The sequence below is a fragment of the Staphylococcus sp. GDB20D11A genome, assembly GCF_016893255.1.
GTDB lineage: Bacteria > Bacillota > Bacilli > Staphylococcales > Staphylococcaceae > Staphylococcus > Staphylococcus aureus.
Window position 1 is genome coordinate 262,235 of record NZ_JAFEPJ010000003.1, and the last position, 48,887, is coordinate 311,121.

The 48,887-nt window shown below is 33.6% G+C and carries 45 protein-coding genes and 2 pseudogenes; 10 read left to right on the top strand and 37 right to left on the bottom strand.

The window, feature by feature from the left end; translation table 11 throughout:
* The first annotated feature begins 32 nt into the window (after positions 1-32).
* Positions 33-1,442 (top strand): amino acid permease, encoded by a 1,410-nt coding sequence (locus JV528_RS03530; protein ID WP_204254804.1) that lies wholly within the window; start codon positions 33-35, stop codon positions 1,440-1,442.
* Between the two features lie 137 nt (positions 1,443-1,579).
* Positions 1,580-3,658, top strand: a complete 2,079-nt coding sequence (locus JV528_RS03535) for a cation:proton antiporter (protein WP_196931774.1) — start codon at positions 1,580-1,582, stop codon at positions 3,656-3,658.
* Between the two features lie 140 nt (positions 3,659-3,798).
* On the opposite strand, the gene JV528_RS03540 is transcribed toward JV528_RS03535, so the two are convergent.
* Positions 3,799-5,628 (bottom strand): APC family permease, encoded by a 1,830-nt coding sequence (locus JV528_RS03540; RefSeq protein WP_000483052.1) that lies wholly within the window; start codon positions 5,626-5,628, stop codon positions 3,799-3,801.
* A 231-nt stretch (positions 5,629-5,859) separates the two neighbouring features.
* Here JV528_RS03540 and JV528_RS03545 point away from each other — a divergent pair, with 231 nt between their 5' ends.
* Positions 5,860-7,359: a serine hydrolase domain-containing protein gene (locus JV528_RS03545; RefSeq protein WP_204254805.1), complete on the top strand. Its 1,500-nt coding sequence runs from the start codon at positions 5,860-5,862 to the stop codon at positions 7,357-7,359.
* Between the two features lie 106 nt (positions 7,360-7,465).
* Here JV528_RS03545 and JV528_RS03550 read toward each other — a convergent pair whose 3' ends face one another.
* The 10 genes and pseudogenes from JV528_RS03550 to JV528_RS03595 form a co-directional block, all read right to left on the bottom strand.
* Positions 7,466-8,317 carry an NAD-dependent epimerase/dehydratase family protein gene (locus JV528_RS03550; protein WP_000034506.1) on the bottom strand — a complete coding sequence of 284 codons (852 nt, stop codon included), beginning with the start codon at positions 8,315-8,317 and terminating at the stop codon, positions 7,466-7,468.
* A gap of 323 nt (positions 8,318-8,640) precedes the next feature.
* Complete coding sequence (locus JV528_RS03555; protein ID WP_204177294.1) at positions 8,641-9,576, bottom strand: 2-dehydropantoate 2-reductase; 936 nt, start codon at positions 9,574-9,576, stop codon at positions 8,641-8,643.
* A gap of 225 nt (positions 9,577-9,801) precedes the next feature.
* Positions 9,802-11,202, bottom strand: a complete 1,401-nt coding sequence (locus JV528_RS03560) for an MFS transporter (protein ID WP_000381272.1) — start codon at positions 11,200-11,202, stop codon at positions 9,802-9,804.
* A gap of 292 nt (positions 11,203-11,494) precedes the next feature.
* Positions 11,495-12,190, bottom strand: coding sequence for an ABC transporter permease (locus JV528_RS03565; RefSeq protein WP_204177295.1), 696 nt, complete (start codon positions 12,188-12,190; stop codon positions 11,495-11,497).
* Positions 12,190-13,131, bottom strand: coding sequence for an osmoprotectant ABC transporter substrate-binding protein (locus JV528_RS03570; RefSeq protein ID WP_000721557.1), 942 nt, complete (start codon positions 13,129-13,131; stop codon positions 12,190-12,192). Before JV528_RS03570 ends, JV528_RS03565 begins: the two co-directional genes overlap by 1 nt.
* A 16-nt stretch (positions 13,132-13,147) precedes the next feature.
* A complete protein-coding gene (locus tag JV528_RS03575; RefSeq protein WP_000569113.1) occupies positions 13,148-13,783 on the bottom strand; it encodes an ABC transporter permease in 636 nt (211 codons plus the stop codon).
* On the bottom strand, positions 13,780-15,006 hold the full coding sequence (locus JV528_RS03580; protein WP_000948978.1) for a betaine/proline/choline family ABC transporter ATP-binding protein: 1,227 nt from the start codon (positions 15,004-15,006) through the stop codon (positions 13,780-13,782). Before JV528_RS03580 ends, JV528_RS03575 begins: the two co-directional genes overlap by 4 nt.
* Before the next feature lie 326 nt (positions 15,007-15,332).
* Positions 15,333-15,452: a hypothetical protein gene (locus JV528_RS03585; RefSeq protein WP_001806496.1), complete on the bottom strand. Its 120-nt coding sequence runs from the start codon at positions 15,450-15,452 to the stop codon at positions 15,333-15,335.
* A gap of 79 nt (positions 15,453-15,531) precedes the next feature.
* Positions 15,532-15,641, bottom strand: a pseudogene (locus tag JV528_RS03590) (hypothetical protein).
* Positions 15,642-15,675: 34 nt separating this feature from the next.
* Positions 15,676-16,275 (bottom strand): YdeI/OmpD-associated family protein, encoded by a 600-nt coding sequence (locus JV528_RS03595; protein ID WP_001291480.1) that lies wholly within the window; start codon positions 16,273-16,275, stop codon positions 15,676-15,678.
* A gap of 179 nt (positions 16,276-16,454) precedes the next feature.
* Between JV528_RS03595 and JV528_RS03600 the strand changes: the two genes are divergently transcribed.
* On the top strand, positions 16,455-18,092 hold the full coding sequence (locus tag JV528_RS03600) for an APC family permease (RefSeq protein WP_204177297.1): 1,638 nt from the start codon (positions 16,455-16,457) through the stop codon (positions 18,090-18,092).
* 306 nt (positions 18,093-18,398) lie between these two features.
* A complete protein-coding gene (locus tag JV528_RS03605) occupies positions 18,399-19,751 on the top strand; it encodes a carboxylesterase family protein (protein ID WP_000700915.1) in 1,353 nt (450 codons plus the stop codon).
* A gap of 61 nt (positions 19,752-19,812) precedes the next feature.
* On the opposite strand, the gene JV528_RS03610 is transcribed toward JV528_RS03605, so the two are convergent.
* The 6 genes from JV528_RS03610 to JV528_RS03635 all read right to left on the bottom strand — a co-directional run bounded on the left by JV528_RS03610 (position 19,813) and on the right by JV528_RS03635 (position 25,126).
* Positions 19,813-21,000: an MFS transporter gene (locus JV528_RS03610; protein WP_204254806.1), complete on the bottom strand. Its 1,188-nt coding sequence runs from the start codon at positions 20,998-21,000 to the stop codon at positions 19,813-19,815.
* Between the two features lie 394 nt (positions 21,001-21,394).
* On the bottom strand, positions 21,395-22,171 hold the full coding sequence (locus JV528_RS03615; RefSeq protein WP_000072151.1) for an ABC transporter permease: 777 nt from the start codon (positions 22,169-22,171) through the stop codon (positions 21,395-21,397).
* On the bottom strand, positions 22,164-22,826 hold the full coding sequence (locus JV528_RS03620; protein ID WP_000923508.1) for an ABC transporter ATP-binding protein: 663 nt from the start codon (positions 22,824-22,826) through the stop codon (positions 22,164-22,166). The genes JV528_RS03615 and JV528_RS03620 overlap by 8 nt, the downstream gene beginning before the upstream one ends.
* Before the next feature lie 344 nt (positions 22,827-23,170).
* Positions 23,171-24,247, bottom strand: coding sequence for a M42 family metallopeptidase (locus JV528_RS03625; RefSeq protein WP_001076675.1), 1,077 nt, complete (start codon positions 24,245-24,247; stop codon positions 23,171-23,173).
* Between the two features lie 355 nt (positions 24,248-24,602).
* Positions 24,603-24,869: a Txe/YoeB family addiction module toxin gene (locus tag JV528_RS03630; RefSeq protein ID WP_000074048.1), complete on the bottom strand. Its 267-nt coding sequence runs from the start codon at positions 24,867-24,869 to the stop codon at positions 24,603-24,605.
* The gene (locus JV528_RS03635; protein WP_000587617.1) at positions 24,869-25,126 is read right to left on the bottom strand and encodes a type II toxin-antitoxin system Phd/YefM family antitoxin; all 258 of its coding nucleotides are present in this window, start codon (positions 25,124-25,126) and stop codon (positions 24,869-24,871) included. Before JV528_RS03635 ends, JV528_RS03630 begins: the two co-directional genes overlap by 1 nt.
* Positions 25,127-25,486: 360 nt before the next feature.
* On the opposite strand from JV528_RS03635, the gene JV528_RS03640 reads away from it, so the two are divergent.
* A complete protein-coding gene (locus tag JV528_RS03640; RefSeq protein WP_000732082.1) occupies positions 25,487-25,942 on the top strand; it encodes a YehR family lipoprotein in 456 nt (151 codons plus the stop codon).
* A gap of 167 nt (positions 25,943-26,109) precedes the next feature.
* Here the strand turns inward: JV528_RS03640 and JV528_RS03645 are convergent, their stop codons facing one another.
* Entirely contained in the window at positions 26,110-27,687 is a 1,578-nt protein-coding gene (locus JV528_RS03645; protein ID WP_000143506.1) for an FMN-binding glutamate synthase family protein, read from the bottom strand.
* Positions 27,688-27,880: 193 nt separating this feature from the next.
* On the opposite strand from JV528_RS03645, the gene lnsB reads away from it, so the two are divergent.
* Positions 27,881-28,630, top strand: coding sequence for a CPBP family lipoprotein N-acylation protein LnsB (gene lnsB / locus JV528_RS03650; RefSeq protein WP_000072452.1), 750 nt, complete (start codon positions 27,881-27,883; stop codon positions 28,628-28,630).
* 223 nt (positions 28,631-28,853) lie between these two features.
* On the opposite strand, the gene cntE is transcribed toward lnsB, so the two are convergent.
* From cntE to JV528_RS03705, 11 genes are all read right to left on the bottom strand, one after another.
* Positions 28,854-30,047: a staphylopine family metallophore export MFS transporter CntE gene (gene cntE / locus JV528_RS03655; protein WP_000675398.1), complete on the bottom strand. Its 1,194-nt coding sequence runs from the start codon at positions 30,045-30,047 to the stop codon at positions 28,854-28,856.
* 11 nt (positions 30,048-30,058) lie between these two features.
* On the bottom strand, positions 30,059-30,808 hold the full coding sequence (locus JV528_RS03660; protein ID WP_031920616.1) for an ABC transporter ATP-binding protein: 750 nt from the start codon (positions 30,806-30,808) through the stop codon (positions 30,059-30,061).
* Positions 30,801-31,616, bottom strand: a complete 816-nt coding sequence (cntD, locus tag JV528_RS03665; protein WP_000173873.1) for a staphylopine uptake ABC transporter ATP-binding protein CntD — start codon at positions 31,614-31,616, stop codon at positions 30,801-30,803. The genes JV528_RS03660 and cntD overlap by 8 nt, the downstream gene beginning before the upstream one ends.
* Positions 31,613-32,482 carry a staphylopine uptake ABC transporter permease subunit CntC gene (cntC, locus tag JV528_RS03670; RefSeq protein WP_000584765.1) on the bottom strand — a complete coding sequence of 290 codons (870 nt, stop codon included), beginning with the start codon at positions 32,480-32,482 and terminating at the stop codon, positions 31,613-31,615. Before cntC ends, cntD begins: the two co-directional genes overlap by 4 nt.
* Positions 32,479-33,414, bottom strand: coding sequence for a nickel/cobalt ABC transporter permease (gene opp1B / locus JV528_RS03675; RefSeq protein WP_000472235.1), 936 nt, complete (start codon positions 33,412-33,414; stop codon positions 32,479-32,481). Before opp1B ends, cntC begins: the two co-directional genes overlap by 4 nt.
* Positions 33,415-33,426: 12 nt before the next feature.
* A complete protein-coding gene (gene cntA, locus JV528_RS03680; protein ID WP_204177299.1) occupies positions 33,427-35,025 on the bottom strand; it encodes a staphylopine-dependent metal ABC transporter substrate-binding lipoprotein CntA in 1,599 nt (532 codons plus the stop codon).
* 142 nt (positions 35,026-35,167) lie between these two features.
* On the bottom strand, positions 35,168-36,469 hold the full coding sequence (gene cntM, locus JV528_RS03685; protein ID WP_204177300.1) for a staphylopine biosynthesis dehydrogenase: 1,302 nt from the start codon (positions 36,467-36,469) through the stop codon (positions 35,168-35,170).
* The gene (cntL, locus tag JV528_RS03690) at positions 36,462-37,280 is read right to left on the bottom strand and encodes a D-histidine (S)-2-aminobutanoyltransferase CntL (protein WP_001058854.1); all 819 of its coding nucleotides are present in this window, start codon (positions 37,278-37,280) and stop codon (positions 36,462-36,464) included. Before cntL ends, cntM begins: the two co-directional genes overlap by 8 nt.
* Before the next feature lie 10 nt (positions 37,281-37,290).
* Positions 37,291-38,112: a histidine racemase CntK gene (cntK, locus tag JV528_RS03695; RefSeq protein ID WP_001081690.1), complete on the bottom strand. Its 822-nt coding sequence runs from the start codon at positions 38,110-38,112 to the stop codon at positions 37,291-37,293.
* A gap of 815 nt (positions 38,113-38,927) precedes the next feature.
* On the bottom strand, positions 38,928-39,290 hold the full coding sequence (locus tag JV528_RS03700) for a hypothetical protein (protein WP_000910575.1): 363 nt from the start codon (positions 39,288-39,290) through the stop codon (positions 38,928-38,930).
* A gap of 263 nt (positions 39,291-39,553) precedes the next feature.
* Complete coding sequence (locus JV528_RS03705) at positions 39,554-40,372, bottom strand: SDR family oxidoreductase (protein WP_000824955.1); 819 nt, start codon at positions 40,370-40,372, stop codon at positions 39,554-39,556.
* 235 nt (positions 40,373-40,607) lie between these two features.
* On the opposite strand from JV528_RS03705, the gene JV528_RS03710 reads away from it, so the two are divergent.
* On the top strand, positions 40,608-42,146 hold the full coding sequence (locus JV528_RS03710) for an AbgT family transporter (protein WP_204177302.1): 1,539 nt from the start codon (positions 40,608-40,610) through the stop codon (positions 42,144-42,146).
* Positions 42,147-42,257: 111 nt separating this feature from the next.
* Here the strand turns inward: JV528_RS03710 and JV528_RS03715 are convergent, their stop codons facing one another.
* From JV528_RS03715 to JV528_RS03725, 3 genes are all read right to left on the bottom strand, one after another.
* Positions 42,258-42,680: a carboxymuconolactone decarboxylase family protein gene (locus JV528_RS03715; RefSeq protein ID WP_001146762.1), complete on the bottom strand. Its 423-nt coding sequence runs from the start codon at positions 42,678-42,680 to the stop codon at positions 42,258-42,260.
* A gap of 455 nt (positions 42,681-43,135) precedes the next feature.
* A complete protein-coding gene (locus JV528_RS03720) occupies positions 43,136-43,555 on the bottom strand; it encodes a DUF1433 domain-containing protein (protein WP_000162201.1) in 420 nt (139 codons plus the stop codon).
* Between the two features lie 250 nt (positions 43,556-43,805).
* On the bottom strand, positions 43,806-44,501 hold the full coding sequence (locus tag JV528_RS03725) for an SDR family oxidoreductase (protein ID WP_000217469.1): 696 nt from the start codon (positions 44,499-44,501) through the stop codon (positions 43,806-43,808).
* Between the two features lie 299 nt (positions 44,502-44,800).
* Between JV528_RS03725 and JV528_RS03730 the strand changes: the two genes are divergently transcribed.
* Positions 44,801-45,082: a single-stranded DNA-binding protein gene (locus JV528_RS03730; protein ID WP_000220930.1), complete on the top strand. Its 282-nt coding sequence runs from the start codon at positions 44,801-44,803 to the stop codon at positions 45,080-45,082.
* A pseudogene (locus tag JV528_RS14880) lies at positions 45,018-45,203 on the top strand (hypothetical protein). The gene JV528_RS03730 and the pseudogene JV528_RS14880 overlap by 65 nt, the downstream one beginning before the upstream one ends.
* A 138-nt stretch (positions 45,204-45,341) precedes the next feature.
* Here JV528_RS14880 and JV528_RS03735 read toward each other — a convergent pair.
* The 5 genes from JV528_RS03735 to JV528_RS03755 all read right to left on the bottom strand — a co-directional run bounded on the left by JV528_RS03735 (position 45,342) and on the right by JV528_RS03755 (position 48,646).
* Positions 45,342-45,533, bottom strand: coding sequence for a hypothetical protein (locus JV528_RS03735; RefSeq protein WP_001224379.1), 192 nt, complete (start codon positions 45,531-45,533; stop codon positions 45,342-45,344).
* Positions 45,534-45,886: 353 nt separating this feature from the next.
* Complete coding sequence (locus tag JV528_RS03740; RefSeq protein ID WP_000270267.1) at positions 45,887-46,180, bottom strand: hypothetical protein; 294 nt, start codon at positions 46,178-46,180, stop codon at positions 45,887-45,889.
* Positions 46,181-46,182: 2 nt separating this feature from the next.
* The gene (locus JV528_RS03745) at positions 46,183-46,509 is read right to left on the bottom strand and encodes a hypothetical protein (protein WP_000493749.1); all 327 of its coding nucleotides are present in this window, start codon (positions 46,507-46,509) and stop codon (positions 46,183-46,185) included.
* On the bottom strand, positions 46,509-47,864 hold the full coding sequence (locus JV528_RS03750) for a hypothetical protein (RefSeq protein WP_000239216.1): 1,356 nt from the start codon (positions 47,862-47,864) through the stop codon (positions 46,509-46,511). The genes JV528_RS03745 and JV528_RS03750 overlap by 1 nt, the downstream gene beginning before the upstream one ends.
* The gene (locus JV528_RS03755) at positions 47,864-48,646 is read right to left on the bottom strand and encodes a tandem-type lipoprotein (protein WP_025174710.1); all 783 of its coding nucleotides are present in this window, start codon (positions 48,644-48,646) and stop codon (positions 47,864-47,866) included. The genes JV528_RS03750 and JV528_RS03755 overlap by 1 nt, the downstream gene beginning before the upstream one ends.
* Between the last annotated feature and the right edge of the window lie 241 nt (positions 48,647-48,887).

Below are 48,887 nucleotides of genomic sequence, written 5' to 3' on the forward strand. Positions count from 1 at the left end.
TTTTTATTTGCTTTATCCTGAGGAGGAAAATTATGGCAAGAAAATTGCATAGAGAGTTGAATAACAGACACATCCAATTGATAGCAATTGGGGGCGCAATTGGAACTGGGTTATTCCTAGGATCAGGTCAAACAATATCTTTAACTGGTCCATCACTGTTATTCACATACATGATTATTGGGGTTGTACTATTCGCTTTTATGCGCGCATTAGGCGAATTGTTGTTGAGCAATACAAGATTTAATTCATTTGTTGATATTGCAAATGAATATTTAGGCCCTTTTGGTGGCTTTGTCATTGGCTGGACTTACTGGTTATGTTGGATTGTATCAAGTATGTCAGACCTAACTGCGATGGGACAATACTTTGCATTTTGGTATCCACAAGTCCCAAATTGGATTACCGTGCTATTTATTGTTTTAATCTTGATTAGCTTCAACTTATTAGGTGCCAGATTATTTGGTGAACTGGAGTTTTGGTTCTCGATTATTAAAGTTGTCACAATTATTGCGATGGTTATCGTTGGTCTTGTATTAATCTTTTTCTCATTTAAAACACATTATGGGCCTGCATCATTCACAAACTTAATCAGTCACGGCGGCATGTTCCCTGGAGGAACATTTGGTTTCTTAATGTCATTCCAAATTGCTGTATATTCATTCATTGGTATTGAACTTATAGGTGTAACTGCTGGTGAAACGAAAGATCCTGAAAAAACCTTACCGAAAGCAATTAATAATGTACCTATCCGTATTTTATTATTCTATATCGGTGGTCTATTAGTAATTATGTCAGTCATACCTTGGAATGATATCGATCCAAATAGTAGCCCTTTCGTTAAACTCTTTACATTAATCGGCGTGCCATTTGCAGCAGGTGTCGTTAACTTTGTCGTGCTAACTGCCGCGGCCTCTGCTACAAATAGTGGAATCTATTCGAATAGTCGTATCTTATTCGGACTGTCACAACAAGGGTTAGGTCCTAAAGTTTTAAATAAAACGAATAGTCATGGCGTGCCTTATTTATCAATGTTAGTTTCATCAATTGCATTACTTATAGCAGCCTTGTTAAATTATATTTTTCCTAATGCAATTCAACTATTCATATACGTTACAACGTTATCAACTGTGTTGTTTTTAGTTGTTTGGGCAATGATTATTGTCGCTTATCTAATGTATTTGAAAAAGCATCCTGAGGCACACAAAAACAGTAAATTTAAGTTGATTGGTGGTAAGCCTATTGCTTACATTATTCTAGCGTTCTTCTTCTTTGTATTCATTTTATTATTCTTTAGTGACGAAACAAGAGCAGCTATTTATATTTCGCCATTCTGGTTTATATTTTTATTTTTCTTTTATAAAAAATACAAAACGAATGCTGAAAAGCTCGCGTATGAACAACGACAAAATGACAGCGGTCATTTCAGATATGACAATCAATAATTTAAACATCTCGCTCTAGTATCAGTTCAACCGATACTAGAGTTTTTTTGAAAATAACTTCATTTTATCAATATATCTATGTCATTATGCCTTAAAAGTGATAAAATATTAACTATTAAAATTTTGAGGAGTATTGTATGGCACTATTAGAAGCATTTTTAATTTTTATTTTTGCTGTGATTATTAGTTCGGTTATCAATAATCGATTCCCACAAATTCCTACTGCCTTTATTCAAATTGCATTAGGTGTCGTTATTTTCATTATTCCAATACAAGTTGATTTCCAATTCAATTCTGAAGTATTTATGTTTGCCGTTATCGCGCCACTACTTTTTGTGGAAGGTACCCACGTCTCTCGAACAAAATTATTAGAATATCGTAAACCTATACTATTAATGTCAATGGCACTAGTGTTTGCAACTGTAGTCGGTGTTGGCTATTTTATACATTGGATTTGGCCTGCCTTACCAATGCCAGCCGCTTTTGCAATAGCAGCAATTTTATGTCCTACTGATGCAGTAGCAGTATCTGCTATTACACGTGGGAAATTATTACCTAAAGGTTCTATGACGATTTTAGAAGGTGAATCTTTACTCAATGATGCAGCAGGTATCATTTCATTTAAAATTGCTGTTACTGCATTAGTAACTGGTACCTTTTCATTATTCCAAGCTGTTGAACAATTTATCATTTCAACAATACTAGGTGTACTTATTGGTGCAATTATTGGATTCGTTGTCGTTAGAATACGTATAGACTTAACCGCTAATAAAGGTTTAAAAGATAACAATACCTTAACTTTTATTCAATTATTAACACCTTTTGTCGTATACTTTTTAGCAGAAGAAGTTCATGCTTCAGGTATCATTGCAGTTGTAATCGCAGGTCTAATCCATGGTTTAGAACGCGACCGTTTAATTAGAGCACAAACGGAACTACAAATGAATTACCATCAAATTTGGAACACATTTAGTTATGCCTTAAATGGTTTTGTATTTGTTGTATTAGGTTTTATGATTCCTACTGTAGTCATAGATATTTTCCAAACAGAGCCGGACAACTTTTCATTTTTAATATTGATCACTATATTAATCGCTATTGCAATTTATGCATGTCGATTTGTTTGGGTTTATTTCTGGTACAAAGATTTTTATTTCCCGAAAAATATACAATCTTATCTAGACGAGGAACATGATTCACATGAAACACCACCTTCTCGTGTGCGTTACGCATTTATTATGACCATGTGTGGTATTCACGGTACAATTTCACTTTCAATGGCACTTACATTACCATTTATCATTACAAAAGGACAAGCATTCGAATACCGTAATGATTTATTGTTTATTGCATCTTTCATGGTATTAATTAGTTTAATCTTAGCGCAAATTGTTTTACCTTTAATTACACCATCTGCCGAAGATACTACTTTTAAAGGTATGACTTATCAATCTGCCAAAATTTTCATTGTCCAAAAAGTTATCGAACATTTTAAAAACGAAAGTAAAAAAGACAAAAACGATACAAATTATCGACCAGTATTAACCCAATACTATGGAGAATTGTTATTTTTATTAAATTCAGAACCTGATAATCAAAATACAAAAGAACTCAAACGTTTAGAAGATATTGCAAAAGTAATCGAAACATCTACACTTGAGCGTTTAATTGATAAAGGTAAGGCAACATATCAGGATATAAATAATTACCGCAATATTGTCGAATTAACAGAGACACACCGTACTGCATCATTTGTTGAAAAATTTGCAAACTTCTTCAAGATGTTATGGCTTAGACTTAAAGCGATAAAGCACTACAAAGCCTTAAACAAAGAATCTAAAAAGCAAGAATTTGAAAATTCATTCAAAGATGTTCAAAAAATTATGCGTATTGTGAATCACAATATTATTTTACGCTTAAAAGAAGAACAAAATAGTACAAATGTACTTGAGGTTAGCTTAGTCATTAATCATTACTATGATATGAGTCGCTCATTAAAGTGGCGTGCACAACGTCGAAAAGAACGTCAAGAAAATAGCAATCAAATCATACCGCAAGCTATGTTCCACAACCACAAATTGGAAGCATTGTACTTACAACGTCATCTTTTAGATGAATTAATTCGCAAAAATAAAATCAACAATATCGTTGCAGCTCAAATTCGAGAAAATATCAATTACAACGAAATTGTCTTGTCTTTACAGTCCAAACATTAAGCAAGACATAACAACACCCCCCGTACATATGAGACAAAGTCATGATCATCTCATATGTACGGGGTTTTTATAGTCAACATCAAAAAATCGGATTGATGAAAAGTAAATAACCTTTCATCAATCCGATTTGATTATAGAATCTATTTTTTAAGTTTAAATGGAATTGTACATACGTTAACATTCTTTTGATAAATTAAATACAATTTCATACGCAAACTAGTTTGATTGTGTAATAAATTATGCCAACGTTTCTTAGTAATAAATTCTGGTATCACTACTGTAATCATATAGTTTTGATCGTTGGCTTTACGATTAATCTTATCGATAAAACGTGAAATTGGTCGTATAATACTGCGATATTCCGAGTGTAAAATAACTAATCTTACATCTGGGAAATGACGTTTCCATTTCTCTTGGAATGCTTTCTCATCTTCATCTCCAAATGATACATGTACCGCAATGACATCATTATTCGCAAGCATTTGTGCGTAATAAATAGACTTATCAACTGCTGTTGTAATACTAGTTATCGGCACAATTGCTAAATTACGATCTACCACGTCCACATTAAGAACATCAATGTCAGAACGTAATTGTTCTGCGATATCTCGATAATGTTTGTTAATTTTCAAGAAGAAAATCACCACGAACGGCAAGAAAATAAGTATCGGCCATACTTGGCTAAATTTAGTTATGAGTAAAATCATAAAAACAATAAATGTCACGATACCACCAAGTAAGTTCACAGACAACTTACTTAACCAATTCTTAGGACGTTCATGAATCCATTTAATAACCATACCGAATTGTGCTAGTGTAAATGGAATAAATACACCAACAGCATACAATGGAATTAAATCTTCAGTCATACCATCAAATACAATAATTAAAATAATGGCTAATACACCTAAAATAATAATCGAGTTAGAGTAGCCTAAGCGATCACCTCTAACAGTAAACATTCTAGGCATATATTTATCTTTAGACATTGAAGCCGCTAACATCGGAAAAGCTGTAAATCCAGTGTTGGCTGCTAATACCAAAATCATCACGGTCGTTGCCTGTACAAAATAGAAGGCAGCATTATCACCAAATATTTGCATAGCTAATTGTGATAAAACTGTCGTTTCCGTTTGTGGCATAATTCCATAAACATATGCTAAACCAACGATACCAACTAATAAAAACGCTAAAATTGAACCCATAGCAATTAACGTTTTTACAGCATTATTAGCACTTGGTTCTCTAAAATTGGTTACCGCATTTGAAATAGCTTCAACACCTGTTAATGATGAAGCCCCTGATGAAAATGCTTTTAATAGCAAGAATAATGTTACTCCAGGAACCGCAGTTCCTACTGATGCATGCATATGTGGTTGAATATCTCCTGTCGCCACACGGAAAGTACCTATAAATATTAATATGACTAACCCTATAATGAAAAGATATACTGGATAGGATAATACGGTGGCAGATTCAGTTAAACCACGTAAATTTAATATTAAAATAAAAAGTACCAGTAAACATGCAATCAGTACTTTATGCCCATATAAACTTGGGAATGCAGCAACAAATGCATCAGCACCAGATGATATACTAACAGCAACAGTCAGTATGTAATCGACTAATAATGAGCCTCCTGCAAGCAATCCCCATTTTTCTCCTAAATTGGTCTTGGACACCATATACGCGCCGCCACCTTTAGGATATGCATAAATAATTTGCCTATAAGACATAATTAAAGCAGCTAATAAGATCAGAACAGCACCTGCAATCGGTAAAGTATACCAAGTTGCAACTGCACCCACTACTGATAATGTAATCAGTATTTGTTCGGGACCGTAAGCCACTGAAGATAATGCATCCGACGAAAGAATCGCTAACCCTTTAAACTTCGATATCTTTTCGTCTTTTAGTTCTCTGTTTTTTTTAGGTTGCCCTATAATAAGTCTTTTAAATTGATTAAACATAATCTCCTATTCCTTTTTATACTTTTTGATGGATATCACTATACGCCTATCTTTCCAAAAAGTATAGAGAGTTAATTAATATTTTTTATGTAATTATACACCTATTAACATATAAGGTGTCAAAAATAATGGTAAATATACCTCTTTAATTAATTTATTCAATAGAACTGGTATAATAAAATAAATCTCATTAGGCACTTAAGTAAATTTAACATATAAAAAGGAACGTTTATGACTACTAAAAAACTGTATTTTCTATCCATTTCTATTATCATTTTAGTCGCCATTTCAATTGCTATATATATAACATTTAATAGCAATACGAAGACACGGTTAACCAATGATTCGCAACAACAAATAGATACAATTATCGAGCATGATTTACAAAAGGGACATATTCCTGGAGCATCAATTTTAATAGTAAAAAATGGCAAAGTTTTTTTAAATAAAGGTTATGGTTATCAAGATGTTGATAAAAAAGTCAAAGCTTCTCCCACAACAAAGTATGAAATTGCTTCTAATACGAAAGCTTTCACAGGTCTTGCAATTTTAAAATTAGCTCAAGAAGGTCGATTAAACTTAAATGATGCCGTATCCAAACATGTGCCTCATTTTAAAATGAACTATAATGGTCAAAATGAAACTATTACGATTAAGCAACTTTTGGCTCAAACAAGTGGTATACCTAGTGATATTACAAGCGAAGACTCCGTAACAAATAAAAATAATCGTTTAAATGATGTAACCCGTGCAATTATGGGTGATGAATTACATCATAAGCCCGGAGAAGAATTTGAATACTCAAATATGAACTATGATTTATTAGGTTTAATTATCCAAAACGTTACGAAGCAATCCTATACAAAATATATTACAAATTCATGGCTCAAGCCTTTGCATATGACACATACATCATTCAAACAAACTAATAATAAATCAAAACATGATGCTATTGGCTACGAATTACAAGGTTCGACACCTGTCGTCTCTAAACCTGAATTTAACCTTTGGGATACACCATCAGCATATATGATGACATCAACTGAAGATTTGGAACATTGGATAAAATTCCAACTTAATCCACCTGATAAATACAAATCATTAGTTCAACAATCACATAAAAATTTATCATCAACAATTGGTGAACCTAATGCCAATGCATATGCTTCCGGCTGGTTTACCAATAATGATGAACATTTAGTGTTTCATTCAGGGACGCTCGATAACTTTTCATCATTTATTTTACTAAATCCAAAACAAAATTATGGAATTGTTGTGCTTGCAAATTTAAATTCGGAATATGTACCCAAATTAGTTGAGCATCTTAACACACAAATTGTAAATCACAAGCGATATTCGACAGTTGCGTCTATGCTCAATCAATATAAAGATCAATTTAATATTGTTACCGTTTTGATGACAACACTTATTTTATTAGCATTTATATTCTCAGCTTATCGTGCTTGGCAAATGCGTCACGGGAAAATCATCCTGCGCAAATCAAAACTTACCACATTTTTAAGTTGGCTAACTTTATGTTTATGTATCGCTATAGCACTCATATTATATGCATTACCATATCTCATTCTCGGTAGCAATAACTGGTCTTTTGTACTAACTTGGCTGCCAATAAAAATTAAATTAACGTTAACTACAACATTTATTGCATTATTCAGTATGTTAATTACAATTCTGTTAGTACTACATACAACGACAATTAAGAAACCATAAAAAAGACTTGTTCAATCGCCCATCAATCCGCAACATACATATTTATGTATGAGGATTAGCGATTTGAACAAGTCTTCATTATTAACATGCTATATGCAGAAACCGATTATTTAATTGGATTCATGCCATCTTTCCAAGTTTTATAAATCAGAGTACCACCTTGTGCTTTAAACTTCTCATTGCTTACGCCACGTTCAAATGGTTGCGCAGGTTGAATATCAATATTTGGTTCAACACCAAGTTGTTCTTTATACCATTCTGCAAATTCAGAACCTTTAACAGGTGCATCATCTGCTACATTATAAATACCATTTTCAAAATGAATAGCTTGAATAGATGTTTCAACTGCATCATCAAGATGCACAAATGATGTTACACCATCTGAAAGTGTCACTTGACCATCCATAAATTGATTATAAATCATGCCATCTTTTCCGTACCAAGTACCTGGGCCATATAACCAACCAAAACGTAAAACAACGTATTCATCCATACGAGCCGTTTCTTCTTCTAGACCAACCACACCATCAACCGTTACTTTTCTATCACCAGTTGAGTTAAAATCAAGTGAAGTTTCCTCATTTGCTAATCCTTCGCCAGGTTCATACATAAAGGCAATACTTTGGGCAATTACTTTCTTAACGTCATGCTTTTTCGCCGCATCAATTAAGTTTTTAGAACCTTCAATACGTACTTTCGTATTTGCTGCCATATCAACATTTTTTAAATCCGTAATTTGGTTGATAATGATTTCTGGTTTAAAATCTGCCAACGCTTGATCAATAGTATCAGCTTTTAATATATCACCAATATATGCTTTTACATTAACAGCAGCTAGCTTTTGTTGACCATTCTCAGATGTAGTAAAACCAGCAACCTCATGCCCCTCTTCTTTTAGTCTTTGAACTAATTTAATGCCAATAAGGCCCGTTGCACCAGTTACAAAAATTTTACTCATTATAAACACCTTTTCTCTATTTGTCTTTTTGATATAATTACTTGCTTGATGAGTGTACAAAATTCACATGAGACTTCCAAATGATTTGCCTCAAAATTTTTCAAAGTGTCGTCGTAAAAACTGTCTAACAAATGCTAGTAGTATGTCGTAGACCTATGACAAATCTGAATTATGACGAAGATCAATCAAGAAAAACAGCACCAAGATCATTTCAATTTGAAAGTACCTTACTGCTGTTCTTTATTTATTACATTTCAATTTTAATAATGACCGTAATTATCACGTGATTGTCATTTCCTGGCAATCATACCTAAAAACACTAATTAATCCTGTGCATGTCGCTGACTTTCTTTAGTATGAATTAAATCAGTAATAAAGCGATTGACTGGCGCTTCAATATGACGTTGTTTACCTAATGTTGCAACTGCACCATTAATATAATCAATTTCAGTTTTTCTATTATTAACAACTAAATCTTGATACATGGATGGATAATGCGCACCAACTTTTTCATTTAAATCAACTAAATATTCAAATACTTCATCAACATTTAAATGAACATTATCAATCGTCGCTACATGCACTATTTCTTGCGTTAATTTATAAATCAAACACTTCGCATAACTACTTTCATTCAGTGATGCCATATTACACTCCAACACTGTGCTTAATGCATTTGCCGTACCATTAACACAAATCTTTTTCCAAATCGATTGATATAAATCTTTACTAATGACACCATTCAATTCCGCTTCGTTAAGTAAATCAGCAACTGTTATAACATTTTCTTTACCTTCATCAACTAGTTCACCTATTTCAACTGGTCCACTACCAAGTAAATGACTGTGTCCAGGGCTTTCAAGACCTGCCGTCCAAGTCGTAACACCTCTGACAATTTGTGATTGAGCAACATACTGCGCAATGACTTCTTCATGCTTCAAACCATTCATCGTACATACGACAATCGTTTCATTATCAATATGTGGCTTCATAGCTTCCATCACTTCTTTTAATTGCATAGACTTTGGAAATAGAAAGACAACATCGTAAATGCTTTCGTCCGGTTGATCATTAAAATGATACATCGGAATGTTTAACTCGAATGCCTCTCCATTAATCGTTATATTTAATCCATGTTGCTTAACCGCTTCAACATGAGATGTATATCCGTCAATAAGTGTGACATCATATCCCGCTTGAAATATTTTGGCACCAAAGCCACTACCTAGTGCACCCGATCCAGCAATTGCAATTTTCATCCTATAAACCCCTCTTCATCGTTGTTGTTCATTTTTAAAATACTACTTTCGCATATTAGCGTCAATTTGAAAATCATTCGCTTAATATACACACAGCTTTTATCGTCTATAAAAGAACACACCTAACATTAAACGTCAATACGCAACATTAAGTGTGTATGATATACATACTTTCACAAAATTTCCTTTAAAATCCCTACATAATAACTTGCTTTCATTTCAGTTTTACAAATTCGTTTGATTTTTAGGAACTAATAGTAAAATGACTAAAAATGCAACAATTGCTAGCAAGGCATTAAACATCATACCTGTGAAACCACCTAAGTTCAAATTTAAATTAGCTGCTAACACAGTATAAACCGTACCAGATACTGCTACTCCAAATGCATTTCCTAATGATGACGCCATTTTATATACGCCTGAAGCAACACCCGACTTATCATCTGGCGCACTAGCAACTGCTGTATCAGTTGATGGTGTAGCATATAATCCTAAACCAGTACCAAATAATAAATATCCAACTATACTAGATACGATATACCACATTTCTGGTAAAAATGTTAACGACAATAAGATTAACCCAATCACTGTAAAGCCACTTCCTAGTAATAGCGGGCGTTTCGGACCATGTTGAGATAAAATCTTTTCACCTACACGAATCATTGATAACACTGCTATTAAATACGTTAATGAAATATAACCCGTTTGCGAAGAATTAAATCCTAATTGTTGTTGATAATATGTGTTAATGACGATAAGTGCACCACCTGCTACACCATTTAATAAGAAGTTTGAAATAGTTGCACCACTGTACCCTCTATTTTTAAAAATTGAAAAATCAACAAGTGGATGCTTTATTTTATTTTCGTAATATACAAAACCAACTAATGAACAGATAAACACTACAATTAAACCTAGAATTAACGGTGAAACTAAACCAAAATTAGACGTCTGTGTGATGATTACATTTAAACTTAACATTGTCACTACTAAAATGACTAACCCGATAACGTCAAACTTTTTAGCTTCTGCTTTCATACCTTTGATTGGTTCTGCCTTAGTCTCAGGTGCATGTTTGATTAAGTACATTGCTAATAATGTTAATAGAATTGAAACAACAAATATTGAACGCCAACCTATATATGTAGCCATTAAGCCACCAAACAACGTACAAATACCACTACCACCCCAAGAACCAATAGACCAATAGCTTAAGGCACGTTGTCTTCTTGTACCAATATAATATTCGTTAATAATAGCAAGTGTGGATGGCATAATACATGCTGCAGACAAACCTTGAATTATTCTACCTATAATTAAAAATGCTGGCAAAGGTGTAATAATGATGAGTAATGAACCTACAACATTTAATATCAATCCTACATAAGTAATTTTGACGCGACCAAATTTATCAGCAACATCACCAGCACCTACGATAAACAAACCAGCAAATAAGGCAGATAAGCTAACAGCGATATTTATCGTTCCAACGTCACTACTATATGTTGATTGTAATGGGACAACAAGATTAACAAGTGACTGCGCGAATAGCCAAAAGGTAATAACCCCTAAAACGATACCCAAAAGCAATCGGTTGTCACCTCTAAATTGTTTTGATGTGTCCATGAATTAGATAAGCCTCCTATGTTTAAGAAAAACAAATTTTTAATATGATATATTAAGAAACAATATCATAAATTTGCAGAAAATTATAAATAAAACATCTCATTTTTTAGTATTTTTACAATAATTAACGCTTTTTACCCAAAAACTTTCGTGATAATAATTGCTATTTTAGTGTAAACGCATACAAATACAACCTATAAAACGGCTACTCAAAGATTATTTGAGCTCCTTGAGTAGCCTCATTTTTATAAACCATGAAACGGAATCGCTAAATTATAAACATCTTCTACGATTACATATTAATACTTTGCGGCCGATGATTAGATTGATTTTTTCGATGTCGTGTCGTTGGGTCTAATCGTTTTTCTAAAAATCTCAATAGGACATCAATGATGATTGCAATGATAGCAATCGGAATCGCACCTGCTAAAATAAACGTTGTGCCATCCGTCGCATTTGTACCACGAATCACAATGTCACCAAGCGTAGGTGCTCCTATAAATGATCCAACGGCAACAACACCTATCGCAACAACCAAAGCAATACGAATGCCACCGATAATAACCGAAACAGATAACGGTAATTCAATCATTCGTAGCACTTGATTGCGTGTCATTCCCATACCTTTGCCAGCATCCTTAATATTCGCATCAACACTAGCTATACCAGTATAAGTATTTTTTATAATTGGAAGTAACGCATATAAAAACACTGTTAAAACTACTGTTTCTGAGCCTAAGCCCATGACTAACATTAAAATAGCTAACATTGCAATGACTGGAACTGTTTGAATTATATTTGCAATTGTAATTACAAATCCAGAAAGTTTTGTGTATCTTGCAAGCAAGATCCCCAATGGAATACCAATTAAAGCTGCAAAAAGTACACCATAGACAGACATTAATAAGTGTTTGAAAAATAAATCCCATAGATAGCCAAAGTTCGTAACATAATAATTGAATAATTGCTGTAATAAATTACCTTCCATTACTTATGACCACCTTTCTGTTTATCAAAATAGTGGTGTTTTTTCAAAAATTCTTCTGCGACGACAGCAGGTTCTTTACCTTTACCATCCGCTTCATAATTCAAGCGCTGCATCTCTGAAGTTGAAATCTTTCCAGTCAACTTATTAATCGTCGTTTTAAGTTCTGGGTGTTGGCGTAATAATTCATTTGTTGCAACAGCACTCGCAGCATAAGGTGGGAAAAATTGTTTATCATCTTTAAGTACTTTCAAATCATACGCGGCAATTCGACCATCTGTAGAATAACCTAATGCAACGTCTAACTTCTCTGAGTTTAATGCGTCGTAGACTAGACCTATTTGCATTGGTCTCACTGTACCAAAGTCGAAACCATACTCTTTTTTAAACCCTTCATAGCCATCGCCTTTACGATTCATCCATGAACTATCCATACCTAAACGTAAATCTTTACTATGCTTTGCTAAATCTGAAACTGTCTCTAAATGATATTTTTTAGCAGTTTCCTTCGTTACCATGAATGCATACGTATTCGCAAAACCATACGAATCAAAAAACGTTTGATCAAATTTCTTTTTAAATCCTTGTTGTGTGGCTATCATTGCTTTCTTAGGATCTTTGATTGGTGCTTCCTTTAAAACTCCCGTTAAATCTGTGCCATTATATCTAACACCTGATATATTAGCATCCCCATTAATTAAGGCATTATGTTGAATCGTACTTGACCCTAAATTATTTACTAATGTTGGCTTTATCTTGCCATGTGTATCATGCTCTATTAACAACCGTAACATATGTGAAATAATTTGCGATTCGCTTGTTGATAATGCTGTAATTTTGACATCATTTTTCGTGCTCTTACTACCTAGTCCGGGCAAACTACATCCAGATAACACAGTAAGCGATAAGACAAGCACGACAAGTATATATTTAATTTTCTTCATTATCTTAGCCTCCTAATTATCCAGATACTTTTAAGCCTTTGGGAACTACCCATTTTTCAACTAAAGCTAATAAGGCATCAACACCTAATGCTAGTGCAGTAACGAGTACCGTTGCAGTTACAATCATCAGTGGATCATATAAATTTAAACCATTGAAAATGAAATCACCTAATCCACCCGCACCTACATAACTTGCAAGTGTAGCCCAACTAATTACATACACAGATGACAAACGAATGCCACCAATGATAAGCGGTAAGGCTAATGGCAATTCCACATCTTTCATCAATTGAAATTGCGTCATTCCCATACTTTTTCCAGCTTCTTTAATGTTGCTATCAATATTTTGAACACCGAGTACCGTGTTATTTAAAATAGGTAATAATACATAAATAAATAGCGCTACAATTGCAGGCGTTTTACCAACACCAAAAATCGGTATCATAATAGCAAGTACAGCTAGTGTTGGAATAGTTTGTAACACACCTGCCACAGTTAATATAATATTGGCAGTTCGCTTTGTTTTTGATAATAAAATGCCTATAGGTACTGCAACAATGATGGCAAGTAATAATGCCACTATAGAAATATAAAAATGTTCCAGTGTTTTCGACATCAACTGTCCACCATGTTCATGTAGGAACTCGATCATGATTTATCATCTCCTATGTCACGTACTTTGACATTAGTAGTGTGTTGCTCATGCACTTTTGAGGACGCAGTGTCTTCCCCCACATGTTCCGTTTGCACTGCATCCTCACTATCGCCCCAAATCGTGTCATATACAATATCAACAACATTGGCACGCGTAATCAGTCCTACTAAACGTTGCTTATCATCTACGACAGGTACATTCCTAACGTTTCTTTTTAAAATCGTACGTACAGAATCTTGTAACTTAGAATCAATTTGAACGGTATAAATATGTTGTTGCATGGTATCTCGTAAACTTTTGTGTCCACGTATACCCTGATTTATATCTTCAATGTCTAAGAAACCTAGTAAATGGTTATTACTATCTACTACAAAAATAGTATCAACACGTTTTTGTCTCATAATATGAACGGCGTCATTCAGTGTTGCTTCTGCTTGTATCGTGATTGGTTTAATCATTACACCTTCTACAGTCTTGTCATTGGGACGGTCTTGAATCAGTCTATTTTGTCCTATAAAATCACGTACAAAATCATTTGCGGGATGTCTTAAAATATTGTCTGGTGTATCAAATTGCACCACCTTCCCTTCTGACATAATACAAATTTTGTCTGCTAATTTAATCGCTTCATCCATATCATGTGTTACAAAGATAAACGTCTTGCCTAATTTTCGTTGTAACGTTTTAACTAAATCTTGTAACGTATCTCTCGTAATAGGATCCAATGCACCAAAAGGTTCATCCATTAAAATAATATCTTGTTCGGCCGCAAGTGCTCTTACGACACCGATACGTTGTTGTTGCCCACCTGATAGTTCTGCTGGATAACGCTCTAAAAATGACTCCGGTAAATCCACAAGTTTAATTAATTCCTTTGCACGTTTATCCTTTTCTTCTTTAGTCCATTTCAACAATTTGGGTACCAACACAATATTCTCTTTAATCGTCATATGAGGCATTAAGCCAATTTGTTGAATAACATAGCCAATATTTCTACGTAATTCGACAGGATTCATACTCCGAACGTCTTTACCATCAATTTCAATTTGTCCTTCTGTCGCTTCAATCATACGGTTTATCATTCTTAAAGCAGTCGTTTTGCCACTTCCACTGGTTCCAATAAATGCGATAAATTCCCCAGATTGAATATCTAAAGAGATGTCATCTACTGCCTTTTTATTACCAGAATAAATTTTCGTTAAATGCTTAATACTTAACATAATCATTTCTCCTTCCTCATAAAAAATATGACGAATGATACGCATAAAATAAAAAGACCATCATCGCAATTGTTAAACAAATAGAGTCATAAGTTAAACAAGTACACATCATGGTCTTGATTATGTAGAATTTTATATTTTTCATCTGTAATGTGAATACTTAACAGTAAACGGCGCTATGTATGTTGAATTTCTACCGATTACTTTGTTTGCACATTCGTATATTCGACATTTAAAACTAACATACTCTATATGATGTTATTAAACATTATTATTTTATCTTTTGCAACTAAATAGATAACTCATATTTTTCAAAAGCGAATTTATTATCGCTCAATTGGTTGTTTTATAGCAAAAAAGTGTCGAAAATGTGAAATATTATCGCAAAAGTCGAATTTTTGTAATAATGCACACGCATCCATTGTTACAGGCGGACAAACGCCCATCCGCCACCCACAAAGTCATCCTTATATTTTAATATCTTCATCATTCATTGTAGACACCCTTGCCTTTTGCTAACAGTTCCTACTCCCAAGCCTGTAACGGAATTCCACCGTCAAAGTGTTGCCCATGACAGGCACACCTAAAAAACAACCAACAGCATGAGCCATTGGTTGTTTCGTGTCATCTTGTATGTTGTTGTATAACCGGTATGCTTTTACTCATTAATTACTTATCATGCATCCCTTTACCTTCTAGTATTTGGTTAATATACTTTTCAACACGCTTTTGTCTTGTTTCACTGCGTTTAGCTTGTCCAATATGATATATATATTGATGTTGTCTGCCTGGCGTTAATTTATAAAATGACGACTCTAGCTGTGGCATTTCTTCGAACTTAGCTTCTAACTCTTTAGGAATAACATATTCCTCTGTTTTCTTCATTTCAACTTTTTTACCAGCTTTTTCAGCTTTAATTGCTTCAGCTAGATAATATTTAATTTCTTCGGTACGTGCTTGAATCTCTGTTAAATTTTCAAATCGTAACTGACGAGCTGCTTGCACCTTTTCAGTCTGTTGAATGAGTGTATGATATTTATCCTCCAAAATGGCACCTTTATGAAATAATAGTGCAACATAATTTTTGAAGCCATGGATAAGTACTACATTTTTATTATTCAGCGTGTAACAAGGATGCATCCATTTATACGCTTCCTCTAATTCTGTTTCATTAAAGATTAACGCTCTCAAATATTTATATTCTTCTTGCCATTGACTCTCTTTATTTAAAAATGCCTCAACTTGTTCATTCGGTTGTTTCTCACTCATAGTCATCACTTCCATTTTATTTTTCAATACACATTGTATTATATATCCTAATTTTATAAAAAACTAATTTTACAAATGCTTTTGTATTCTTACAAAAAATGCATTTGACTATTATTATAATAAGCGTATAATTGTCGCATATTATTTTTTGTATTTTTGGCAATAACGAAGGAGTATTTATGAATAAAGACAAGCAATTGCACAACGACAAAATCAATCTATCCCAATTAGTCTTATTAGGGTTAGGTTCTTTAATAGGATCTGGTTGGCTATTTGGTGCGTGGGAAGCATCATCAATAGCTGGACCAGCAGCTATCATATCATGGGTTCTTGGATTCCTAGTCATTAGAACCATTGCCTATAACTACATTGAAATCGGCACAATGTTTCCTCAATCAGGTGGCATGAGTAACTATGCCCAGTATACACATGGCTCATTATTAGGCTTTATTGCTGCTTGGGCGAATTGGGTGTCTTTGGTGACAATAATACCTATCGAAGCTGTGTCAGCTGTTCAATATATGAGTTCTTGGCCGTGGCATTGGGCGAAACCAATGAAACATTTAATGGAAAATGGCTCTATTAGCACATACGGATTGCTAGCTGTATATCTCATCATTGTTATTTTTTCATTATTAAACTATTGGTCCGTAAAACTTTTAACATCATTTACGAGTTTAATTTCTGTATTTAAATTAGGCATACCCATGTTAACCATCATCATGTTGATGTTATCAGGATTCGACACTTCAAATTACGGCCATTCGGCAAGCACATTTATGCCTTACGGAAGTGCACCGATTTTTGCTGCAACAACAGCATCAGGGATTATTTTTTCATTCAATTCATTCCAGACAATTATTAATATGGGTTCAGAAATTAAAAATCCTGAAAAAAATATCGCAAGAGGCATCGCTATCTCACTGTCAATCAGTGCAGTGTTGTACATCATTTTACAAAGTACGTTTATCACTTCTATGCCTCAATCAATGTTACAACATAGTGGATGGAATGGCATCAACTTCAATTCACCATTTGCTGATTTAGCTATCTTATTAGGAATTAATTGGCTCGCAATTTTACTATATATTGAAGCTTTTGTATCACCATTCGGTACTGGCGTGTCATTTGTCGCCGTTACAGGTCGAGTTTTACGAGCAATGGAGAAAAATGGACATATCCCTAAATTTCTTGGGAAGATGAATGAAAAATATCATATTCCACGTGTAGCAATCATCTTTAATGCCATCATTAGTATGATTATGGTTACGTTATTTAGAGATTGGGGTACGCTAGCAGCAGTTATTTCTACTGCAACTTTAGTAGCCTATTTAACTGGCCCAACGACAGTGATTGCATTAAGAAAAATGGGACCAACAATGACTCGTCCATTTAGAGCAAAAATTTTAAAAGTAATGGCACCATTATCATTTGTATTAGCTTCATTAGCTATATATTGGGCAATGTGGCCAACAACGGCTGAAGTTATTTTAATCATTATACTTGGATTACCAATCTACTTCTTCTATGAATATCGTATGAATTGGCGTAATACAAAGAAACAAATTGGTGGTAGCTTATGGATTATTGTATATTTAATCGTGTTATCAATACTGTCATTTATAGGAAGCAAAGAATTTAAAGGCTTAAATATGATTCACTATCCATTTGACTTTATCGTTATTATTATTGTGGCACTTATCTTCTATTACATCGGTACAACGAGTTCATTTGAAAGCGTCTATTTCCGTCGCGCAACACGAATCAATACAAAGATGCGTGAGTCACTAAATAATGAATCAAAGTCATCTCATTAAATAATTTAAAATGCAGTGCCATATATGATTTCAACACACACATTAACCAACCATTGATTTCAACATCTTGGTTGGTTTTTTATTTTGAAAATGGGTTATAAATAACTAACATAACAAGATGGCGAGAGTGATATTGTAATGAAATGTCACTGTAGAAGAACATCATATAATGCTGAAAATGGTTTGAGTTAAAACAGATATCAAGCTCGTCTGATTCAGTCACAAATTTGTCTTGTTATACTTGTCACCTATCATCTATAGACCGTGGTATGATTAAATTGGGGATGATAAAGGAGGTTAATAAATATGAAGATTAATACTACAGGTGGTCAAATTCATGGTATTACACAAGATGGTTTAGATATCTTCTTAGGCATTCCTTATGCAGAACCACCAGTTCATGACAATCGCTTTAAACATTCTACGTTAAAAACACAATGGTCAGAGCCAATTGATGCAACTGAAATACAACCCATCCCACCGCAACCAGACAACAAATTAGAAGATTTTTTCTCCTCACAATCTACAACTTTTACTGAACATGAAGACTGTTTATATTTAAATATTTGGAAACAACATAATGATCAGACGAAGAAACCTGTCATCATTTATTTTTATGGTGGTAGTTTTGAAAATGGTCATGGCACAGCCGAACTCTATCAACCGGCACATTTAGTACAAAATAACGACATTATCGTTATTACATGCAATTATCGTTTAGGTGCATTAGGATATTTAGACTGGTCATATTTTAATAAAGATTTTCATTCCAATAATGGACTTTCAGATCAAATCAATGTCATAAAATGGGTGCATCAATTTATTGAATCCTTCGGTGGCGACGCTAATAACATTACTTTAATGGGTCAGTCTGCAGGCAGTATGAGCATTTTGACTTTACTTAAAATACCTGACATTGAGCCATACTTCCATAAAGTCGTTCTGCTAAGTGGCGCACTACGATTAGACACCCTTGAGAGTGCACGCAATAAAGCACAACATTTCCAAAAATTGATGCTCGATTATTTAGATACAGGTGATGTTACATCATTATCGACAGATGATATTCTTATGCTGATGGAGAAGCTAAAACAATCTCGAGGACCTTCTAAAGGGCTTGATTTAATATATGCGCCTATTAAAACAGATTATATACAAAATAATTATCCAACAACGAAACCAATTTTTGCATGTTATACAAAAGATGAAGGCGATATTTATATTACTAGTGAACAGAAAAAATTATCGCCGCAACGCTTTATCGACATTATGGAATTAAATGATATTCCTTTAAAATACGAAGATGTTCAGACGGCGAAGCAACAATCTTTAGCGATTACACATTGTTATTTCAAACAGCCGATGAAGCAATTTTTACAACAACTCAATATACAAGATTCAAACGCAAAACTATGGCTTGCTGAATTTGCATGGCATGATACTTCTAGCGCACACTATCGCAGTGCTTACCATATTCTAGATATGGTATTTTGGTTCGGAAACTTACAAATATTAGCAGCACATCAATATCCAACAACTGCTCACCTTAAATTTTTAAGTCGACAAATGCAAAATGATTTAGCTAATTTTGCTAAAAGCGGTAAAATGCCTTGGCCGATGTATCATAATGAACGTCGCTATTATCGCACATATCAATAACGTTATCGCATCTAAAAAAGCACACCTGAATTTGATAGCAGGCGTGCTTTTCATATGAGAATTATGATGATTTAAATGTTTTAGCATAATGATTATTTTTCAATGTGAAAACAACGATTAATCCTAATGCGCCAATGATGGCACTCGTATACGTGATAGCTTGAACAGAAACATGTGTCATGACCAAGCCTCCAATAATGCCTCCAACACCAATACCAGCGTTTAAACTAGACATGTTCCAGCTCATTACTTGGCTTGTGTCGCCTTCAACATGTTGAATCACACCGCTTTGCACTGCTGGATTAGTACTCCATTGCATGATATTCCAAATAAATAGTCCTGCTAACAATAGACCTGAACCAGGTAAGATTAAATTCATAAGTAACATCATGACGATAAAAATAGAAACAGAAATCATTAACCAACGCTTACTTGTAATTTTATCGGAGAATATACCACCTAATGATGTTCCAATAACGCCAGCGATTCCATTTACTAGAAGTGCTAATGAAACGAATGACATATCATGACCATTAGATAAAATAAGTGGATTTATAAAGACGAATGTCACTGAGTTTGCAATCAATACTAAAAACGTAATAATTAAATATTTTGCTACTTCAGCAGGTCTTAATATTTTCGAAGTAACATGATTTTCATGAGATGGTGCCTCATGATTCACAGGGCCTCGTTGTATTTCCTGATCCTTCGGTAAATAGATCATCATTAAGAAGCCAACAATAATACTCACAATAATTAAGAATAGAAATGTATAGCGCCAACCTACTAAATCGCCGATAACCGTTCCAATTGGTACACCAAAAACATTGGCACCACTAAACCCTGTATATACAAGTCCAATCATTTTGCCACGATTTTTAGGTGCTGATAACATCGCTGTAATAGCTAATACTTTTACGATAATTAGTGCTGCTGCTGCAAATGAGATAATTCTACCAACTACTAATATTGAAAAATTTGGCGCTACAGCAATAATGCCATTACCAATGATAAATATAAGTAATGTCCATAATAATACAGGCCTTGATGAAAAACGGTTCGTTAATTTAACAAGAATAGGTCCACATATCGCAAATGTTAAAGCGTACATTGTCACTAATTGACCAACGACAGCTTCTGATACATGTAAGTCCTGACTCATCAAGTTCATAATTCCTGCAACCATCATTTCAACCATTCCTACGATAAAAATACTTAAAATGAATGTAAATAGTCGCATGATTGACATTTTAAAACTCCTTTCAACAAAATTTCCGATATTCATTTCCCTTAGAATAACGATTTATTAAAAAATGTGTGCAACACAATTTTATATATAACCATTCTATTATATAATATTTTGCTTTAATTTTCTGTGCTTAATTGGAAAATTATTGAAATTGTTTTTCAGTATTTGAAAAATTAACACAAGTATGTCATTTAATAATTATGTATAATTACTTCAGTTTCAACAATGACTCCAAAAAAGCACGCACGCTTTATATGTCAGAACAGATAACTGACTACAAAGTATGCGTGCCTTTATGAATATTTTCGCTGAGCTAAATAATAGCATTACTATATGTGCGCGTCACTTCTTTTCCAATTAAAACTAATGCCTAAATCTGATGCGGTAAAATCTATCATGACTCACTCTTAACATCCGTATTTCGTGCTACTAATTGATGTCTTGCATTGAAAAATTGACCATAGCTTAAATATGTCGCAATCAAAGCAGACATAATGGTCGCAGTTGTATGAATAAACACGACTAACAATTGAAATTTAATCGCTTGTAAAGGTGGTACGCCACCAATAATTAAGCCTGTCATCATACCAGGAATCGACACAAGCCCATATGTTTTAACCGAATCAATTGTTGGCACTATAGCTAAACGAATACTTTCACGTATTGCACCTTTAGAAGCCAATTTAGGTGTAGCTGCAAGTGATAATTTAGATTCAATATTAGTACCATCTTGTACGAATGCACGATCTAAATTTTGGTAAGCTAAATTAATTGCAATCAAGCCATTATTAGCAAGCATGCCGCCGATAGGGATAACTTCATTGGCTGTAAATTGGATGGCCCCTGTCGCAATGGTACCTGCAAGCGGTAATGCCGTTCCAACAAAGATAGCCACAAAGGAAATCAAAAAGACATGGTGCATGACAGGTGATGATCGACTAATCGTATTCCATGATGCGTTGACAATAATGACAAATACACATAATACTAATAGCCATTTGTCATTAATTTTAAAAATATAGTGCAGTAAGAATCCTAAAATGATTAATTGTACGACCGCACGTAGTGTCGCCACAATCAAATCTTTAATAATATGTAGACCTTCTTTATAAGAAATAATAATTGGAATAACTAATAGCAATGCCGTCAGTCCTAATGCTGTATTACTCATGTTGGTTCAACTCCTCTGTATTAGAAATTTGACCATCAACAATGGTTATACGCTTTTGAAAGTGTCGCATACTTTGGTCATCGCTGTGGGTAATCCACATAATTGCCACGCCTTGATCTGCTAATTTAAAAATGATATTTTCTATTTTTTCTTTATTATTAATATCTAACGCACTTGTTGATTCATCTAATAGAAGGATGTCTGGGGTATACATTAATTGGCGTGCAATCGCGATCCTTTGACGCTCGCCACCTGACATATGTTCTATTTTAGAACTTAATTGATAGTGTCCTAAACCTACATCTTTAATTAATTGCTTAGCACGTTTCTTATCAAATTTATCATTACGCGCAAGAGACGGAAAAATCATATTATCTTCAATCGTTTCACCAAACAAATCGCTTTGTTGCATCAAATAGCTAATGTGTCGGCGTAATATTTCTGGTTCGTAATCATCATATGGTTTACCTTTAAAGTAAAGTGTTCCACTGGTTGGGCTAATTAAATTACATATTAATTTTTGAAATGTACTTTTACCACTACCTGAAGGACCAATAATTGCAATGGTTTCACCTTTATCTACTTTTAAATTAATATGATTTAGTATGACTCTATCACTTGCGTCATATACTAAATCTTTTATCTCTAACAACATATTTACCCCTCCTCGTATCATGAGTTATTTCGATATAATAGGGTATTCCTTTTCTTGAATAGTGTGCTATACCTATAAGTCGACCTAGTCAATGCTTATTACCCCTTAAAATCGCTCTAATAAGACATATCAAATATAGTATTCCCATTTTTGAAAAATTTAGTGCCATTTCATTCCGGAAAATTTTTTAATATTTATGTCAAAATTGAAGTACACTGCAGTGATTTATTCTCACTTTTTAAAAATAAAAAGCCTTTAACATGATATCTCATGCTAACTAAGCATCTAACTTAGTTCTTGCATGACATCATATTAAAGACTTTCTTTATTATTTATGGATTTGACTACCACATGATATTTTTATAAGTTTCATCATTCAATGAACGGACAATTTCAGTAACAAGACGGATAGAATTTTCATAATCATCCACATTGAGTACCGATACATTAGAGTGCATGTATCGTAACGTGACACCTATTGTCATCGTTGGAATACCTTCATTTGCGACATGAATACTTCCCGCATCTGTACCTCCACCTGGTGTCGTATCCCATTGTACTTCGATGTTATGTTTCTTAGCTACATCTTTAATATGCTTGCGCAAACCTTGGTGCGCAATACTTGTAGCATCCATCATAATAACAACTGGACCACCGCCTAGTTTACTATCGCTCGTTTGACCTGACATACCTGGGGTATCATAAGCAATACCCACATCGACGGCTATCGCCAAATCTGGTTTAATTGTATTCGCTGCCACTTTCGCACCACGTAACCCAACTTCTTCTTGCACTGTGGCACCACTGTATAAGTTAATGCCAATATTTTCATCTTTTAAACGTTTTAATACCTCAACAGCTAATGCACAGCCATAGCGATTATCAAATGCTTTCGCAGTTAAATATTTATCATTTGCAAGCACTTCAAATTCACTATATGGCGTAACCATATTGCCTACTTCAACACCAGCTTCTTCAGCTTCTTCCTTGCTACTAACACCAATATCTATAAACATATTTTTGATTTCCATCGGCTTTTTACGTTCTTCAGGCGTTAAGACATGCGGCGGTTTAGAACCGATGATACCTCTAATTTCTTTGCCCGAATCTGTTGTAATCGTTACTTTTTGAGATAGCATGACTTGATTCCACCATCCACCAACTGGCGTAAATGAAATAAAACCATGTTTATCAATCTTTGTTACCATAAAACCAACTTCATCCATATGACCAGAAATCATAATTGAGTATTGACCATTCTCAGCATTTTTCTTTCCAAAAATGCCACCCAAGTTATCTTCAATAATTTGATCACTGACAGGCTCTATATAGTTACGCATTGCTTCTTTAACTTGCATTTCATAACCAGCAATGCCGTTTACATCTGTTAAATGCTTAAGTAATTTGACTGACTGATTCATGTAATTCAACCTCCTGTATTTCAACTTAAAACTATTGTATCACTAACTTTCAGAAAAGCGTTCCCTACCGCTTTATCGTTTTCAGGCTTAAATATTTTTAAAATTTTGTGAGAAATACACTTAAAAAACATCATATTTCTAAAATTTAATATCCCGAAAACGTCACCATTTAAAATTTCTTATTATAATACCTTATTCTTTTATTGTTATTAATTTCAATCTGTTTAGTCTTGCGCTATTAAAAAAATAAAAAGCGTAGAGATAACAACGCATTAACGCCGCAATTTCCCCTACACTTAAATACTAGTTTCTTTATTTAACTTATCATTAAACTTATTCAGATGTTGAATATCCATTAATCATAATGTGACCATGCCGATAGTATCAATACTTCTTTATTTCGATCATCTACGGTATAGACGACCCTGTGCTGATGGTTAATTCTTCTTGAATATCGCTCTAAATATTTAGGTTCTAATTTTTCAAAGGATTGTGTTATTTTATACGGATCATTTTTTAAAGTCTCAACAATTTCTAAAAATGACTTCTTTAAATAAGAATGTTTTATTTTCTTTAAATCTGATTTCGCTGAATTTTTAATCTTAACCGTGTAATTGCTCATTACAGATTATCCCAATCAATATCATCTATATTTGTTGTACCACTACTATCTTTTTCTCTTTCTCTTACTTTGTCCATTGTACCAGTAGATTCAAGATATATTGTCTCTTGTATACTTTTCCAATCTTCTAAACCTATAATCACAGCATTATTTTCGGCATTATTGCCACTAATATAAATTGGTTCGTGATTATTATTAACATTTTTTAGTAATTGATAAAAATCTTTTCTCGCTTCTGTAGGGCTAGTGATAATCATATAAACCCTCCTTTGTCTTCTGATACGCTAATTATAGCATACGTATTTAAGTACGTCAATATCACCGACACATCCGTCGTAATCTTAGTCCCTATATACTATCGTACACAAGCTTTTGTTCTTTTCTTCCAACATACCGTCTATAATGCTCAAAAAGAAATCAGCAGTGGAACACACTACGTTCTCTACCGTTTTATCGTTTTCAGGCTTAAATATTTTTAAAAACTTTGTGAGAAATCCGCTTCAAAAAACCTCATATCTTCAAAAAAATTGACAAAATTTAAATTTTTGAATAACATCATTTTTTAGTAAATGTTATAATTTCTTTATAATACAAATATCGAAAGAAGGCGACTGACTTTGAAAAAATTATGTTCATTAATTGTAGTAGCATTAGTTTGTATCATTGCATTATCAGCTTGTGGTAAAGAACAAACCAAAACATATGAAGGTGATGTTAGTGGTAAACATGTACTAACTTCTATCACATATAAAGATGATAAAGTTTTAAAACAGTCTACAATCAACACAATTAAATATGACGATCTAGGTATGGATAAAGACGAAGCCAAAAAGTTATTCGCCAAATCTGAAAGTATTTTCAAAGACCTTAAAGGCGTAAAATACAAAGTAGACTATAAAGATAAAAAAGCAATTGAACACTTAGACATAGATTACACAGAAGTTGACATGAAAAAATTAAATAAACGTCTTGGTGTTTCAACTAAAGAAAATAAAGATATTAGTTTTGAAAAACTTGAAAAGCAATTAAAGCACAGAGGTTTAAAAGAAAAAGATAAAATGGACGACAAATAGTTTATAACATAAAAATGCCCTCAGATAAGACTAAGGTTACAAACCTTAATTCATATTCTGAGGGCTTTAATATTTGAAATTCTTGTGTGACCAGCATCCACTACTAATATAAAATTATTTGCAGTAACGCTAAAATCCGCTGCTTTCATTTTCCCGAAATAAATAAGTTAACTAATGAGTTTTAATTTATAATCATGTATCGTTTGCAATTCACCATCGACTTTTCGATATACAATATGATCAGCAGTAATTTCTGTAGGACTGGATACGCCAACAGCAGCTGCAATATTGAATAAGCCTTCATGCAAACTTGTTACATAGTTTGTGACACGATATTGCTTTTCTCCAACAATCAATGCTTTTTCTTTTTTCGCATCTGTCGTTGCAACACCTACAGGACATGTATTCATATGACATTGTTGACTCATAATACAACCGACACTAATCATCATGCCACGTGCAATATTAACAAAATCTGCACCTAAACCTAGTGCAATCGCAATTTTATCTGGTGTCACTAACTTACCAGATGCTGCCAATTTCACTTTATCTCGAATACCATATTTTTCTAACATGCCAGACACAATAGGTAGAGCTGTAAACAGCGGTAAGCCAACACCATCTTGTAATTCTTGGAATGTTGCACCAGTACCACCTTCACCACCATCAATCGTAATAAAGCTTGGATACTTATCTAGTTCCACCATCGTACGTACAAGTGTTTCAATTTCTGAAACTTTGCTTACTACAATTTTGAATCCTACTGGTTTTTGACCTAATTGCTGCAACTGATCGACGAAACGAATCAAATCTTCAGCATTATGAATAAATTCGTAACGGTTAGGTGAATTGATTGTTTTATAAGGTTCAACATTTCGGATTTTAGCAATTTCTTCGTTTACCTTTTCCGCTTCCATATGACCACCACGAGTCTTAGCACCTTGTGCCAACTTCAGCTCAAATGCGCGTACGTTAGATAACTGTGCGACCTCTTTAAATAAATCTTCACTAAAATTACCTTCTTTATCACGAACACCAAACAAACCGGGACCAATTTGGAAAATGATATCCCCATTACCTTTTAAATGATATTCTGATAAGCCACCTTCACCTGTATTCATCCAAGTGCCCGCTTTAGCTAGACCTTTAGATAAAGCTGTAATGGCATTTTTTCCTAAGGCTCCATAACTCATACCAGATTGTCCTACGATACGTTTTAAAACAAATGGATGTTTTAAATGTTCACCTAATTTTATTGCATGATCATCACTTAAGTAATACGGATCAATCTTTGTCGGTACACGATATTCTTCACGACTAAATAAACGCTCATTCGCGATTTTATAAATGAATGTTGATAACAATGTTGTATTATCTACTGAAATCTCATTACGTTGCATCGGAAACATTGTGTTCTGTATGTAAAAGCCGTCTTGATAATCTTTAGTAGTACCGAAGCTGGTCATACGAGAGTTATATTTTCCAGCCAAAACGATATTTTTATAATCATTACGTGAAAAAGGTTTTCCTTCATTATCCCCAGAAAATAAATACTGACGTAATTCCGGTCCCATTTTTTCTGAAATATATCTAATACGTGCTAGTAAAGGATAATTCCTTAATACACTATGTTGTGATTGTCTTTTATCTTTAATTAACCAAATAAGCCCGATAACAATAACCGTAAGCATGAATCCTACAACGATAATGTTAACTATAAATTGCATGACTGTAAGAAACGTCATTACAATACCTCCCCCAAAATTTCAATTCAATATTTATGATACACCTTACAAAATAAAACACAATGGAAGCGCTTCATTTTATAAAACAATTTTATGATATGTTTTTCATTTTAAATTTTAATGTATAAAACATACAATACAAAGTAATATGTGCTAAAGTATCTATATAATACAACTATTTAAGAGGTATACTATGTCAAATACAAATAAACATTACATAGAAGAAGAATACGCTACCGAACAATCGCGTTTTTTCAAACGTGATATTGGATTTATTTTCCTTTATATATTTTTGGTTAACATCTTGCCAATCATTATCGTCTTTTTAACTTTTGGGTTAGTAGCTGTATTCACTCAACAAGCCCCATGGGGTTTCTCTTTTCCTATTTCAATGAACATTAGCTATTTACTCGCAGTTATTATTTCACTAGCTATTTTTCGTCGGATGCATGAAGATGCATTTGTTCCAATGATACGTTCGCAAATCGTTGCCAGTGCTAAATATAAATGGCATATTCTTATATCATTTACATTAAGTATCGTACTCTTTTTACTTTTAAATCATTTCGATATTTTCGCACTAAATGTAGATTCCTTTACTGTCTTTGACATTTACCCGCTCATTAGAGAATATGGTTCCATCAGTTTAATAGCTATATTTTCGTTAACCATTATATTAAATACTTTGATTTGTCAACTTATTTTCCGTCATATTTTAATTCAAGAATTAAGCAGATTAATACCTTTAAAGATTACAATAGTATTATCCGTTATCCTTGAAACACTGTACTATTATCCATACATTAATACATGGTGGGAATTCATTCCAGCATTGATACTAGCTAGTAGTGCGACTTACTTATATTTAAAATCAAACCGTAATTTTATGGTGAGCTATTTCTATCAATTAGCAGTTATACTCGTTTTGCATATTTTCATGTAAAATTTTTCAGAGTATTATCCATTATCCATACACATCAAAAAGCACACTTAAAAGTCAGTATCACAACTCACTTTTAAGCGTGCTTTATTTAGATATACTGTCGTTCTAAAAACGAGCCATATAGAATGTTTCATGTCCTAGCATGAAGCACATGAATCGCCATGCTCAATATACCTTTTAAAATTTAAATATTCATTAACTTAATATGCTTTAATTCACTTCATTAAAGACTATTTGCTGGGCGTGGTGTTGGTTTTTTCAATAAACTCATAATCATTATTACAATGACTAACATACCACAAATTAGATACATCCATTTAAATCCTACTAAATCGGAAATAGGTCCCATCAATGCGCCACCTAACGATATACCTAAGTCTGCACAGGCAATAAATAAACCTAACAACATATTACGACCTACTTTTGGTAAGACGAAACTTAAGTATGATGTTAATGTTGGGTACACCATTGCTTGTGTCATTCCTATTAATATTGCACTGCCATAGAAAATAATTGCACCTACTTGCGGACCAAATGCCACTACAAATGACGCGATTACTAATAATGATAGTACAGATACCATATATTTAGGATGCCACATACCATCTGACGGAATGTATTTCCTTAAGTAAAATCTTGCCGCAACAACTGCGATGGCCTGTATTGTCAAAAAGATTCCCGCATTCGCGAATCCTAAACTCACTGTGTATAACGGTACAAATGTACTAACTGCACCAAATACAATCGATGCAACAATCATGATAATACCACTATTCAACAACTCTTTATTTTTGAAAAATTGCGCAAAAACAGTTATAGCGTTAAACGGCATTTTTTCAATCTTATCTGACGTATCGGGTTCCTGTTCAGCAAAGGTCACGCGATAGCCAAAGAATGTTGTTGTTAATGCGATAAAGATAATGACAATTGCAAATAGTGAAATATTATTTGCATTCCAAATACCTACGGCAACTAATGGTCCGATTAAGTTTGGAATCGTTGAAAATAGCGAGTACAATGATACACCTTCAGAACGATGTTCCTCTGGTAATGCATCAATAATACCTAACTGTAAAGACATAGAAAAGAATGCCGTACACACACCTTGCATAACACGTGCTACGAAATAACCTTCTAATCCAGTAAAACCATAAATAATTAAAGCTATGGCATTGATAATCAAAATAATTCTTAATACTTTAATGGGACCGACACGAGCAATAATTTGTCCTGCCCATGGTCGAAATACCATTGCTGTTAACATGTATGCCCCCATAACGATACCGATAACCGTATTCGTTGCGCCTAAATCATGCCCTCGTAAAGGTATAAACACGTTTAAGATTGCATTGGCACTAAAGAACATCAATGTTAATATATATAATCTCAAAAAGGGCCAAGCCATTGCACCTTTCATTATCTCACTCCTTAGAATGATAGTTGTTTTTCTATTAATTCTCTTGTATAAGCATTGTCACTTTTATGCAATGCGCTTGTCGGAATTTGTTCTTCTATTTTTCCGTTTTTAAAAATAATTAATTGATCACATAAATACGTGGCAGCTTGAATATCATGTGTGATAAAAATATAACTCAACTGACGCGTTTCACGTAAATGAATCAATAAATCTAATATTTGTGTTTGAATTGACATGTCGAGTGAACTAATGGCTTCATCAAACAAAATATATTTAGGGTTAATACATATTGCGCGCGCAATCGCAACACGCTGTGCCTCTCCACCTGATAACATATTAGGATATTTATCCATGTATGCCTTAGATAGACCAACTTCTTCCAACAATATAATTGCTTGGACTTCCATAACATCTTTAGGTTGTCCATCACATTGACACATCACTTCAAATAAGATTTCTCTAACAGTCTGAAATGGGTGTAATGATGACGTATAATCTTGAAATACCGCACCAATTTGATGACGTCTCACTTTCTTCTTATGCATCGGTTGATCATTTAAGGTTACACAACCTTTATCTGGTTTCTCAATACCTAATATCATACGACTCAACGTCGATTTACCGCTACCACTTTCTCCGATAATCGCAATCGTCGCACCGATTGGACACTCAAATGACACACCTTTCACGATAGGTGTTCGACGACGCTTAAAAACATGTGCGCTTTGATATGACTTTTCAACATCTTTAATTTTAATCATGTACATCACCCCTCATCACATGTTTAAAATGATCATTAATCTTCTTCTTAGTGGATAATAAATACTTCGTATAAACATGTTCTGGATGATGCAAGACTGATTCACGCGTACCATGCTCAATCAGTTGACCATTTTTCATCACAACAACACGGTCTGCAATCTTGTTAATAACCGTTAAATCATGTGAAATGAAAATCATCGCACAGTCAAAGTGTTTTTTAATATCTATAAATGCTTCCAGTACATCATATTGTGTAATTGTATCTAAAGCCGTTGTCGGCTCATCAGCAATGATTAACTTTGGTTTCAAAGCTAACGCTAAAGCAATCATCAATCGCTGTAACATTCCTCCTGATAACATGTAAGGGTATGATTTTAATATACGTTTAGGATCTTTCAAACTTAAATAATCCATATATTCAATCAATGTCTTTTCAATTTCTTGTGTAGACATTGACGTATGTACTTTCATAGTCTCAAACATTTGTTTACCGACAGTAGTTGATGGGTCAAAGGCACGACTACCTTGTTGCATGACCATCGCAATATCTTTACCACGGTATTTTTTCAATTGTGCTTCCGATAACGACAACATTGGCTTACCATCAAAGGTTATATCACCTGTTACGCGTAATCGTTCTGGATTTAAACCTACAATCGATTTGCATGTAATTGATTTACCGCTACCACTTTCTCCAATAACGCCTAAAGTTTCACCCTTAGTTAATGTAAAATTCACATCACTCACGAGTGGTTGATCTGTCCAGGTATCTGTAATCGTCAAATGCTTAACTGTTAACAATGTCATGATTGCACCACTCCTTTTTTCACAGAACGAAGTTTATCTTTAGAAGAGATGCGAGGATCAATAGCAATTTGTAAAGCATCGGATAAGAAGTTAAATGCCATCACTATAATCACTATGGCAATACCTGGCGCAAACATCATTTCAGGATGTGTAAACATCACTTTTCTAGCTTCGTTAAGCATCATGCCCCACTCTGCAGTAGGCGCTTTGACACCTAATCCTAAAAATGAAAAGCCAGATATTTGCAAGATCATTGAACACATCGAACTACTAGAGATGATAGCAATATCTGCTAATGTTAACGGCATAATATGTTTGTGAATAATTTTCATATCATTCATACCGATTGTTTTAGCAAATCTTACATGGTCAGAAGCAGTGTACTGCATAACACTTGTACGTATAACACGACAGAACCATGCCCAACGCGTCAAAATAAATGCCATGATAATATTTTCGGCACCCATACCAAACAATGCAATTAATGCTAACGTTACAACATAACTTGGGAATGCCAACATAACATCACACGCACGCATGATTAAGGCGTCAACAAACCCTTGGAAATATCCTGATAAGAATCCTAAAATAGATCCAATAAGTACAGAAACAAATAGCGCAACAAAGACATATAACAAACTTGGTCTAATCGCATAAATTAACCTAGTTAAAATATCTCTACCTAAATGGTCAGTACCTAGTAGATGTTGAAAACTCATGCCAGCAAATTTGTTTGCTGTATCGATATGGTTAGGATCATAAAATGTCACAAGTGGTGCTGCTAATCCTAAAAAGACATATAATACAATAATGCCTAAAGCAATCACTGCACCTTTATCTTGTAATAATCGTTTTAAAATTATCATCGTGCGCCCTCCCTTAATCTTGGATTTAATAGCGCATTAATGATATCTGCTAATGTATTAAATACAATAAATAATACCGCTACAATTAATACATATGCTTGAATGACTGGAAAATCATGTTCAAGTATTGCTTTTAAACTTAATTGACCTAGTCCAGGCCATGCAAAGATATACTCGATAACAACTAGTCCACCCATTATCATTGGTATAGACATACAAAAGATTGATACCGCAACTTGTAAAGCATTACGCAACACATGCAACATTAATGTGATAGATTTCACACCGCTTGCTCTTAAATAAAGTACATAATCTTCATTTAATTGTTCCACCATCGAGCGTCTAACATTTCTAAAGTAAATACCAGCATAGGCAATCGTAATAACGATCACTGGCAATATGTAACTTTCTGGACCTGTTAATCCAGAAGTCGGCAATATGTTTAACTTCACTGAAACGTAAATAATAAGTATTGAAGCTATCCAATATGATGGTAATGCAGTTAGAAAGAAAGCCACTGAACGTATCGCACGATCAGTGAACTTTCCTCTTTTTAATGCACTAACTACACCTAAAATAATTGATGTAATCATCACCATAACACTTGAAATTATTGTTAATTTCAATGTATTCATAAATGCTGGACCAATGCGTTCAGCAACAGGATCACCTGTAATGTAGCTTGTACCAAAATTAAATTGCATCGCTTCAAGTAACCAATTTTTATATTGAATTAATAATGGATCATTGAAACCGTACTTCTCATTCGTTTCTGCAATCAACTCTGGTGTTACATTTGGCGTTCCTTGTGCATGTAAAATTGTCACAGCTGGATTTTCATTTGTAATATACGTCAATAGAAATGTCATAAAACTTACTACAATCATCAATGGAAACATGAGCGCAATACGTTTTAAGATAAATTTGAACATCTAAACGCTCCTTTATTTATACTGCATTTCATTGAATGGTAATTCGTACTGTGATTGTGTGAATGATACTTTTTCTAAATCTTTCGGCGCAACAACTGTCATACTACCGTGTGAAATAGGGATAAAGATACCTTCATCATCAACTTGTTTCAAAATGTTTTTATAAGCGTCTGAACGCTCTTTACCGTTTTGGATTTTAAATGCGTCATCAATGCTGTTGTATATTTTATCTTTATTCTCAATGCCTGATGTTGCACTTTCATAACCATTTTTCGCTTTAAATGCTGCAATAGTACTTTGTGGATCGTACAATAATCCCCAAGTTTGGTTGAACATTAAGTCATAATCACCAGAAGTACGACGTTCAGCAATTTTATCTGATGTTTCGCCATTGATGTTTAACTTAATACCCATTTTCTTAAATTCTGCTTGTAAGTATTCTGCTTGTTCTTTTTGACTTGAAGAACCTTTGTCATAGTACATTGCCATTTCAAGGTTTTTACCATCTTTTTGACGAACATCGCTGTCTTTACCTTTCTTCCAACCAGCTTCATCTAATAATGATTCTGCTTTTTTAAGGTCATACTTACGTGTTGGCATATCAAAATTAATGTCTGTTACATTTTTCGCAAATAATTGAGTTGCTGGTTTTTCTTGACCATCTAAAATTTCTTTGGCAATTTTATCTCTGTTTACCATATGACCAATCGCTTGTCTGACTGTTTTGTCACTGACAGCGTTATCTTTTTTACCAGAATTGACAACTAACATTTTCGTATTCATAGGTTGACTACGCTTAACTTGATAGTCACCAGTATCTTTCAATTGTTTTAAAGAGTCTTTGTCTAAGCTATCTGTACCTCTATCATCTGTGAAGGCAAAGTTCGTTTCACCTTTTTTCATTGATAGGAATGCTGTTTCACCAGCAGGCATTACTTTTGCTTGTACTTTGTTAAGTTTAGACTTTTCGCCCCAGTATTGATCATTTTTGTTAAAGTCTGCAGACTCATCTTTTTTGTGTTCACCTAATTTAAATGGACCAGTACCATCGAACTTTTTAACGCCATCTTTTGTTGTGCCGTTTTTAAAGTCTTTTGGAGACACAAATACATATGGACGAGGCATCGCTAATTCAGCCAATGCAGGTTGATATGCTTCTTTCAAATTCAATTCAACCGTGTACTTATCTTTAACTTTAACATTGTCAATTAATGTTGAAATCTTTAACCAAGAATGCAATTTTTTGCTTTCTTGAACTGCGTCAATATTTTTCTTAACTGCGTCAGCATCAAATGGCGTACCATCATGGAATTTAACGTCATCTCTCAAATGGAACGTGTATGTCTTCCCATCTTCAGACACTTCCCATTTTTTAGCTAGTAAAGGCTTAATCCCATCTTTCGTGTTACGTACAAGCGGCTCGTATATCATACTTTCAGCAGACATCGATCCACCGTAAACATGCGGGTTCATATCCCCGATATCTTTAACCGTCGTATACGTTAATTGCTTGTTTTCTTTTTTCTCCTCTAAACCTTTATTACCGCCACAACCAGTTAAAATTAGCCCTGATGCAAGTAACATTGCACTCATTTTAGTTAGTTTTCTCATTTGCTTTTCCTCTTTCTAAATTGATAAGTTGCATTACTTAATCAAATCGTAATGATTATTTTTCTCAATTATTTGCTTATTTTTATGTAAATGTCAAACATAATTCAATAATTTTTTTCTATTATAAAACTTCAAACCCTTATTATGAAAGCGTTCTATTGATTTCCAAAAATTTTGTGACGAGTGCTTTATCTTCTTCAAATAAATTTGTATTAAATTGAGAAGATAAGTGTTGATCTTGATGCATATCCTTGTACGCCTGGCAACTTGCTTCATAGCGAGCTAGGAACTGATCAATCATTGGCGTTTGGATACCTAGCATTTTCCCAATATGCTGAATCATCGCTGTTCTGTAATAATCCTCACTTGGCATTCTTGGAATTTGAACAACATCCTGTTCATTTTTATAGACTTGCTTAAATGGTACAGCTGAAAAATCAAAGTAATGTCCGTTTTCGTCTGGCTGTGAAAATGGATCAATGAGGATTGCGGAATATCTTACATAAAGCAGATATTCTTGTAAGATATCTGGCAAGATTTCGAAATGCTCAATATCACCTTCATCCAAAGTTTCAGGACGTACTGGATAATTTTCCTTCACCATAAATTGAAGCAGGTTGACTGACGGCACTCTAAATACTTGTAAAATAGCCATCATTTCCTTCCACATTAAACGCATTTCACGGATTAATGTCATCGTTATCGGTCCTTCAGGAAATAACTTATACACATAAACCGATACATCCGTTCCTTCGAAAATGGCTTTCAATGAAAAGTCATTCATAAATAGTGGCGGGTGCACATAAAGCGAACTGTTACGTGTTTCAGCATGCAGTGGCGATTCAACGACTTCTAATTGAATCTTCAATTGCTCAGCTAAAGCAGAGATTCGTTGACACATTGTTGAGTTTGAATGTGTCGATCCCATGTACAATTTCTTTTTTACACCTGTTGTCAACACATGATTAGGTGCTTCTTTATCAACAATACGTGTATCGCCAAGATAAGTTGAAAATGAAATCACTTCGATATCCTGACTGAACTTAGACATAAATTGTTCCACAATCATTTGCGATCCAAATGTCGGTGAAATTAAAATGACATGTTTGACACTTTGCAAAGTTTCTAACGACAATTGCTGTAGTGTGTCATAATAAGCATCTGCTGTGCATGCCATGACAACCGTTTCGTATTCACCCTTAACGTTTTTAACGTCTTTATACAAACGATTAATTTCAAACTTACCTTCCAGATGTTGATGCGCCTCGTTTTGTATTTTGACTTCAAATTGTTTCTCTTTTTTATACGCTTGATATAAGCGTTTTGATTTTTCTGATGTTGAGGCACGTCCAACCATATCAATCTCATAATCTGATTTTAAATAGCAAATATTCGCTAATTGGATTGCGACCGGACCAGTGCCTATCATTAATAATTTAGACATCCGTAATACCTACCTTTATAGCTGCTTTTTTATAAAGTGCTATATCAAAAATTTGCTGTGGTCTCATATGTTTATTCACACATTGCCACTTATCTTCCGCTGTTTCTTGTGACGGATAATTAAATATTGCTTTGATGCCATCACCAAAGCGCATTGCAACTACGACATTTTCATTTGTTAAATCATATAATTCTTCTAAAATGCTGTACTTTAAAGGAATTGTCGAGCTGAATATGATATGCGTCACATCTTTGATATCTTTAAGTTCAGATACCTTTTGATCCGTAATTGTTATATCTTCATTTGGTGCTAAGACGTTAACGATTCTGCGTCCTAGGTCAACGGCTTGTGGATCAATATCAATACCGATAACTGAAGCACCTGTTTCTTTTGCTACTTGAATTAACGTCATTGGATATGCACCTGAACCAACTAACAATAATTTGTCATTGCTAGCTATACTACATTGTCCAAACTCTTCATCAATACAATGTTCTATATTGTCAAAGTAACCTGTGGTAGACGCCTGTCCGTCTAATAGACGTCTAGCTCTAATGACTTCCACTTGTTTAACACACTGCGCTGTAATATATTGCAGTGATTTTATTAATTGTGCTTTTTCTTCAACGTCACGCCAAGCATTAAATTGTTGTTCATAAATAGGATTTAAAATAAATTCACTATAGTCATCCATCAATGTTTCTAATGCTTCGATATATTGATTGTCTTGTAATACACGCTCGTAATGCGCTTCAAACTTTTCTAAATATTGTTGTAATATCAATTTGATTTCATTATTAAAGTTATTCATTGTAGGCTCCTTATTCTATATATGCTTTTCCTGTAGCTACAGTTGTAACCTGTCCTTTAATTGAAGTTTGATATCCCAATTGATGACATCGCTTTGATGTCACTAAAATACTGCCCCCTGGCTGATGTACTGTAAAATCTTTGCATGCGTCATTACGTTGATAATTATTAAAAACCCCAATTGATGCTGTACCAGAACCACAGCTATTTTCCCAAATTAAACTTTGTATTTCTGGTATATAGATTAATGGCTGTAAAAATTGACGTTGTTCATCAAAAAGCATCATACCTACTGTTTTATATTTGTGATTCCATTGTTGCTCACGCACATATGTTTCAACCAAATGTTGAATTTCTGTTGTTACTTGATTAACTGGAATCACATAATGTACATATGTTTCATAAATAATTTCTATTGCTTTCCATGAATGATTACCCATATTAATTGTTGTTGGCACAACACGATGGGCTTGTGGCATTTGAACTTCATAGTATTGGCAATCATGAATTGCGCATTGCACTAAATCCGAACAGCCAGATACCTTCACCTTAAACTGTTGGTCTTTAAGCAAATGACTTTCCTGCAAATGATGTATATATGACATCGTCGCATTACCGCAAAATTCATTACCGCTCATAACTAAGTGAAAATCATTGCCATCATCATTTTGTGTTGATTCTATAAAGCCTACCTGTTCACAACATACATGTGTTGCGGCCATCAACTGATTGGCGATAGATGCATATTCACTAGCATCATGTTTTGAATGAACAAGTATCGTCATATTCCCCGAAGGATTATACTTAGAAAATTCTATAACCTGCCGATTCATACGACACTCCTTTAGATGTATTTTTTAGAGCCTCTGTAATTTTAATTACTAGAGGCTCTTATGCAGTTGTTGCGAAGCAAACAACTGTATTCCTCTATACCTGTAATTTTAATTACTAGAGGCTCTTATACAGTTGTTGCGAAGCAAGCAACTGTATTCCTCTATACCTGTAATTTTTTAGAAGATGAACCTAATAGTTTCCCATCTATTAGGTAAGTCATGCTAACCCGCAAAGTGGAAAGCATGACTTAGTAATCGGTTGTTGCATCAACATGCAACCGTAAACCTTATTTAAAGTTGCTTCTTGTGGCTCTACAAGCGAATGCAGTTGTCCGTTAACTACATTCACTTAGATGCTTTTACTGTTTTCACCTCAACTAAAACTTCAAAAAAGTTGCAGAAAACAAATCGTAACTATTACGATTTGATTATATACTATATTAGTTGAGAATCATTGTCAATAAAGGTTGTAAATGAAAGCACATTTATATTTTGTGAATCCCTCCATAAACTTCGTATTCTCAGCACATTCAAGTCTTTTTGAAAATTTTTATCAATAATTGAGTAGAAATTCCGTCCTCGTCAGTTCAAAATTTTATGTTAGTTGTCTCTGCGTATTGGTTTAGTGAGAATAACCCACACTAGTGGAAATTTCCTTTTGTTAATCTACAATGGATATCCTTGTCTTTCGCTAACATTTCCTATTACCAATCCTGTAACGGATTTTCATCGTCAAGTTGCTCCCCATGCAATGCGCACCAAAAAAGCTTTGTACAATTTCGTACAAAGCTTTAAAAATTCAAATAAAAATATCATTATTTTAATGAACTAGCCATATCAGATTTTATTTCGTTTGCTAATACTTGTAATTCAGGGAAATAATTATTAGCAAAGCCAATTATTATTTTATTTTTTACAAACGTGTTAATCTCTCGATCTTCTGGAATCGTATTTCCTATTAAATTCAAAAGCTCGCTATGACTTATGTTCTCTATACTTACTGTATTTAAATATTTTAAAATCGCAAGATGCAATTCATCAAATACTTCATGTTCAAAATCAAAGTCCAATAATAATAAACTAACGGAATTAGTTTCTAACTGATTATCTCCAATTTTATCTGCAATCTCTCTTATAGCTTGATATAGCAATCTAAAACTTTCTTTTTCTTTTAACATAAAATTCTCCTTAATTTATTAGAATAGACAAAATACAACTTATTTTAAAGATACTCCAAAAGTTTGAACTCGAGATTCTGATAAATTAGATGCACGACCTACAATACGTTAAAACTAGCCTTAATCAATACACTTCAAATGAACAATATGTGATTTTCAAAGATTAATTAATCTCCGCTTCATATGTCTGTCATTGCGACAATATGCATACATTGCCTACTTCATGCCAAATTATTTTCCACTGGATATCGATTTTAAAACAATTATTCTAATGTCCGCTTCCACGAATCATCACTCAACATCTCGCCAGGCCATGTGTAAGCCATAACACCGCCATCAATGCGAATTGTTTCACCAGTAATAAATGAACTCTCATCAGATGCTAAAAAGACAACGAGTTTGCCCACTTCTTCTGGTTTACCTAAACGCCCCAGCGGTGTCATCCATTTCTGATTTTCTCTGAATGCTTTGCCTTCCTTATCTTCACAAGTACCTGTCAGTTTATCTACTAACGGGGTTTCAATCGTACCTGGTGCAATTGCATTAGCTCGAATGCCATCTCTACCATATTCGATTGCAATGGATTTAGTAAAATTAATCACTGCCCCTTTCGCAGCATTATATCCTGAGCGATACAAATCTGCTGCCTGTCCTGAAAATGAAGCTGTGTTAACAATAGAGCCACCTTTAGTCATCATTAAAGGTAACATCATTTTCGTCATCAAAAATGTTCCACGCATATCTACATTCATAATCTTGTCATATACATCTGTTGGATACTCATGAATTCTACCAGCCGCATTATCCACACCGGCATTATTAAATAACACATCAACATGCCCAAACTGTTCTCTAATTTCTGATGCAAAATTGTCAATTTGTTGTTCGCTTGCAATATCCACAATATAAGCCTTTGCTTTGTCACCATTACTTTTAATTTTATCGACAGTCTCCGATACCACTTCAGCTATGTCTACCGCCAATACATACGCACCTTCTTGAGCTAAAGCGATTGCAGAAGCTTGTCCGATACCTGTACTTGCTCCTGTTACGACTGCAACTTTATTTTCCAAACGTTTCATTCAGTCACTCCTATACAACATATCTTAAACTTACAGTCCTTATTTTCCACTGTTCAATGCTTCATAAACCTAATAGATAAGTCTCCAGGCAGTCTTAGCTACTCTCTGCTATACAATTTCTATTGAATAACTCAAAATATTTAACAATATTAGATTTTTCATTTTCTGAAAATTGTTACTTTTGAGAGTATTTTTTGTTACACTTTAAATATTTAACAAAGGGGGGGAATCATTGATGACATCAAAACATCAACAAAAGGGGTCTATCGTCAATCGTTTCTTGAATAGTGTTGAAAAAATTGGAAATAAATTGCCAGATCCTAGCGTTTTATTCTTTTTAATGTGTGTGGGCTTAGCCATTATGACGTGGGTTATCTCATTATTTAATGTATCTGTTAAGCATCCAGGTACGCATCAAACCATTTATATTAAAAATATAATTAGCCATGATGGATTTACGATGATAATGAATGATACGATTAAAAATTTCTCAGAGTTCCCAGCATTAGGCTTAGTACTAGCAGTGATGATTGGTATTGGTGTTGCAGAGAAAACAGGATACTTCGACAAGTTAATGATTTCTGTTGTGAATCGCGCACCACGTTTCTTAATTTTACCGACTATTATATTAATTGGTATTTTAGGTAGTACAGCCGGCGATGCCGCTACAATTATCTTGCCGCCACTCGCAACGATGCTTTTTATTAAAATTGGCTATCACCCTATCGCTGGACTAACGATGGCATATGCTTCCGCTGTAGGTGGCTTTGCCGCAAATATAGTTGTTGGTATGCAAGATGCTTTGGTCTATTCATTTACAGAACCAGCAACACGTATCGTTTCAGATTCTATTAAAACAAACGTTGCTATGAACTGGTACTTTATCGCAGCGAGTGTCGTTGTATTACTTCCTACGATATTGCTAGTTACAACTAAACTAATTATTCCTAGGTTAGGTCAATATGATGATCGTTTAATGCATGATGATCATGAAGAAACGTCTTCACATATTACTGACAAAGAAGCACATGCTTTAAAATGGGCAAATATCAGTTTCATAGTCACAATTATTTTATTAATTATTACAGCCATTCCTGAACATAGCTTTTTAAGAAATGCTAAAACAGGTAGCTTACTAGACGATGCGCCATTAATTAACGGTGTCGGATTAATTATTCTTGTCGTATTTTTAGTACCTGGATTAGTTTATGGGATTTTAAGCAAAGAAATTAAAAATACAAAAGACTTAGGTAAAATGTTCGGCGATGCTGTAGGATCAATGGGAACATTTATCGTTATTGTGTTTTTTGCAGCACAGCTACTTGCATATTTAAAGTGGAGTAATTTAGGAATTATCGCTGCTGTTAAAGGTGCCAAATTATTAGAACATCAAAACGGTATTGTATTGATACTAGGTATTATTGTACTGAGTGCAATGGTCAACATGTTAATCGGAAGCGCATCGGCTAAATGGGGTATTTTAGGACCGATATTCGTACCAATGTTAATCCTTATCGGCTTTCATCCCGCATTCACACAAGTCATTTACCGTGTAGGAGATTCAATTACCAATCCAATTACACCGATGATGCCGTACTTACCTTTACTATTAACTTATGCACAAAAATACGATAAACGCATGAAACTCGGAGCCTTACTTTCTAGTTTAATGCCGTATTCAATCGCGCTAAGTATTGTGTGGACAGTATTTGTCATTATTTGGTTCTTATTAGGTATCCCTGTTGGACCAGGTGGACCGATATTCGTTAAATAACAGCACTCAAGGGGATAAATTAAAATGCCACTATACAAGATTTGACCTGTATAGTGGCATGATTTGTTATGATATAGCGTTCGAGATGAAACTCTGTATTTATATGAACAATTATAGTTTATCACTAATAATATTTAGTCTGTTCCAACCGTTAATTTGGTTTACAACAAAGACAAGATCAATAATTTGTTCTTCATCATAAAATGATTTTAGCCGGTCAATAATTTCAAACTTCTTAAAGTCTTTGATTGAATTTAACATTTCTGCAAATTCAAGCGTCACTTTTTCTTGATCAGTAAATAAATCTAAATGTCTAAAACTCAAGACTTCATCAATTTTCATTTGCGTTACACCCAATTCCTTTAATTCTTTTTTATGGATATCAACACAATAATGACAACCGTTAATTTTAGAAATTAATAACTTAATCAATGCACTAAGTTCATCATTAACGGGTGATTGATGAATAAACTTTTCACCTTGGCTCATTACAGACATTAACTCTCCATTTTGTTTCTTGTAATTATACGGCATTTGCAATCTCTCCTTCTTTACATTGTTTAATACCAATCCAGTGATACTACACTTCGAACAATATTTGATAGAATTTGAAATTCTGTATAACATCTTGTCAATCTATGCTTTAGTTAAAACATTTAGCGCTTATATTTAAAAAATATATAAAATATGAAAACAGATTGAAAGGATATTATACCTTGCTCTACCCTTTTTTATAAAAAATCACACACATTTGAGAAAATTTGATAATGTCAATAAATCACGTCATCGCCATTGTTATTCGGTATATAATGTTTTTATAATGGCCAAACTATTATTTCATTTACATTAATGGAGTTCACTTGTGTTAATGTACTGTAAAAAAACTGGCGAAGTATTGGTGATGATGAAGTGATTTATATTAATTGCGAAACACCTTCGATAGCAATGAAATAGATTATTGGAAGATTAAATCAAAAATAAAGAAGACCCTAGTGGCCTTCTTTTTTATCTAATTCTTCTTTGATTTCGTCAGGTGATTTTAATTGATTTGCTGGTTTTAGTAATTCACTTAATTTTTCACTTTCTATCATATCTCCACCAAATTGATAATTATGTTCTGGAGACCCATATGCAACAAAATCAGCTTTTTTGTTTTCATTGATGTAACCTTCAATTACTGCATCGCCCATAGGTCCTGTCTTTAAACTTGTGAAATGCACAGTTTTGATGGTATTGGGTTCTTTGGTATTATGCTTGAGATAGAGTGTAATACGCTCCTGTTGTTCTTTGTAGTAAAGTGCTTTTTGTTTTTCTTTTTCGTCATATTTCACTTTTAAATAAATGACTGTAGCAACTATACATATACATAAAATAACACCAATAATTATAAATACATGTTTTTTGGTCATTAAAGCAACTCCTAAAATGTGGTGGAAAATGAAAAAGTTTTTATAGTTCTGTAATTATGAACATTATAGATTATAAATCATAACACTAATATCGTCGCCTTCACTCACTCGATTGTTAAAATCACCAGTTACTGAGAATTGTGCAAGGAATAATTGCCTATCATGCTTTTATATCATTATTGCCTTACTAATATTAACAAAACCGATAGCTATTACATTAATGCCTATCTCCCACACCTCAAATACCTTTTTATACAGGACGCACTGTAATTTCATTCACGTTAACGTGCTTTGGTTGTGTTAATGCATATAATACTGCTTCTGCAATATCTTGTGGTTCAAGTTTTTTACGATCTGTTGGATTGTATGCGGCAGTTATTGCTGTATCTACCATTCCTGGAGAAATGCTTGTTACTTTAACACCTGTCTTTGCCAACTCTTTTTCTAATCCTTGAGTAATAGTGTGAACTGCTGCTTTCGTCGCACTATAAATCGTACTGCTTTTCGTTACTTCAAAGCCAGAAATAGATGCAATGTTAATAAGATGGCCACTTGATTGTTCTAACATAGTTGGTAATGCAGCCTGTGCCGTGTATAAAGTGCCTTTGATATTCACATCAATCATACTATCCCATTCATCTACTTGATAATCAGTAATCTTAGACGACAACATTTGCCCCGCACTATTGATAACAATATCCAAACCACCGAATGTTTGTTGTGCAATTTTTATCAATTCATCGACTTCTTCTTTTTTCGTTACATCTGTTGGCACTACCTTCACACTATCTTGAGCTAATTGATTCGCCACATTTTGTAGTTTATCTTTATTTCTACCGGCTAAGATGACTTTCACACCTTCTTCATGTAGTAATGTTGCAATTGCTTCTCCAATACCACTACCTGCACCTGTAACTACTGCTACTTTATCTGTTAATACTGTCATAATGATCGACTCCTTTGATTCTTTTTTATTTTTTCAGGGTAAATCATAAGTACATATTACTATTTATACTTTTAAAAAGCGTATCACAATTCATATGCTGGTTATACTAAATCGATTTATTTACACTGATAAAGTACAATTTTTAGTTATTCGAAATATACAAATGATCGTTGTTCATATTTTTTATTTTTAAAAATGTTGAAAAATTGTCACTTCTTTATTGTAAAAGTCGAAAGTTAGTACTAAAGTTATAAGTATTAGTAAACAATGGCAAGGCTGTTAGAAAAGGGGGAGTTATTGTGACATATCATGAGCGTGTGTTAGCACTGAGAGCAGAAAGAAAAAGAACTGCATTTGATTTTAGATTCGAGGATTTATTTAGCAAAGAAGAATGGCTAAGTATGTCGCTTGCAGAAAGACAAAAAGCCGAGAAAGCATTTCGACACGAAGTCAAAAAATTAGATGATGTAAGAATGCCCTTCTCAAGTGCACATGATGCCCAAGTAAAACTGTATAATGTTGTGTATTCTTACAATGGCATTAAACGTAATTTCAAACAAGTTGAAAATGAAGGATTCTAATATCATTTCGTTTATATATCGAGGACATGATACAGTTTTATATATAATCTTGTAGGTAATCATACTAAAATTCAATATAGACATGACTAAAGCCACATCCAATATAGGACGTGGCTTTTAGTATCGTTCCAGATTTGTGGGGAGTTAGGGTTTACTTAATTAAAGGGGTCTGCCCTCAATTGCTCACCAACGAGGGCAAGTTACATCAATCACACTTCAATTGCCGCCGACTAGGGGTAGTAATCATTGGCAATAAGAACTAGTTAGTGACTAACGATTTACGTTCCATAGCAAAGTGATATAAACGCTCAGCATCAATGTAAGGCATAGAATCAATAGTTAGGTAACCATCTTTGATGTCACCAATTAATCCTTGATTTACACCAGTGTTCACGTAAATATCATAGCTACTTACGTCTGAGAAAATAAGCGCTTCAATCTCTTTTCTCATAATCATCACTCCAATGTTTATATATTATTTATATAAACTCTCTCGTCTCTCTCTATTTATTAACTTCTTACAAGACTAATATTACATGAATTTCCAAATAAATAAAGGGGTTTGTGATGTATTTCACAAATTTATCACTATTTTGGAAAATTAAGAAATAGTTAATTATATAAAAGTTTAATAAGTCAGAAAATATGATAAAATGTAGATGTTCTTTAGACATTAAAAGCTTCTAACATGATACGGAATATGAGGTTCCTGTATCACATTAGAAGCTTTTTTGTTGTGGTGATTATATTGATAATGGCATGAATGAACACACGCTGTCTTAGTTTCAGGAATCGGCTAGAATATTAAACTTCCGTTCTTTGAATATTTTTTAATTTCTTACTAATATCATCCAGTTCATTCTTCGCCTTTTTAACCCAATCTCCTTGAGCTACATTATCAAATTCACCTTTAAATTTTTTGAAATGGCTACTCATTTGATTTATTAAAAGCTCTTCATCATTTTTCAATTTATTTTTATGGTCATGGTGAATTCTGTTATGCTCGGGCGCAATAACTGCAGTTATCTGTCTCATTTGCAAAACAGCATTAATACTCGGAACGCTTGGTATCCTTTCAACAACTGAGTCATACCACATCTTTACTCTCTACCTCCCATTTTTTCAATTTCTTTTAAATATTCACTTTTAAGTTCATCTTTAGAACGTTCTATTTTCATCTCTTCATTTTTAATTCGCTGTGTCATTTCATCATTAAACTCGTTTATAATATGCGTCATTTTAACGTTTGATTCTTGACTATAATCCATTTTGTTTTTCAGATATAAAAAGCAATCGTATGAATATTCACAATCCAACTTTATCTGATGCTTAATTTCCTGAAGTTGCTCTAATTTATCGTTCAATTTTCTTCTTTCTTCATCATATGCAGTTTCCAAATCACTTATTTTCTTATATTCAGTAAACATTATATTACACCTGCTATCTGACTCGCTAATAATTGGTCATTACCTACAATTGCATTTACACTATCTTTAATTTTAGAGACGTAGTTGTGACAATCACTATTTATATCATTCAATTCTTTTAACTTTTGTTTGATTTTAGTTTCAGGATCAGTCTCAAACTTGCTTTCATACGCATCACCATTTCTTAATGCTGTTAGTACTTCATCATGCGAAAGTTTTGTCCCTATTTTATTTCCAGCTTCTTGGGAATTCTTCCAATTCTCTTGAAATTTGTCTTTCATATTATCGTACATCTTCTCCAGTTGGCTACTTTCCTCTTTAACTAATTGACTTAATCCCTCTGTTATTATTAATGCAGAAACTGATTCCAACAATTTTTGTTGAGATGAGGATAATGCACCACCATTTGCTTGAAGCCAATTCGCTCTAAGTTCTTCAACTCTCCCTAATTTTGATTTAGTATTTTCTTTTAATGATTTAAATGCCTTATTATTTGCGTCTTCGTATCCTTTAACTTTTCTCAATTCTGCTAAAATTTTAGCTTGTGCATATTTCCTTAAAAAGGCTTCCATATCATGGCCTTCCCCATTGTTCAAAACTATTTTCTCACCAGCTGTATCATACATAAACTGACTAACAAAACCATCTAACTCATCTTTGTCAGAAACAAACCTTACTATATGTCCATTATAATTTTTTAACATTTTCTCAATTTCTATATCTCCGATTGCACTTGCCGGCATATTTTCCACAGCAAATATACGAAAATCTCTAATTGATAATGGCGCCGGATTATATACAACAATATTTTTGATATCGTTACTAACTCCTAAAATAACTGCATCCCTACCGCCAAGTGAGTGCCCAGTTATTGTGTCAATTTCATATTCTTTTTTGATATCTTTAATAAAGTCTTGAGTATCTTTAAAATGTGGATCTTTATCCGTTACAGTACCTAGACCAATATTGACATCGGCCCTGAAATCTTTCAATGTTTCGTCCGCATCTTTCTCGTCTTGATCGGAGTGATTAAATGGATGTTCCAAAACATTTCCCATAGCTTCAAGATGTACATTTGTACCTGTCATACCTAAAGTCACTTTGCCAGTGTCTTCATTTTTAAAAGCCGTCGTAGTCGTACCAGTGTTTGGGTCAGTAAAACTTTTTAAGTATGTCAAGTTTTTAGGAAAACTATCATGTTTTTTTAAGTCTTGAAATTGATCATTAATTCTTCTATCAGTCAATCCATTATTGTTCGCATTTTCAATTTCATAGCTGATTTTAGATATCGCACTAGTTTCTTCGGAATTACTTGTTATATTACCATGTTGAATTTCATAATCCTTTTTCACCATTATTTATCACGCTCTGTCGGTTTGAAATTAATACTATCCGTAAAGTAAACATTTTCTTCTTTACTTGTCACAAAAGAAAACTCTAAATTTTTATGTCCTATAGATGATCCTTTTAAATCACCATCGCCTTTTATTATTAATTTCGGAGCTTTCTTAGTAGGTATATCATACCTCTTTCTAAGTTGCTTAACATTATAGTCATTGTTACTCAATTGATATTCTGCCGAATAACTAGGTACATTTGGATTATATGAAATGTCACCATCTTTATAATCATTAATATCTTTAAAGTCACCGTATTGTACAAAAAACTTAAAGTTTTCAATTTCTTTTCTTAATTTATCATCAGCTATCGGTTTGGTTGGGATAATTTTATTATGTTCCATTTTTACTGGATATTCTTTTTCTTTACTACGTGAGTACCCTTTTTTATCTTCCCATAATTCTCTCACAATAAATTCACCTTTTGTCGTTCTGGTATTGCGGTCTACATACAGAATCAAGCCTCTCGATTCCATATTCTTTCCATTTGTTTCTATTGTCATTTTAGAGTGAATTATCCAAGTCCCTTTATCCCCCTTTTCAAACTCTTGATCTCGAAACCCTTCTTTATCATAAAAGTCTTCAATATTTTTGGTTGGATACAAACTCAACGTTTTGTTGAAGTTTTCTTTAATTTGTTTATCCTTACTACTTTCTTCTTGTTTCATTCCGCACCCCCCTATAAAAACAAATAGTATTATTAAACATAGACACAATTTCAACTTTTTTGAATGAATCATCTTTTCTCCACCTTATATTTTTAATACTGACTCAATCTTTAATTTATACAACTAAAACGAAAATTGGTTTGAACAAATAAATTTAATTGTGAATATTTTGTATTTTAAATCTTCTTAATAAGAATTATAAAACAATTAAATCAAAAGATAAAGTTTCTGTGATTTATTATTAATGTTAAGAGTTATCATAATAACCTTTTACCTAGTACTTTATAATATTTGATAAAGTCCGTATAATTGT

What these genes read in the sequence shown, in the direction of transcription:
- JV528_RS03610 (WP_204254806.1), bottom strand. Translation starts at nt 21,000, where the DNA reads ATGTCAATCATGCGACTATTTACATTCATTTTAAGTATTTTTATCGTA.
- JV528_RS03750 (WP_000239216.1), bottom strand. Translation starts at nt 47,864, where the DNA reads ATGGTGAAAAAGGATTATGAAATTCAACATGGTAATATAACAAGTAAT.
- JV528_RS03600 (WP_204177297.1), top strand. Translation starts at nt 16,455, where the DNA reads ATGAATAAAGACAAGCAATTGCACAACGACAAAATCAATCTATCCCAA.
- cntL (WP_001058854.1), bottom strand. Translation starts at nt 37,280, where the DNA reads ATGAATAACTTTAATAATGAAATCAAATTGATATTACAACAATATTTA.
- JV528_RS03605 (WP_000700915.1), top strand. Translation starts at nt 18,399, where the DNA reads ATGAAGATTAATACTACAGGTGGTCAAATTCATGGTATTACACAAGAT.
- cntD (WP_000173873.1), bottom strand. Translation starts at nt 31,616, where the DNA reads ATGACATTGTTAACAGTTAAGCATTTGACGATTACAGATACCTGGACA.
- JV528_RS03530 (WP_204254804.1), top strand. Translation starts at nt 33, where the DNA reads ATGGCAAGAAAATTGCATAGAGAGTTGAATAACAGACACATCCAATTG.
- JV528_RS03545 (WP_204254805.1), top strand. Translation starts at nt 5,860, where the DNA reads ATGACTACTAAAAAACTGTATTTTCTATCCATTTCTATTATCATTTTA.
- JV528_RS03740 (WP_000270267.1), bottom strand. Translation starts at nt 46,180, where the DNA reads ATGTGGTATGACTCAGTTGTTGAAAGGATACCAAGCGTTCCGAGTATT.
- JV528_RS03595 (WP_001291480.1), bottom strand. Translation starts at nt 16,275, where the DNA reads ATGAGTGAGAAACAACCGAATGAACAAGTTGAGGCATTTTTAAATAAA.
- cntA (WP_204177299.1), bottom strand. Translation starts at nt 35,025, where the DNA reads ATGAGAAAACTAACTAAAATGAGTGCAATGTTACTTGCATCAGGGCTA.
- JV528_RS03570 (WP_000721557.1), bottom strand. Translation starts at nt 13,131, where the DNA reads ATGAAGAAAATTAAATATATACTTGTCGTGCTTGTCTTATCGCTTACT.
- JV528_RS03710 (WP_204177302.1), top strand. Translation starts at nt 40,608, where the DNA reads ATGACATCAAAACATCAACAAAAGGGGTCTATCGTCAATCGTTTCTTG.
- JV528_RS03745 (WP_000493749.1), bottom strand. Translation starts at nt 46,509, where the DNA reads ATGTTTACTGAATATAAGAAAATAAGTGATTTGGAAACTGCATATGAT.
- JV528_RS03615 (WP_000072151.1), bottom strand. Translation starts at nt 22,171, where the DNA reads ATGAGTAATACAGCATTAGGACTGACGGCATTGCTATTAGTTATTCCA.
- opp1B (WP_000472235.1), bottom strand. Translation starts at nt 33,414, where the DNA reads ATGTTCAAATTTATCTTAAAACGTATTGCGCTCATGTTTCCATTGATG.
- JV528_RS03560 (WP_000381272.1), bottom strand. Translation starts at nt 11,202, where the DNA reads ATGGACACATCAAAACAATTTAGAGGTGACAACCGATTGCTTTTGGGT.
- JV528_RS03705 (WP_000824955.1), bottom strand. Translation starts at nt 40,372, where the DNA reads ATGAAACGTTTGGAAAATAAAGTTGCAGTCGTAACAGGAGCAAGTACA.
- cntM (WP_204177300.1), bottom strand. Translation starts at nt 36,469, where the DNA reads ATGTCTAAATTATTAATGATAGGCACTGGTCCGGTCGCAATCCAATTA.
- cntE (WP_000675398.1), bottom strand. Translation starts at nt 30,047, where the DNA reads ATGAAAGGTGCAATGGCTTGGCCCTTTTTGAGATTATATATATTAACA.
- JV528_RS03755 (WP_025174710.1), bottom strand. Translation starts at nt 48,646, where the DNA reads ATGATTCATTCAAAAAAGTTGAAATTGTGTCTATGTTTAATAATACTA.
- lnsB (WP_000072452.1), top strand. Translation starts at nt 27,881, where the DNA reads ATGTCAAATACAAATAAACATTACATAGAAGAAGAATACGCTACCGAA.
- JV528_RS03620 (WP_000923508.1), bottom strand. Translation starts at nt 22,826, where the DNA reads ATGTTGTTAGAGATAAAAGATTTAGTATATGACGCAAGTGATAGAGTC.
- cntC (WP_000584765.1), bottom strand. Translation starts at nt 32,482, where the DNA reads ATGATAATTTTAAAACGATTATTACAAGATAAAGGTGCAGTGATTGCT.
- JV528_RS03580 (WP_000948978.1), bottom strand. Translation starts at nt 15,006, where the DNA reads ATGTTAAGTATTAAGCATTTAACGAAAATTTATTCTGGTAATAAAAAG.
- JV528_RS03700 (WP_000910575.1), bottom strand. Translation starts at nt 39,290, where the DNA reads ATGTTAAAAGAAAAAGAAAGTTTTAGATTGCTATATCAAGCTATAAGA.
- JV528_RS03625 (WP_001076675.1), bottom strand. Translation starts at nt 24,247, where the DNA reads ATGAATCAGTCAGTCAAATTACTTAAGCATTTAACAGATGTAAACGGC.
- JV528_RS03660 (WP_031920616.1), bottom strand. Translation starts at nt 30,808, where the DNA reads ATGATTAAAATTAAAGATGTTGAAAAGTCATATCAAAGCGCACATGTT.
- JV528_RS03555 (WP_204177294.1), bottom strand. Translation starts at nt 9,576, where the DNA reads ATGAAAATTGCAATTGCTGGATCGGGTGCACTAGGTAGTGGCTTTGGT.
- JV528_RS03630 (WP_000074048.1), bottom strand. Translation starts at nt 24,869, where the DNA reads ATGAGCAATTACACGGTTAAGATTAAAAATTCAGCGAAATCAGATTTA.
- JV528_RS03565 (WP_204177295.1), bottom strand. Translation starts at nt 12,190, where the DNA reads ATGGAAGGTAATTTATTACAGCAATTATTCAATTATTATGTTACGAAC.
- JV528_RS03725 (WP_000217469.1), bottom strand. Translation starts at nt 44,501, where the DNA reads ATGACAGTATTAACAGATAAAGTAGCAGTAGTTACAGGTGCAGGTAGT.
- JV528_RS03645 (WP_000143506.1), bottom strand. Translation starts at nt 27,687, where the DNA reads ATGACGTTTCTTACAGTCATGCAATTTATAGTTAACATTATCGTTGTA.
- JV528_RS03715 (WP_001146762.1), bottom strand. Translation starts at nt 42,680, where the DNA reads ATGCCGTATAATTACAAGAAACAAAATGGAGAGTTAATGTCTGTAATG.
- JV528_RS03735 (WP_001224379.1), bottom strand. Translation starts at nt 45,533, where the DNA reads ATGAGAAAAGAGATTGAAGCGCTTATTTTCTCAGACGTAAGTAGCTAT.
- JV528_RS03535 (WP_196931774.1), top strand. Translation starts at nt 1,580, where the DNA reads ATGGCACTATTAGAAGCATTTTTAATTTTTATTTTTGCTGTGATTATT.
- JV528_RS03720 (WP_000162201.1), bottom strand. Translation starts at nt 43,555, where the DNA reads ATGACCAAAAAACATGTATTTATAATTATTGGTGTTATTTTATGTATA.
- JV528_RS03635 (WP_000587617.1), bottom strand. Translation starts at nt 25,126, where the DNA reads ATGATTATCACTAGCCCTACAGAAGCGAGAAAAGATTTTTATCAATTA.
- JV528_RS03550 (WP_000034506.1), bottom strand. Translation starts at nt 8,317, where the DNA reads ATGAGTAAAATTTTTGTAACTGGTGCAACGGGCCTTATTGGCATTAAA.
- JV528_RS03585 (WP_001806496.1), bottom strand. Translation starts at nt 15,452, where the DNA reads ATGGGCGTTTGTCCGCCTGTAACAATGGATGCGTGTGCATTATTACAA.
- JV528_RS03540 (WP_000483052.1), bottom strand. Translation starts at nt 5,628, where the DNA reads ATGTTTAATCAATTTAAAAGACTTATTATAGGGCAACCTAAAAAAAAC.
- JV528_RS03575 (WP_000569113.1), bottom strand. Translation starts at nt 13,783, where the DNA reads ATGATCGAGTTCCTACATGAACATGGTGGACAGTTGATGTCGAAAACA.
- cntK (WP_001081690.1), bottom strand. Translation starts at nt 38,112, where the DNA reads ATGAATCGGCAGGTTATAGAATTTTCTAAGTATAATCCTTCGGGGAAT.